The sequence below is a fragment of the Paenibacillus sp. JT22N15 genome (assembly GCF_059383755.1).
Map to the genome: position 1 here is coordinate 57,672 of NZ_JBXENV010000005.1, position 57,671 is coordinate 115,342.

General features: G+C 43.1%; 49 protein-coding genes and 2 pseudogenes (1 of these 51 only partly in view). 40 read left to right on the plus strand and 11 right to left on the minus strand.

Features of this window, described 5'->3' with window-relative positions; genetic code table 11:
• On the plus strand, positions 1 to 220 hold the end of the coding sequence (locus AC50X8_RS10950; RefSeq protein ID WP_494879748.1) for an ABC transporter substrate-binding protein. Its footprint begins 794 nt before the window's first position; the window shows 220 of its 1,014 coding nt (coding positions 795-1,014); the start codon falls outside the window, past its left edge; it ends in the stop codon at positions 218 to 220.
• Between the two features lie 409 nt (positions 221 to 629).
• Positions 630 to 818, plus strand: a pseudogene (locus AC50X8_RS10955) (IS66 family transposase); the annotation flags it as partial.
• Positions 819 to 1,124: 306 nt separating this feature from the next.
• On the opposite strand, the gene AC50X8_RS10960 reads toward AC50X8_RS10955, so the two are convergent.
• A complete protein-coding gene (locus AC50X8_RS10960; RefSeq protein ID WP_494879750.1) occupies positions 1,125 to 2,621 on the minus strand; it encodes an alpha/beta hydrolase family protein in 1,497 nt (498 codons plus the stop codon).
• 174 nt (positions 2,622 to 2,795) lie between these two features.
• Between AC50X8_RS10960 and AC50X8_RS10965 the strand changes: the two genes are divergently transcribed.
• Positions 2,796 to 2,963 carry a hypothetical protein gene (locus tag AC50X8_RS10965; protein WP_155973073.1) on the plus strand — a complete coding sequence of 56 codons (168 nt, stop codon included), beginning with the start codon at positions 2,796 to 2,798 and terminating at the stop codon, positions 2,961 to 2,963.
• Between the two features lie 121 nt (positions 2,964 to 3,084).
• Positions 3,085 to 3,771 carry an immunity 22 family protein gene (locus tag AC50X8_RS10970; protein ID WP_494879752.1) on the plus strand — a complete coding sequence of 229 codons (687 nt, stop codon included), beginning with the start codon at positions 3,085 to 3,087 and terminating at the stop codon, positions 3,769 to 3,771.
• Positions 3,772 to 3,886: 115 nt separating this feature from the next.
• Here the strand turns inward: AC50X8_RS10970 and AC50X8_RS10975 are convergent, their stop codons facing one another.
• Entirely contained in the window at positions 3,887 to 5,041 is a 1,155-nt protein-coding gene (locus AC50X8_RS10975; RefSeq protein WP_494879754.1) for a DUF6688 domain-containing protein, read from the minus strand.
• A gap of 271 nt (positions 5,042 to 5,312) precedes the next feature.
• Here AC50X8_RS10975 and AC50X8_RS10980 point away from each other — a divergent pair, with 271 nt between their 5' ends.
• The 7 genes from AC50X8_RS10980 to AC50X8_RS11010 all read left to right on the plus strand — a co-directional run bounded on the left by AC50X8_RS10980 (position 5,313) and on the right by AC50X8_RS11010 (position 12,956).
• A complete protein-coding gene (locus AC50X8_RS10980; protein WP_494879756.1) occupies positions 5,313 to 6,827 on the plus strand; it encodes a sugar ABC transporter ATP-binding protein in 1,515 nt (504 codons plus the stop codon).
• Between the two features lie 5 nt (positions 6,828 to 6,832).
• On the plus strand, positions 6,833 to 7,972 hold the full coding sequence (locus tag AC50X8_RS10985; RefSeq protein WP_494879758.1) for an ABC transporter permease: 1,140 nt from the start codon (positions 6,833 to 6,835) through the stop codon (positions 7,970 to 7,972).
• A gap of 2 nt (positions 7,973 to 7,974) precedes the next feature.
• Complete coding sequence (locus tag AC50X8_RS10990; protein WP_056034188.1) at positions 7,975 to 8,967, plus strand: ABC transporter permease; 993 nt, start codon at positions 7,975 to 7,977, stop codon at positions 8,965 to 8,967.
• 142 nt (positions 8,968 to 9,109) lie between these two features.
• On the plus strand, positions 9,110 to 10,162 hold the full coding sequence (gene rhaS, locus AC50X8_RS10995; RefSeq protein ID WP_494879761.1) for a rhamnose ABC transporter substrate-binding protein: 1,053 nt from the start codon (positions 9,110 to 9,112) through the stop codon (positions 10,160 to 10,162).
• Between the two features lie 31 nt (positions 10,163 to 10,193).
• Positions 10,194 to 10,520, plus strand: a complete 327-nt coding sequence (locus AC50X8_RS11000) for an L-rhamnose mutarotase (protein ID WP_494859479.1) — start codon at positions 10,194 to 10,196, stop codon at positions 10,518 to 10,520.
• Positions 10,521 to 10,692: 172 nt separating this feature from the next.
• Positions 10,693 to 11,592, plus strand: coding sequence for a cation diffusion facilitator family transporter (locus AC50X8_RS11005; RefSeq protein WP_056034179.1), 900 nt, complete (start codon positions 10,693 to 10,695; stop codon positions 11,590 to 11,592).
• A gap of 341 nt (positions 11,593 to 11,933) precedes the next feature.
• Positions 11,934 to 12,956, plus strand: coding sequence for a C40 family peptidase (locus AC50X8_RS11010; protein ID WP_494879763.1), 1,023 nt, complete (start codon positions 11,934 to 11,936; stop codon positions 12,954 to 12,956).
• Between the two features lie 115 nt (positions 12,957 to 13,071).
• Here AC50X8_RS11010 and AC50X8_RS11015 read toward each other — a convergent pair whose 3' ends face one another.
• Genes AC50X8_RS11015 through AC50X8_RS11025 form a run of 3 tightly spaced genes read right to left on the minus strand, consistent with a single transcriptional unit; the run spans position 13,072 to position 16,865 of the window.
• Positions 13,072 to 14,259: an acyltransferase gene (locus AC50X8_RS11015; protein WP_494879765.1), complete on the minus strand. Its 1,188-nt coding sequence runs from the start codon at positions 14,257 to 14,259 to the stop codon at positions 13,072 to 13,074.
• A 25-nt stretch (positions 14,260 to 14,284) separates the two neighbouring features.
• Positions 14,285 to 15,700 (minus strand): NAD-dependent malic enzyme, encoded by a 1,416-nt coding sequence (locus AC50X8_RS11020; protein ID WP_056034175.1) that lies wholly within the window; start codon positions 15,698 to 15,700, stop codon positions 14,285 to 14,287.
• Positions 15,701 to 15,749: 49 nt separating this feature from the next.
• On the minus strand, positions 15,750 to 16,865 hold the full coding sequence (locus AC50X8_RS11025) for an MGDG synthase family glycosyltransferase (protein ID WP_056034172.1): 1,116 nt from the start codon (positions 16,863 to 16,865) through the stop codon (positions 15,750 to 15,752).
• A gap of 299 nt (positions 16,866 to 17,164) precedes the next feature.
• On the opposite strand from AC50X8_RS11025, the gene kapB reads away from it, so the two are divergent.
• Complete coding sequence (gene kapB, locus AC50X8_RS11030; protein ID WP_494879767.1) at positions 17,165 to 17,551, plus strand: kinase-associated lipoprotein KapB; 387 nt, start codon at positions 17,165 to 17,167, stop codon at positions 17,549 to 17,551.
• A gap of 128 nt (positions 17,552 to 17,679) precedes the next feature.
• Here the strand turns inward: kapB and AC50X8_RS11035 are convergent, their stop codons facing one another.
• On the minus strand, positions 17,680 to 18,969 hold the full coding sequence (locus AC50X8_RS11035) for an SGNH/GDSL hydrolase family protein (RefSeq protein WP_494879771.1): 1,290 nt from the start codon (positions 18,967 to 18,969) through the stop codon (positions 17,680 to 17,682).
• 479 nt (positions 18,970 to 19,448) lie between these two features.
• On the opposite strand from AC50X8_RS11035, the gene gltB reads away from it, so the two are divergent.
• Positions 19,449 to 24,050 (plus strand): glutamate synthase large subunit, encoded by a 4,602-nt coding sequence (gltB, locus tag AC50X8_RS11040; RefSeq protein WP_494879775.1) that lies wholly within the window; start codon positions 19,449 to 19,451, stop codon positions 24,048 to 24,050.
• A gap of 183 nt (positions 24,051 to 24,233) precedes the next feature.
• A pseudogene (locus tag AC50X8_RS11045) lies at positions 24,234 to 24,377 on the plus strand (transposase); the annotation flags it as partial.
• Between the two features lie 220 nt (positions 24,378 to 24,597).
• On the opposite strand, the gene AC50X8_RS11050 reads toward AC50X8_RS11045, so the two are convergent.
• Together AC50X8_RS11050 and AC50X8_RS11055 are read right to left on the minus strand one after the other, a co-directional pair.
• Positions 24,598 to 25,353 carry a collagen-like protein gene (locus AC50X8_RS11050; protein ID WP_235533124.1) on the minus strand — a complete coding sequence of 252 codons (756 nt, stop codon included), beginning with the start codon at positions 25,351 to 25,353 and terminating at the stop codon, positions 24,598 to 24,600.
• 1,111 nt (positions 25,354 to 26,464) lie between these two features.
• On the minus strand, positions 26,465 to 26,833 hold the full coding sequence (locus tag AC50X8_RS11055) for a helix-turn-helix domain-containing protein (protein ID WP_046228883.1): 369 nt from the start codon (positions 26,831 to 26,833) through the stop codon (positions 26,465 to 26,467).
• 428 nt (positions 26,834 to 27,261) lie between these two features.
• Here AC50X8_RS11055 and AC50X8_RS11060 point away from each other — a divergent pair, with 428 nt between their 5' ends.
• The 4 genes from AC50X8_RS11060 to AC50X8_RS11075 all read left to right on the plus strand — a co-directional run bounded on the left by AC50X8_RS11060 (position 27,262) and on the right by AC50X8_RS11075 (position 31,017).
• The gene (locus tag AC50X8_RS11060) at positions 27,262 to 27,693 is read left to right on the plus strand and encodes a PilZ domain-containing protein (protein ID WP_056034155.1); all 432 of its coding nucleotides are present in this window, start codon (positions 27,262 to 27,264) and stop codon (positions 27,691 to 27,693) included.
• Positions 27,694 to 27,706: 13 nt separating this feature from the next.
• The gene (locus AC50X8_RS11065) at positions 27,707 to 28,657 is read left to right on the plus strand and encodes an LCP family glycopolymer transferase (protein WP_056034152.1); all 951 of its coding nucleotides are present in this window, start codon (positions 27,707 to 27,709) and stop codon (positions 28,655 to 28,657) included.
• A 661-nt stretch (positions 28,658 to 29,318) separates the two neighbouring features.
• Positions 29,319 to 30,221: an ABC transporter ATP-binding protein gene (locus AC50X8_RS11070; protein WP_056034307.1), complete on the plus strand. Its 903-nt coding sequence runs from the start codon at positions 29,319 to 29,321 to the stop codon at positions 30,219 to 30,221.
• Positions 30,214 to 31,017: an ABC transporter permease gene (locus AC50X8_RS11075; protein WP_056034144.1), complete on the plus strand. Its 804-nt coding sequence runs from the start codon at positions 30,214 to 30,216 to the stop codon at positions 31,015 to 31,017. The genes AC50X8_RS11070 and AC50X8_RS11075 overlap by 8 nt, the downstream gene beginning before the upstream one ends.
• Before the next feature lie 353 nt (positions 31,018 to 31,370).
• Here the strand turns inward: AC50X8_RS11075 and AC50X8_RS11080 are convergent, their stop codons facing one another.
• The 3 genes from AC50X8_RS11080 to AC50X8_RS11090 form a co-directional block, all read right to left on the minus strand.
• Positions 31,371 to 31,808 carry a bactofilin family protein gene (locus AC50X8_RS11080; protein ID WP_494879779.1) on the minus strand — a complete coding sequence of 146 codons (438 nt, stop codon included), beginning with the start codon at positions 31,806 to 31,808 and terminating at the stop codon, positions 31,371 to 31,373.
• A 24-nt stretch (positions 31,809 to 31,832) separates the two neighbouring features.
• Entirely contained in the window at positions 31,833 to 32,873 is a 1,041-nt protein-coding gene (locus tag AC50X8_RS11085; RefSeq protein WP_494859491.1) for a M23 family metallopeptidase, read from the minus strand.
• Between the two features lie 198 nt (positions 32,874 to 33,071).
• Positions 33,072 to 35,315: an O-antigen ligase family protein gene (locus AC50X8_RS11090; protein WP_494879781.1), complete on the minus strand. Its 2,244-nt coding sequence runs from the start codon at positions 35,313 to 35,315 to the stop codon at positions 33,072 to 33,074.
• 260 nt (positions 35,316 to 35,575) lie between these two features.
• On the opposite strand from AC50X8_RS11090, the gene AC50X8_RS11095 reads away from it, so the two are divergent.
• From AC50X8_RS11095 to rfbD, 22 genes are all read left to right on the plus strand, one after another.
• Positions 35,576 to 36,385, plus strand: coding sequence for an ABC transporter permease (locus tag AC50X8_RS11095; RefSeq protein ID WP_494879783.1), 810 nt, complete (start codon positions 35,576 to 35,578; stop codon positions 36,383 to 36,385).
• An 18-nt stretch (positions 36,386 to 36,403) separates the two neighbouring features.
• On the plus strand, positions 36,404 to 37,672 hold the full coding sequence (locus AC50X8_RS11100; RefSeq protein WP_494859500.1) for an ABC transporter ATP-binding protein: 1,269 nt from the start codon (positions 36,404 to 36,406) through the stop codon (positions 37,670 to 37,672).
• Positions 37,673 to 37,685: 13 nt separating this feature from the next.
• Positions 37,686 to 38,591, plus strand: coding sequence for a class I SAM-dependent methyltransferase (locus tag AC50X8_RS11105; protein ID WP_494859504.1), 906 nt, complete (start codon positions 37,686 to 37,688; stop codon positions 38,589 to 38,591).
• The gene (locus AC50X8_RS11110) at positions 38,591 to 41,875 is read left to right on the plus strand and encodes a glycosyltransferase (protein WP_494879785.1); all 3,285 of its coding nucleotides are present in this window, start codon (positions 38,591 to 38,593) and stop codon (positions 41,873 to 41,875) included. Before AC50X8_RS11105 ends, AC50X8_RS11110 begins: the two co-directional genes overlap by 1 nt.
• Before the next feature lie 24 nt (positions 41,876 to 41,899).
• Positions 41,900 to 42,925, plus strand: coding sequence for a GHMP family kinase ATP-binding protein (locus tag AC50X8_RS11115; RefSeq protein ID WP_494859508.1), 1,026 nt, complete (start codon positions 41,900 to 41,902; stop codon positions 42,923 to 42,925).
• 2 nt (positions 42,926 to 42,927) lie between these two features.
• The gene (locus AC50X8_RS11120; protein ID WP_494879787.1) at positions 42,928 to 43,515 is read left to right on the plus strand and encodes a D-sedoheptulose-7-phosphate isomerase; all 588 of its coding nucleotides are present in this window, start codon (positions 42,928 to 42,930) and stop codon (positions 43,513 to 43,515) included.
• Positions 43,496 to 44,212 (plus strand): nucleotidyltransferase family protein, encoded by a 717-nt coding sequence (locus AC50X8_RS11125; RefSeq protein ID WP_494859514.1) that lies wholly within the window; start codon positions 43,496 to 43,498, stop codon positions 44,210 to 44,212. The genes AC50X8_RS11120 and AC50X8_RS11125 overlap by 20 nt, the downstream gene beginning before the upstream one ends.
• Positions 44,205 to 44,750: a D-glycero-alpha-D-manno-heptose-1,7-bisphosphate 7-phosphatase gene (locus AC50X8_RS11130; protein WP_494859517.1), complete on the plus strand. Its 546-nt coding sequence runs from the start codon at positions 44,205 to 44,207 to the stop codon at positions 44,748 to 44,750. The genes AC50X8_RS11125 and AC50X8_RS11130 overlap by 8 nt, the downstream gene beginning before the upstream one ends.
• 44 nt (positions 44,751 to 44,794) lie before the next feature.
• Complete coding sequence (locus AC50X8_RS11135; RefSeq protein WP_494879789.1) at positions 44,795 to 46,432, plus strand: acyltransferase family protein; 1,638 nt, start codon at positions 44,795 to 44,797, stop codon at positions 46,430 to 46,432.
• Positions 46,433 to 46,474: 42 nt separating this feature from the next.
• Complete coding sequence (locus tag AC50X8_RS11140) at positions 46,475 to 48,688, plus strand: hypothetical protein (protein WP_494879791.1); 2,214 nt, start codon at positions 46,475 to 46,477, stop codon at positions 48,686 to 48,688.
• Between the two features lie 84 nt (positions 48,689 to 48,772).
• Entirely contained in the window at positions 48,773 to 49,699 is a 927-nt protein-coding gene (locus AC50X8_RS11145) for a glycosyltransferase family 2 protein (protein ID WP_494859526.1), read from the plus strand.
• Between the two features lie 9 nt (positions 49,700 to 49,708).
• Positions 49,709 to 50,374 (plus strand): LbetaH domain-containing protein, encoded by a 666-nt coding sequence (locus AC50X8_RS11150; protein ID WP_494859530.1) that lies wholly within the window; start codon positions 49,709 to 49,711, stop codon positions 50,372 to 50,374.
• Positions 50,358 to 51,299: a hypothetical protein gene (locus tag AC50X8_RS11155; RefSeq protein WP_494859532.1), complete on the plus strand. Its 942-nt coding sequence runs from the start codon at positions 50,358 to 50,360 to the stop codon at positions 51,297 to 51,299. Before AC50X8_RS11150 ends, AC50X8_RS11155 begins: the two co-directional genes overlap by 17 nt.
• A 32-nt stretch (positions 51,300 to 51,331) precedes the next feature.
• The gene (locus AC50X8_RS11160; protein WP_494859534.1) at positions 51,332 to 52,045 is read left to right on the plus strand and encodes a WbqC family protein; all 714 of its coding nucleotides are present in this window, start codon (positions 51,332 to 51,334) and stop codon (positions 52,043 to 52,045) included.
• Positions 52,029 to 52,388, plus strand: coding sequence for an EamA family transporter (locus tag AC50X8_RS11165; RefSeq protein ID WP_494859536.1), 360 nt, complete (start codon positions 52,029 to 52,031; stop codon positions 52,386 to 52,388). Before AC50X8_RS11160 ends, AC50X8_RS11165 begins: the two co-directional genes overlap by 17 nt.
• The gene (locus tag AC50X8_RS11170) at positions 52,385 to 52,714 is read left to right on the plus strand and encodes an EamA family transporter (RefSeq protein ID WP_494859538.1); all 330 of its coding nucleotides are present in this window, start codon (positions 52,385 to 52,387) and stop codon (positions 52,712 to 52,714) included. The genes AC50X8_RS11165 and AC50X8_RS11170 overlap by 4 nt, the downstream gene beginning before the upstream one ends.
• Positions 52,711 to 53,244, plus strand: a complete 534-nt coding sequence (locus AC50X8_RS11175; protein ID WP_494859540.1) for an acyltransferase — start codon at positions 52,711 to 52,713, stop codon at positions 53,242 to 53,244. The genes AC50X8_RS11170 and AC50X8_RS11175 overlap by 4 nt, the downstream gene beginning before the upstream one ends.
• Positions 53,231 to 54,358: a dTDP-4-amino-4,6-dideoxygalactose transaminase gene (rffA, locus tag AC50X8_RS11180; protein ID WP_494859541.1), complete on the plus strand. Its 1,128-nt coding sequence runs from the start codon at positions 53,231 to 53,233 to the stop codon at positions 54,356 to 54,358. The genes AC50X8_RS11175 and rffA overlap by 14 nt, the downstream gene beginning before the upstream one ends.
• A gap of 24 nt (positions 54,359 to 54,382) precedes the next feature.
• Positions 54,383 to 55,126, plus strand: a complete 744-nt coding sequence (locus tag AC50X8_RS11185; protein WP_494859543.1) for a sugar phosphate nucleotidyltransferase — start codon at positions 54,383 to 54,385, stop codon at positions 55,124 to 55,126.
• A gap of 14 nt (positions 55,127 to 55,140) precedes the next feature.
• On the plus strand, positions 55,141 to 55,698 hold the full coding sequence (rfbC, locus tag AC50X8_RS11190; protein WP_494859545.1) for a dTDP-4-dehydrorhamnose 3,5-epimerase: 558 nt from the start codon (positions 55,141 to 55,143) through the stop codon (positions 55,696 to 55,698).
• 9 nt (positions 55,699 to 55,707) lie between these two features.
• Entirely contained in the window at positions 55,708 to 56,730 is a 1,023-nt protein-coding gene (rfbB, locus tag AC50X8_RS11195; protein ID WP_494859547.1) for a dTDP-glucose 4,6-dehydratase, read from the plus strand.
• Positions 56,727 to 57,584, plus strand: coding sequence for a dTDP-4-dehydrorhamnose reductase (gene rfbD, locus AC50X8_RS11200; RefSeq protein WP_494859549.1), 858 nt, complete (start codon positions 56,727 to 56,729; stop codon positions 57,582 to 57,584). The genes rfbB and rfbD overlap by 4 nt, the downstream gene beginning before the upstream one ends.
• The last annotated feature ends 87 nt before the right edge of the window (positions 57,585 to 57,671 follow it).

Sequence of the window (57,671 nt, forward strand, 5' to 3'; positions counted from 1 at the left end):
AAGTATTGAAGGATTGTCCACTTTAAACCCGGATCACATTATTCTTATGTCAGAGAGTGAAGAAAATGTGCTTAAGGACAGCAAGATTTGGAGCGGATTAAAAGCTGTAAAGGAATCTCAAGTCTATCATCTTTCTACGAGACAGAATTATAATGAGGCTTTTACCGCACTAGGAAAACAAGCACTGCTTGAACAAATTGCAAACGATATACTAAAATAAAATGATATTACAATCTAGATAGCAAAAAGAGGGTGCCTGAAGCCGATATATGGCCGGGGCACCCTTTTTGCACGCTTCCTAATACGTAAGCGTCAAACTCTCCACCCCTTCAACTACTAACCTAGCTATGAGATCATGAGATTAACCTGAATACGGAGGGTAACTCATGAATGCCAAAGAACAACGCAGACAAGATTGGCACACACGTATCGCTGCCTATCGGGCAAGTGGCCTCACGATGAAAGCTTAGTGCTCCGCAAATCATTGTTCTGTCGAACAATTGAAATATTGGCTGTACAAAATAAAGCGTGTATCATCCTCAGCTATTCCAGATCCAAAGACTTCCCCCGTATAGTTTGTACCTCTTGCCACTGTAGATCCACCTGGCAGCGTTTCTCCTTCTCTAATATGGCTCAAGCAACAGCGCTCTCAAACACTGCTGAAGAGTCTGTTTGGAAAAGCGATTGCGTACAGCCTGAATCAGTGGGGGAAATTGACTTCCTTCCTGAAGGATGGTCCGCTCGAGATCGATAATAATCGCAGTAAGCGCTCGATCAAGCCATTCGTAATCGGGAGAAAGAACTGGTTATTTGCGAATGATACTGTTCCGCTGTCTTCCCGTAGTCATGATCGTGGGCATGACAGTAAAGAACAATGTCTATTCGTTCCTGATGATTGGTAGATCGCCCTTTGCTAAAGGTGGTAACGCTGATGTTATGTTTTTTTTGCTACTTCCACACGGCTGCTCTGCCCTGCTTTTAACTCCTGTATGATGGCTAGTTTCTCAATCGCATTGTATTCGTTCTTCTTAGACAAAGGAAAACTCCCCTTCAAGTAGCGGTTTATTTATTAAACCTGTTTACTTGAAGGAGAGCATATCAAAATCGGTAGCCTGTTCCGTAATTTATAGTGAGGTTAAGAACTTCACCTCCGGAAAGCGGCTATCCGGTCCTTTCATTAAGATTCCGCCTTGATTTTTCAGATGCATATCGAAGAAATCCAGCATATAGGCATTGATAACGGAGTTCGCTCTTTCGGGCGCAATCTTTCCTGTAATGCCCAGCATTTTGAAAATCGGAGAAATGAACTGTACGTCGGCAAAATTCAAATGCTCCGTATTTTCGATATAGAGGACTTGTCCCCCTTCGTCGACCGTTTCGCGCATCCGTTCAAGCTCCAACTTTTTATCTTCCGTTACTTGATCCTCCCACTCTCTTGTTGAGCCCATACGGTTAAGCTCTGCATCCGTGTAGACCCGGTTATCCATCACCATTTTTAATTTTTCAGAATAGCTTTCCGAGTTGATGAACAAAAACGGCTTTCGCAGACCCTCTCTGTCACGCAATCGATAAAGCCCTCCATCAAGGTCTATTCCAACCGCGATTCGCGGATCGTAAGAAGCGTCATAGGCCGTCGCTCCGCCGATGGAATGACCGAATACCCCGACATGACCGAGATCAATCCTCCCTTTTAGATGACTTGGAATCTGCCCCGATTGGATGAGCTCGAATTGGTCCAGCGCAAACGCCACATCGTCGGTTAGAACTTTTCCCAACTTGTCGCGATTTCCTCTACTCGTCCGGTAATCATGGTCGGGCGAGAATAAGTCGTTGGTTGTGCTGGTCGTGATTCGACCGTCCGGAAACTCGGTTGCAAATGTATTGTAGGTGTGGTCGATCACTGCCACGATATATCCGTGACTCGCGAGATTTTCGGCTTGCGACGTGTGGAGGAACCTGGAAGAGCCATTGCCGGGATTCGCAAGGATCAGCGGGTATGAAGTCTGTGCCGAAGAGACTTCGGCCCCCGAATAAGCATGACTGGATACGTACTTCAGGTGTTGAAAAGTAAACCCGGGAAGGCCATAGTTCGCGGCCATATAACGTAAAATCTGGGTATCGGGAATAAAGGGAGCGTACTTGCCGGTGCCAGCCGGATACCATACCTGAACCATCAATTCCCTCTTGCCTGTCGCGGTTTTGCCAAATGTCTCCTCCCGGCTTGGATCGATGAAATGAAAGACTTGCGTGCCTACCTTCAACTCGCCGGTTGGCGCCGGAAAGTCGAATACGGGAAACACATAGAGGAAGCACACCGTTGCGATTAGCCCAATCACGATAAAAAGGCGGCCCAGCACCCTACGGATTCGCGAGGCAGTCCGAACGACTTTCGGCGTTATGAAAACGTCTATAAGCGAAAGCATAAGCATCAGGATCGTAAATCCGTATAAAAATAAAAGCTGAACCCTGTATCCTTCGACAAGCAAATGTATCACTAAAAAAATGGAGCCTGCTCCGCTTGTCAGGAGCAAAGCTGATCTTCGGATACGTTGATTGAAAATGAACAGGAGTGCCAACAAACAAGCACTTGAAAAGAATAACAGCATTTCAAAAAACCTCACGCCAACTCCCCCTTAAAAATAGTCCTATCAATGGATTAGTATAGAGGAGCAGATAGGTTGATGCCATTGATCTAGATGACAATTGCCTTACACTCTTGTAAGGTTGCGCGACGATGGCGCAGAAAACGGCATGTAATGTGCGGATTCCTGTCTTTCGGCCGGGGTTGTTTCGCTGTGCGGTTTCGGAATGGTGAGGATGAACGGAAATCGCAGCATACAATCTCTGCGCGATTTGCTCCATGGCCGCTTGCGAAGGATGAACCAGATCAATCGATTGGTTTTCCGGCGACGATCCAGGAGCTTTGGACAAGCTGTTACCTCGGTCAGCATCACTTCCGCTAACTTGTTAAATCATAATTCAGCATAACTTAGCCCTCATCTATTTGAACAGGTGGGGGCTATTTGACGCTTACCCTATAAAAAATCATGAAATAATAACTGACAAGCTAAATGCTCATGGTTCGTGGGTGTACAACAACTATTTGTTAAAATGGAGTACGAGGTTGAACTCGATTATGAGGATGATTACATTGGGACCCTTGATATATTTTTCTATGTAATTGTTTTAGAAACAAAAGAGCCATTCAGAGTTAAAATTAGATATCATAATGTTTATGATCTCACATTACAAAAATCAACAACTTTATCTTTAACAAATGCTTTAATCATTCATGATTTGAAGGATGAGGAGGGAAGAAGTGCTTATGGATTTCAAAGAAGAAAATATTATCGAGAAGCTACAGGAGGGACTGTCACGGAAAAAGCAGGTTATGCTTCATTATGGCTGGGGAAGCTGGGCTCGGAGGAGCAGCTCGATGTTCTGCTTGAAATTAATTATACCGATGATGGAGATTCGGTTCCTTCTGTCTTCGCGGGGCATTTTGGCATCGAGTGGTATGACGATGATTTCAGGGAAGCTGAATTTTTCGCAGAGGAAGATCGAGGTGGCGATGCAGCGAATTTGCTAGCAGGCTTCTCCTATGAGGAGGAATTGATTCCGAAGTTTGCCGCTTTGCTAAAAGGTATGACTTTGGATGAATTTAATATCGTCATTATTCTGTACAATTTCGAGTATGGTGGCGAACGGGGGAGCTATCAAGATACATCCACACAGCTGGAGTTTATTGGAAGTGTGCCGTACCAGGCATAATGACAGCATATGTCCAATGAATCCAACCTATTCGTTTTAAAAAAAAGAGAGATCAGCCTGCTTTTTTAAGCAAAGCTAATCTCTCTTTTTCATTGCTCTTTTTATTGCCAAAAGGCTATTTCCTCAGCTCGCTGTATTGCCGATGAATACGATTTTCTGGGTTTCGATCGACCGTATACAATACGGCGAGAAAAATCCATTCCAGCGGCTTCATCAGCAAGTAAACGACATCGGCAGACCACGGCTGATTGATGTGCTTACTGAGCGGATAGCCGTATTTGTCATAGCAGCGGCGGATGATTTTGTGCGTTCGTGGCGCGTACTCTTCAATAATATTTTCAAAAGCATTCGCAACCAGCAGCTGGCGGTTGACGACGATTCTGTTGCCGTGCCGAAGCCCGGCACGCAGCGGCTTGACGATTTTACGATGCCCCCTCACCGAAACGGTGCATAAATAATGACCGTCTCCCGGCACGAGAATCGGCGGAGGGGCTGGCAATTGCGAATAATGAAAGCTGCTCGTTTCGAGAAATACACGGATGAAGCTATCTGGACGCTGTCCGAACAGGACAAGCGGCAGCTGGACGATTAGCATGACAGGGAAAAATGCAATCGACCAGAGCAGCGGCAGCCGGTAATATTTTTGGCGAAAATAGTCCATGAACCGCAGCCATTTGCTGCTGTACACAATCTCTTCTTGCTGGGCGCTGTGCATAAACGCATTGGCGGAATGCTTAAGCTCAGCTGCATACAAACCGATTAAGCAAGCGAAGCCTAAATGCAGCAAAATAATAGGAGTGGCTCCAGCGGAATCATCGCCGTAATGGCCGAAGCCAGTATGCGAAAAATAAACGATAGCAAATATAACATTGGCAATTAAGAGGACAGATGCTGCTGTGTATAGAAGCGGTGACAATGCTCCTCTGTTACTTTTCAACCCCCAGTAAGCGAAGGCGCTCAAAATCATGCTGCAAATAATGGTCACAACATAATCATTGGAAAGGGTAGCGTACGCATCCCGAAAGTGTAATGTCCGTTCCAATTGATGCAGCGGCAACCCACCTGCTACACCGTGGTCGTTTAGAAGAAAGCCTGCACATAGAAACACTACCATTGCGATGAAGGACAGCAGCTCCATTATTTTTACATGCACCTTTTTAACGGATGTACGCTCATCTATAATCCAGCTGCGAATCATGAGAGCAATGGAGCTGATTGGGAAAAGAAAGAAGGCAATAATTAAAAATAGATACAAAATCAAGCGGTTCACTCCTTAAATTATGCGGACAACGGTGATGTAACGCCGGGCAGTCTCGCAATCTCATCCTTATATCCTCTCATATTTACCCAATTTCGGTCTAGCGAACTCAAAAATTTTTTCCGAAAAAACCGATTTCAAAAAAAGGAATCGCGCACAACATGTCGAAATGATAAATCAACGAACATGAATAATCACAAAAGAAAGTAAATAAACATCTAAAGCGTCACAAAAAAGCTATTTCATGTTTGCTTTAAATAAGCTGATGAATAGGAGCAAGCCGATGGAGCCATATGTTTTGGAATTGAAAGCGATTACAAAAATCTTTCCCGGCGTTAAAGCGCTGAGCGATGTTTTGTTCCAGTTGAGACCCGGCGAAATTCATGCGCTAATGGGTGAAAATGGAGCAGGCAAATCGACCTTCATTAAAATCATTACCGGCGTGCACGCGCCCGATGAAGGTGAGATGTACGTGAATGGGCAGAAGGTGAAGTTTCAAAACCCGAATGACGCGAAGCGCCTCGGCATCGCTGCGATTTACCAGCATGTCACCTGTTATCCGGATCTTAGCGTGACGGAAAATATTTTTATGGGGCATGAAAAGGTGCAAAAAGGCACGCGCCGCATCCGCTGGAGCGAGATGCACAAGGAAGCGCAAAAGCTGTTGGATGACCTTGGCGCAAAATTCAGCCCGCGTACACTGATGGGCTCGCTCAGCGTAGCGGAGCAGCAAATCGTCGAAATTGCGAAAGCGCTATCCGCCGATGCGAAAATCATCATTATGGATGAGCCGACAGCGGCGCTCACGAAGCGGGAGAGCGAGGAGCTGTACCGAATTACGGAGCGGCTTCGCGATCGGGGAGCTTCGATTATTTTCATCTCCCATCGCTTCGAGGATATGTATCGACTGGCGAGCAAGGTGACGGTGTTCCGCGATGGCAAATATATCGGCAGCTGGCAGGTCGATGAAATTGACAATAAAGATTTAATCGTCGCCATGGTAGGCCGGGAAATTACCCAGCTGTTTCCGAAGACGGAGGCAAAGCTGGGGGAGGAAGTGCTCCGTGCAGAGGGGCTGGGCAGAACAGGCTATTTTGCGGATATTTCTTTTTCGCTGCGGCGCGGAGAAATATTAGGCTTTACCGGACTTGTAGGCGCAGGACGCACAGAGGTATTTCAAAGCCTGTTCGGCATTGAAGCGTATGACAAAGGGAATGTGTTCGTGAAGGGCGAGCCGGTGCGAGTAGATAATCCGCAGCAGGCGATGAAGCTTGGCATTGGCTACTTGCCGGAGGATCGGCAGAAGCAGGGGCTGGTGCTGGACTGGGAAATTTCACGCAATATCACGCTGCCCGCATTGGATCGCTTCGTCAGCAAAGGCTCGCTTGATACGGGGAAGGAAGAGGCGGAAGCAGTCAGGCTGGCGCAAAAAATGAACGTCAAGGCGCCAAGCATTTACAATCTGGTCAGCTCGCTATCTGGCGGCAACCAGCAGAAGGTTGTATTTGCCAAGCTGCTGACGGCTGATCTTGATATTCTCATACTCGACGAGCCGACGAAAGGTGTAGATGTTGGGGCGAAATCAGCCATTTATGAAATTATTAGCACCTTGGCGGGGCAAGGCTACGGCATCATTATGATTTCCTCGGAAATGCCGGAAATCATCGGGATGTGCGACCGGGTCGCCGTTATGCGCGAAGGCCGAATGACGGCGATGCTCGGCAAGGATGAGGTGACGCAGGAAAATATTTTGCAGGCGGCGATGGAAAGTCGCAGCCCGGGTGTTGTGCTAGCGTAGCGGTGGTGAGCTATAGCAAGAACAGTCTGCTGCTAAGACGGGACGATTCGCAAGCGTTATTTTTGAACGGGGAATATTCCATTATGAACGAAAAGGGTGGGACGGCAATGGCCGAGACAAAAATGGCTGCCAAGGGGCTAGTAAACAAGCCAGCAGAGAAGCAGTCGCTGAGCGCTGTGGTCGCGAAGTTTCGCGAGCTGGGATTGCTGGGGTTTATTATTGTGCTGTCACTTATCGTGCAGCTGCGCAATCCAAGCTTTCTAACGCTGGAAAATATGAACGACATGATTACGAATACGGCGATTTTGAGCATTTTGGCGGCAGGCATGATGCTCGTCATCATTACAAGAGGCATTGACCTGTCAATTGGAGCGACGCTTGCGCTGTCGGGTATGATTGCTGCACTGACGGTAAATGCGTTCCCGGAGGTCAATCCGCTTATTGCGATTATGCTTGGAACGGCTGTCGGACTAGTGTGCGGCGTCGTACTCGGGTTTCTCATTGCAAAAATGGGCATTCTCCCGATTATCGCCACACTCGGCATGATGAACGTGTTCCGCGGGCTGACCTTTATGGCCAGCGGCGGCAAATGGGTAAGCGCCCATCAAATGCCGGTCAGCTTCAAAGCGATTGCAACAGGCTCGATTTTCGGCATCAATACGCTGATCGTCATTGCGGTCGTCATTTACATCGTATTTTATTATTTCATCAATCACACCCGTACCGGCAGACAGATTTACGCGGTGGGCAGCAATCCGGAATCGGCGAAAATCAGCGGCATCCGCAATGATCGCATTTTATGGCTCGTTTATTCGATTATGGGCGGTTTATCTGGTCTAGCCGGTGTGCTATGGGTATCCAAGTTCGCTTCTGCGCAAGGCGACACAGCTATGGGATATGAGCTAAGCGTAATTGCGGCCTGTGTACTCGGCGGCGTGAGCATTGCGGGCGGCTCGGGCAAAGTTTCCGGTGTTATCCTTGGCTCGATCTTGCTCGGCATTCTTAATAATGCGCTGCCGCTTATTAATGTATCGCCTTTTTGGCAGACGGGCATTCAAGGCTCGATTATATTGATCGCCGTTATTACGAATGCGCTCGTTAAACGGGGCGTTGACCGCAATAACCTCATGAGGAGGAACATTTAACGATGGAAACACGAGTCATTTCGGGCAGCCGGGCCTTTTCATGGAAGCGCTTTTTTATGCAATGGGAATGGATGCTGGTGCTGATATTTATTGCCGTAAACATTATGAATATGAATTTGTCCGAGTATTATTGGAGCTTTGACAGCCTGCGGGATGCGACGATGACGTTTCTTGATAAAGCGTTTATCGTTCTGCCGATGGTGCTTATCATCATTCTTGGGGACATTGATATTTCTGTAGCATCGATTGTTGCGTTATCCTCCGTCATCATGGCGGACTTATATAACTCGGGCGTTCCCATGCCGCTGGCAATGCTGATTTGCCTTGGCGTCGGCGTCGTATGCGGCTTTATTAACGGCCTGTTAATCGTCAAGTTCAAGGAGCTTTCCTCGGTTATCGTGACGCTGGCAACGATGATTATTTATCGCGGCATCGCTTATATTTTGCTGGAGGATCAAGCGGCAGGCAAGTTTCCAGAGTGGTTCAGCTTTCTTGGCTGGGGCTACGTTGGCCCGGTTCCCTTTATTCTCATTGTATTCGCCGTATTCGCGGCGGCGTTCATCGTGCTGCTGCATCGCACGACCTTCGGGCGGCGCATCTATGCGATGGGCAACAATTTGACAGCGAGCCGCTTCTCGGGTATTCGCGTCGATCGGATGAAAATTATCGTCTTCACCTTGGCGGGCTTGATGGCGGCAGTTACGGCGCTGTTTCTCACCTCGCGCATGGGCAGCACGAGACCGAATGTAGCGACAGGCTATGAGCTGGATGTTATTGCGATGGTTGTTCTTGGCGGCATTAGCACAGCGGGCGGCAAAGGGCGAATGATTGGCGCGATTTTGGCCGTGTTCCTGATCGGCTTCCTGCGCTACGGCCTTGGGCTCGTCAATGTGCCTGCGCAAATGCTGCTTATTATTCTCGGTCTGCTGCTCATCGTAGCGGTTATGCTGCCGAAGCTTAAGCTGTCTTCTCCTGCAAAGAAGCCAAGCCGCTAAGCGCAATGCACGGTAAACGGCTGCATTTTTAACAGGAGCGGGCAGCAGAGAGAGAAAAGCGTTTCGTTTGCGGCAGCCTGCCCGGCTCATCCGGGAAAGATGCAGCTTTTTATATACAAATGATAAAAGGGAGGCAATACAGATGAGAAAGGTTTTAGCGACATTTTTGACAGTAATCATGATGTTAACGGTTTTAGCTGCATGCAGCACTTCGGGAAGCAAGCCAGCAGGGGAGTCCAGCGGCGATACCGGTGCGAGCGGCGGCAAGAAGAAATTTGCCATCATCTTTAAAAATACGGGCAACCCGTATGGCGAGAAAGAAATGGAAGGCTTTAAGCAGGCGATTGAGGAGCTGGGGCATGAGGCGATTTTGAAGGCGCCGGATCAGCCGACTGCTGAAGCGCAAATTCAAATGATCGAGGAGCTCATTTCGCAAAAGGTTGCGTCTATCGCCATCGTCGGCAATGATCCCGACGCCTTGCAGCCTGCACTGAAAAAAGCGATGGATCAAGGCATCAAGGTGCTGTCGCTTGATTCCGCAGTTAATGGGGAAAGCCGGATGGTGCACATTAACCAAGCAGACCCTGAGCGTATTGGGCGTGTGCAGATACAGGCCATTTCCGATATGATCGGCGGTAAAGGGCAAATTGCAGTTCTCAGTGCAACTTCGCAGGCGACGAACCAGAACACATGGATCGAATGGATGAAGAAAGAGCTGGAGGACCCGAAATATAAAGACATCGAGCTAGTGAAGGTCGCTTATGGCGACGATCTGCGGGACAAAAGCGTATCGGAAACAGAGGCGCTGCTCAAATCATATCCAGATCTGAAAGGAATCATTGCGCCAACGACAGTAGGGATTGCTGCTGCAGGCAAAGTGCTTACCGATAAAGGACTGACGGGCAAAGTTCATTTGACGGGCCTGGGCCTACCAAGCGAAATGGCGGAATATATTGAAAGCGGCGTGAGTGAATGGATGTACTTGTGGAATCCGCTTGATGTGGGCTACTTGTCCGGCTATGCGGCTGACGCACTAGTGAATGGCACCATTAAAGGCGAGGTAGGCGACAAGTTTACAGCAGGACGCCTCGGTGATAAAGAAGTGATCGTTGACGTCGGAGGCACGCAAATTATGCTCGGCGATCCATTCAAATTTGATGCTGCAAACATTGCAGAGTGGAAGGAAGTCTACTAAAACAGGGCCGGGTTAAAAAGGAGGAAGCATCATGGCACTCAGCAATAAATATGCCTGGAGCTGGCAGGTGAAGGAGGAATGCTTGGAGGAATATGTCCGGATGCATCTTGATCCGTGGCCGGAAATTATGGAAGAGCATCGCAGTGCCGGCATCTCCAACTATTCTATTTTTCAAAATGGCACGCAGTTTTTCTATTGCTTTGAGTGCGATGATGTGGCAGCGGCCTTCGCCTATATTGCAAAAAGCGATGCTTGCAACCGCTGGAATGCCCTTACGTCCAAAATGGTTCAAGGATCATTTCATTTGGAGCAAGCCGAGCCGATAAAACCGTTTCGCGAAATTTTTTTTCTGAAATAGCGTTTTAAAGCGATCCGCCTCAGCCCTTGCCGTTATGCGATTTTCAAGGTAAAGTGTTGCCCTGCTGCATAAAAGTACGCATAAGGTCAACACTGTTTCTCTAGACCCACTCTGGTTTAGTCGGGTATGATACCTTTACTTGGAGATCATTAGGAAATGAGGTAAGGACGCTTTGGATCAGTATGAAAAAATTAAGCAGGGCGAGAAGGGTGCTTGGCTTAGCATTGCCACCTATTTGACGCTTACCGCACTAAAGCTTGGAGGCGGCTATTATTTTGCTTCTGGAGCGCTCGTTGCGGATGGCTTTAACAATTTAACGGATATCGTGGCATCGCTTGCGGTACTTATCGGTTTGCGAATTTCACAGAAGCCGCCGGATAAAGATCATCCGTATGGACATTTTCGGGCAGAGACGATTGCCGCGCTGATTGCGTCCTTTATTATGGCAACGGTCGGCATTCAAGTACTGATTACAGCGGTCGGAGCACTTTGGTCAGATGCGGAGGCTGCTCCAGCGCTTAGCTCGGCGTGGATCGCTTTATTTTCTGCGGTCGTCATGCTGAGCGTCTATTATTACAATCGGCGGCTGGCCAAGCGGATCAACAATCAGGCGCTGATGGCGGCGTCAAAAGATAATTTATCCGATGCGCTCGTCAGTACGGGAGCAGCGATTGGCATTATCGGCGCGCAGTTCGGCCTGCCTTGGCTTGATCCAGTAGCGGCAATTGCGGTCGGTCTTATCATTTGCAAGACGGCTTGGGAAATTTTCTACAGCTCGACCCATGCGCTGACGGACGGCTTCGATGAGAAGGAGCTGACGACGCTTAGAGCGACGATTGAACGTACGAAAGGGGTGAAATCCATTAAGGATATTAAAGCCCGCGTTCATGGCAGCAACGTGCTGGTTGACGTCATTGTACAGGTGGATCCAGAGCTCACGCTAATCGAAAGCCATATCATTTGTGATAATATTGAGCATCGCATGGAGCGCAAGCATAATATTATGAGTGTGCATGTCCATGTGGAGCCTCATGAGCTGGAGCCTGCGCAACGCGAGCCAAATGTCGAGTGAGATGTCGAATAAAAGGGATGTAATTGTTCCCAAGGTAAAATAAACCAATTTAACTAGTCCTTTAGTCTCGGTTGATTATCGCGACTAAAGTCTTGTTTTCTGACTTGGGTTAAAAAAGCAATAAAGTGAGTAACAGCAGTAGCTGCAGCGCTTTATATGAAGGGGCCATTCGCAAATGCGAAGGCCTCTTCGTTTTTTAATGCGAATTTTTAATGCTTCCAATTTACCAATTTGGCAAATTGGCAAATAGGATAAAAGGTTGATGCTGGCGGCAAGATGGCGACCCTACAATGGTTGAAGCACCATTTATTTATTTTCAAACAACCAAGGAGGCGTACAGCTTGAAACACACCATGAAAAAAAGGATGATCACCGCCGCTTTCACTGCATCCCTATTGCTGGGTTCTGTCTCGGCTTCAATTCCCACAGTGATGGCTGCTCAGAGCGCAACCGTAGATGCAGGCGTGAACTTCCGCAGCGCACCAGCGGCATCGGCTCCCGTTATTCGCATGCTTAAAAAAGGAGAACAGGTAACGATTCTGGATGCTTCCAATGCGTATTGGTATAAGCTGCAGGATTCTTCTGGACGGACAGGCTATGCTTCGCCTTCCTATTTCTCCGTGTCCTCCGTATCGACTCCGAACACGACAACAGGTACGATTCAAAAGTCGGTAGCCTTTCGGACGGGCGCTTCTCTGTCGGCTAGCCGAATCCGGTTTTTGCAGGCTGGTGAGCAGGTAGCGATTGTATCCCAGCCAAACGGCAGTTGGTATAAAATTAAAGATTCTTCTGGACAAGCTGGCTATGTCAGCTCGCAATCCCAATATATTAGCGTCTCAGGAAACGTTTCATCAGGCGGCAACGGAAGCAGCGGCAGCGGTTCAGGCAGCTCAGGTGGATCGCCTGGCACTACAGCTCCTTCGACCGGTTCTGTGGAGAGCGTCATTGCGGCGGGGCTTAAATATTTAGGTACGCCTTATGAATACGGCTCAAGCCGCAGCACGACATCCACATTTGATTGCTCGGATTTTGTAAGGCAAGCTTTTCTGGATGGGGTAGGCATTAAGCTGCCGGCTGATTCGAGGGGGCAAGGGGAGTATGTGGCGCAGCGAGGGAAAGCGGTGTCGGACTGGCGTCAGCTGAAGCGTGGCGATCTTATGTTTTTCATGTCTTATAAAGGAAGTAAAGCTTCTGCCTATGCTGGCACGAACAAAGCATCAGCAACGATTACGCATGACGGCATTTATTTAGGAGACGGCAAAATTTTGCATACATATTCCAATGAGGCTGGCGGCGTAACGATAAGCAGCATAGCAGGCACCCATTGGGAATATCGATTCCTGTATGGAGGCAGCGCGCTGTAGGCCGGTCAAGGGACAACCACCAATTTTGAAACATCTGCTATAAAAAAAGACAGCCTCCAGCATTCATCGCAAAGCGACAATGATGCTGGAGGCTGCTCAATGAGCAAGCTTGAGGTTAAGCTGTAAAGTCTTTCTGCGGCGCGATTGGCGTTTGCCTCCGTTTCCCTGGTTTGGGCAAATTGCCGAACAGCACCCAGGAGAAAGGCAAAAACCGTGCGGCTAATGAAACGATAATCCAAGAGCCGACGAGCGCAGCTACATAGCCGCCCACATACCAGCTGTGCAGCAGCAAGGAATTGCCTGTCACAGGTGGATATTCGCGGTAGTAGAACAGGATGAACGGGTGAACCAAGTAAATGCCGAACGATAAAGCGCCAAGCTTAGAAAGCAGCGAAACTAGCCAAGGCGCTGCCTTGCGGTAAAGCAGAAAGCCAAGCTGCAGCAGCACGAGCGCCGAGAAGAAAGTATGCATATTCCATAAAAACTCATACAGCAGCGAGTGGTAGTTATCGATTTTAAGTCTCGTATCATACCAAATGCTTACATGCCATAGCCCAGCGGCAAGCCATAGGCACCATAATGCAAGCCATGCGGCAACTCGCGTTTTGCTCGCATTTTGTTTGTTTATAATGATCCAATGCTTGATTTTCGGAAAATAGATACCAATTGCTGCCCCCATCAAATAGTAGGAGAAGTAGGATAGCGAATAGCTGCCCTTATTCGGTATCGGCGTCGTCAGCGCGTATTTATTAATGAGAACGAATGCCCATTGAATGGCAAAGCCAGCTGGTATCGCCCATTTGACTAGAGCCGGGAACTTTTTCAGCAGCCATAGAAACAACGGAAGAAGCAAATAAAACTGGATGCTGATAAATACAAAATACAAATGCGTATAGGCGTTGCCCGTCAGCACCTTGTCCCAGAAGCTGCTTAGCGTTTGATCAAGCGGCCTGTTTGGATAGTAGTTGTAATGCAGCAGGGTGAAATAAATAATGGAAAAAACCAAATAAGGAATAATGATATAAAGCGCTCTGCGTTTATAAAAGGAGCCAATCAGCTTGGCGTCCAGCGGCCTCGTATAATAATTGTAAAATAGCACAAAGCTGCTTAGAAAAATAAAGGTCGGTGTGCCGAACTTCATAAATATATTAAAAAAGTTATATAAGAAATAGTAGCCGGAATTGACCATTTTCAGCGTAGCGTAGGAGGTCGAGTGGACCGACAATACGCCTAAAATGGCCATTGCACGAACAATTTGCAGCTCGGGAATCGCTTCCCGGCGCTGCAAGGATGCTGTAGACATGTAGCATTTCTTCCTTTCTGTGAGGCTATTCGCGCGGATGTCTGCGAGCTACACCGCTTTCGATAGCAGCATGGATGACGCGTTTTCGCACCTCTTCGACGACTTTTGCATTGAAAACGCTTGGGATAATATACATCGGGCTGAGCTCGTCATCGCTAATGACAGAAGCAATCGCTTCGGCGGCAGCCAGCTTCATTTCTTCATTGACGGTAGTTGCACGGCTATCGAGTGCCCCGCGGAAAATGCCCGGAAAGCACAGCACGTTGTTAATTTGATTCGGATAGTCGGATCGGCCTGTTGCAAACACAGCAACGATATCCTCGACCAGCTCTGGACGAATTTCAGGCTCGGGATTCGCCATAGCAAATACGATCGGCTCTGCATTCATCGATTCAATATGCGCTCTGGTCAAAATCCCGCCCGCTGATACGCCAATAAATACATCTGCGCCAGCAAGCGCTTCGGACAAATGGCCCGCCTTCTTCTCGGTATTTGTATGTTCGGCGTACCACTGCCACATGCCATTGTCATAATGGCGGTCAGCGGTTAAAATCCCTTCACGGTCGACTCCAATAATATGTTTTGCGCCGCCGGCAAGCAGCATCTTGGTGCAAGCCGTACCTGCTGCTCCAATACCACATATAACGAAGCGGGTATTAGAAATGTTTCGGCCCGTCAGCTTGAGCGCATTCAGCATAGCGGCGAACAGGACGACGGCTGTACCGTGCTGATCATCGTGAAACACAGGGATATCAAGCTCTTCACGCAATCGGCGTTCGATCTCAAAGCAGCGCGGAGCGGAAATATCTTCTAGATTAATGCCGCCGAAACCCGGCGCTAATTGTTTGACGGCTTGAATAATCTGTTCCGTATCTTGGGTATCGAGGCAAATGGGAAACGCATCAACGTCTGCGAATTGCTTGAACAGCATCGCCTTGCCCTCCATGACAGGCATTGCCGCATATGGCCCGATATTGCCAAGCCCGAGCACGGCACTGCCATCAGAGACGACAGCGACGGTATTGCGTTTAATCGTTAGTGTAAATGCTTTGGACGGATCTTGTTCAATCGCTTGGCATACTCTTGCGACGTCTGGCGTATAAACGCGCGAGAGATCGTCGCGGTTCTGTATCGGCGTTTTTGGCTGAACCGTAATTTTGCCACCAAGGTGGAGCAGAAAGGTGCGATCGGAAATGTGCTGAAGGCGGATGCCGGGCAGCGTGCCAAGAGCCGAGGAAATACGATCGGCTGTGCCTGCTTCGGTCATCTTTACGGTCAAGTCCCGTACGGTCGTTGTTTTATCGGTATGAATGACGTCAATCGCTATAATATCGCCGCCAGCAGTCTCAATAGCCGTCGCGGCCTTGCCGAACTGTGCTTGCTGAATATCGATTTCCACCCGTAAAATAATCGTTTTACCGTCCATGCTGCGTTCCTTCATTCGCTTTCCACTCCTTATCGATTGGCCGATGAGTCTGACAAAAACGCCGTCACTGCATTAAACGCAGGACGGCATTCGGGCAGCTCTTCGGGTCGTATTGTTGGTTGCGCTTCGTTAGCAAGCTTTCTCGGAATTGGCCTGAGGTATACGGTTCCTGAATCATGGCAAACCACTTATCTACCATTGCAGCAGAATCAAGCATTTCACCAAAGCCATTGCGGATAAAATATTCGCAGTTTTCTTCTTCCTGTCCCGGAATCGGTTCATAGAAGAGCATTGGCATTCCTTTGCTCATGCCTTCGGTACAGGTCATCCCGCCAGGCTTCGTCACGAGAAGATCGGCAATGTCCATCAGCTTGCTGATCTCGTTCGTAAACCCGAGCACTTGAATGTTCGGATGCTGAAACTTCGTGCTCGAAAGCATTTTTTCCCTTACCTTCTCATTGCTGCCTACGCAGAATATCAACTGTATGTTGTCGCGCCACTTGGTCATATATTCAAGGAGATTGTCTTCATACATCAATCCCCACCCGCCACCCATTATAAGCACGGTAGGCATCGGCTTTAAGTTGAACTTTTGCAGCAGCTCCTGCTTGTCGTAGGTTGTCCAGAAGTTCGGATGTACCGGAATGCCGGTCACTTCTATCTTCATGGGTATTACGCCGCGCTCCATCAGCTTGTTTCTCACAAGCGGGGTAGATACCAGGTATTTGCTGACTTCCGGATTGACCCATGCGCCATGAGCATCGTAATCGGTAATAAGCGTGTAAAGCGGAATATGTAGTCCAAGACGCTTTAGCCTGCCTACGACTGCATTGGGAACAGGATGCGTACATACGATAAGATCCGGCTTCAACTGGGAAATAACCTGCGACGTTTGTGTATAGAACATGCGATGAAGAGCAAGCTGCGTAAAGCGGTTAAGCGATTTCTTGTAATTGCTGCGATACATCAGGCCGACCATTTTTGGCTGTTTGCTTACGGTTTTGCGATAAGCAGACATAATCCATGGCCCGACAACCGGATTAAGAAATTTGCCCAGCTCGATAACGCGGGTTTGAATCTCGGGGTTAATTTGGCGCAGTCCCGCCGCTAAAGCATATGCGGCTTGCGTATGTCCCGAGCCAAAGCCCTCGGAGAGCAGCAGCACTCTTTTCTTACGCATAATGTCACCTACTTTTCTAATTCCATAATACGTCGCCAAGGTTGGGAACACAAGTCATTCCAGGTTATTAAAATGCAAGTGGCCGCACCTGTTGCGTTCTTTAGTAGCTTGCTCAATATGCTGATGCAGCTACCTGTCGCAAGCAGCGGGGTTCAGAGCTTGCCTGCCGGCGCTATTGTCCTTTATGATTAGAATGGCATTAACCGGAAGCAGATTATTCATTAGGATCGTTTCATTTAAAATATAAGCAGTTATAAGTATTACACTTATAATGGGCATTCAAGTAGGAGGCATGCTTAATGGAAGAAGTAAGGAGCGCGTTTGAAGTCGGAGCCATTGTAAAAGCGGAAGTAAGATCGGGACTATATGTAGGAGAAGTAATGGAATTGCATGGGCCCCGTGCCTTGTTCAAGGTGCTGGCTGTCCTTAAGCATCCACAGCAAGGGGACCTGCACCATCCGTATGAGCCGGATGTACCGCTATTTCATGAGCGGCCGGCGCTGGCCTATACAGAGAAGACGATGATTCCGCTGCGCCAGCTGCAGACCTTTAGCGGCCATGTGCCGGATTACCGCGAATCGCTGCATGCGGCTTTGGCAGCCGAAGTGGCTACGCTTGACCGGTTAAAGCGCTGGTCCGAGCAGGGGCTTGCTTTGCTTGAGCAGCTTGGAAAGCAATACAAGTAGCCGTTGATGGAGCCTCTGGATTGGGCTGCGCCAATCGGATAAAACAAATGGCAGTCGTTCACTTAGGACGGCTGCCATTTGTTTCATTTATGAGTAGTCTTGCGCCTTCTTGCTTTCCTAGCTTGAAGCTAGTTGATGAAGGCAGCTTGAAGTGTACTGCGGTAGGTAACCTGCAAGCCAAGTTCCTCGGAGAGGACCGCTAGCGGCAAATAGGTTTTTTGCTCTTTGCCGTTCTTTTGCAAATAAGCGGCAGGACTGTTCAGTTTTTTCTTCACGCCATCGACGAGTATAGTTGACGATCCAATCGTAAACGCTACCGTATGTTTATTGTAGGAAACGGTTGCCGTTTGGGTCGTTTTGTTCCAGTCAAGCTTCGCTCCAATGGCATTTGTAATGTCGCGCATCGGTACGAAGGTGCGATTGCTCTTCATCGTGGCAGGGGATGCAGCGGGCAGTTCCTTGCCGCGCACAACTACCGAAACGGGCACATTCGCTGGGCGAGTGCGAACATTCAAATATTTATTCCATATTGTGGTAGAATAAGTGTGACCCATAGCAGCGTACCCAAGGCGAGTCGGGTGGACATCGCTGTTGGAGATTGACGTATATTCCAGCTCCTTGCCGACAAAAGGCTTGCTGACCTCAGTGATGGAAATATCGATGCCTTCCGCTTTTATAGCGGCAACAATCGTTTTTAGCTTTTCGTTTAGCTGGCTCAGCGCCTGTAATTCAAATTCGCGCAGGCGTGCTGCATCTGGAGGCAGAGGAAAGCTTAGGCTGCCAACCGTAATCGTTGCCGGAATCGGCATATATTGATCGGCGATCACGAGTTTTGCTTTTGGCGCGAGTGACGTTACCGCCTGCAGTCCTGCAGTCAGTCCCGTTTCATATTGAGTCAATGAGGCTTGCAGCAGCTGTGCCTTCTCCTCATCTGTCGTTGTGGAAGTGATTTGTGCAGCTACACCAAGCAGATCATTGCCGCCAATCGTCATGACGATCAGATCGGCACCGCGGATGCTGCCTCCGATTTTTGCAGTATCGCCAATAATGCTAGTGGCACGCGGATCTTTCAGGCTAGGCTGCACATCGCTCACAGAGACGCTTTTGCCATCTTTAACCGCTCCAAGTAAGTGGCTAAAGCCTGTTGACGTCAGCCCAAGCAGGCCATAATTGACATATTCCGCGCGAAGCCCCTGGAACAAGGCCTGCTCATATACATGCTCCACATAGCCATAGGGCACAGATTTTGCATCAAAGCCATACTCATAGCCGGCCGTAAGTGAATCTCCAAGCGCAACAATTTGATAGGTTGCAGCCGCAGCTTCTTCTGCAGCGGCAGCTGTTTTCCAGCCAGGTGAAGCCACCAATAAACCGATAATTATAAATAGAAACGACACTTTCCTCCACTTTCCAGACAACATAGACACTTCCTTTTGATAAAATAGTAGCAGCGGGTTTTCATTCATTTGCATAATTGTGTATAAAGTTTGCAGTAAGAACACGAACATTGCCGTTCTGCTCCCAATTATGAAAATATTAAATTGATTCCGTTTTGGCCTGATGTTAAAATACTGTAATAATCGCAAGTGGCGGAATACAGCCCGGAATATGGTCAACCTCAAACGATCCCCGCAGCGCTGCTTAATTTTATTCAACATAACACGAACGTTTCCCTGCGAGTGCAGCTAAAAAGTTTGTGTACACCTATTCGGCGCGCTGCCGGATACAGTCGTTTGAGTAATTATGCAAAGTGATAAGCTGGCGGTTTGGCTCTGCTAACCGCTTTGCTATCAAGCAACAAGCCTGTTTGATGAAGCATTACTGCTTGTTCTCACAGCGATCGGCTTGGTTCCGTTATGCACGCCCCAAAAATCTTCTGATAGAAAGGTTGCACACAATGAAAGAGAAAATTTTTGGATTACCGCCGAAACAAGGTCTGTATGATCCTCAATTTGAGAAAGATGCATGCGGCATGGGATTCGTGGCGAACATCAAAGGAAGAAAGTCGCACAAGATTATTCGCCAGGCGCTGACGTTGCTGGAGAATATGGAGCATCGCGGCGGTCAAGGCAGCGAACCAAATACGGGAGATGGAGCAGGCATTATGCTTCAAATTCCACATACGTTTTTTGCAAATGAGCTGAAGCGTATGGAAGTGGAGCTGCCAAGCGAAGGCGAATATGCCGTAGGTATGGTGTTTCTGCCGCAGGATGAGAACGTTCGCCGTTCGCTGGAGAACGATCTTGAAACTATTATTCGTGAAGAAGGCCAGTCGCTCATCGCTTGGCGTACCGTGCCGACGAATGATGCAAAGCTCGGTCAATCTGCTAAGTCGGTTAAGCCTTTTGTCCGCCAAGTATTTATTGGCAAGAACGAAAGCTTGAAGGACGTCTTGGCATTCGAGCGCAAGCTGTATGTCATTCGCAAACGGGCGGAAATCGCCATTCGCTTCTCGGGCAAAGAAGGCGGAGAAATGTTCTATTTCCCGAGCTTGTCCACGAAGAAAATCGTATACAAAGGCATGCTTACGACTGAACAGGTTGGCTCCTTCTATGTGGAGCTTAACGATGAGTCCGTCGTTACAGCGATGGCGCTTGTCCACTCCCGTTTCAGTACGAACACTTTCCCAAGCTGGGAACGTGCCCATCCGTTCCATTATTTAATTCACAACGGTGAGATTAATACGCTCCGCGGCAATGTGAACTGGATGCATGCGCGCCAAACGCTGTTCGAGACGGAATTGTTCGGCAGCGATATGGACAAAATTAAACCGATTATTAATCCAGATGGCTCGGATACTGCGATGTTTGACAATACGCTGGAATTCCTATACTTGTCGGGGCGTTCATTGCCGCATGCGGCAATGATGATGGTTCCTGAACCATGGTCCAACCACGAAGGCATGGATGATGACAAGAAAGCTTTCTACGAATACCACAGCACCTTAATGGAGCCTTGGGATGGACCGGCTGCAATGGCCTTTACAGATGGCGTGCAGATCGGCGCTTTCCTGGACCGCAACGGTTTGCGTCCAGCTCGTTATTACGTGACGAAGGATGACCATATTATTTTAGGCTCCGAGGCGGGTACCGTTGTCATTCCGCCAGAGGACATTTTATACAAAGACCGTCTGCGTCCAGGCATGATGCTGCTGATCGATACGAAGGAAGGCAGAATCATTTCCGATGAGGAAGTGAAGAAGCAAATTGCGACAGAGCACCCGTATCGCGAGTGGCTGAACGAGCATTTGATTGATCTTGAAGATTTGCCGGATGCGCCTGAATTGCCTGAGCTTGATCATGCGACGGTACAGCAGCGCCAGCAATCTTTCGGTTATACGTTTGAAGATTTGCGCAAAGTGCTTGAGCCTATGGCAAGCAGCGGCATGGAGCCGATTGCTTCAATGGGCTATGACGCTCCGCTTGCTGTATTGTCGGATCGTCCTCAGCGTTTGTACAACTATTTCAAACAGCTGTTTGCGCAAGTAACGAACCCGCCAATCGATTCGATTCGTGAGGAGATCATTACTGCAGTAGGTACGACAATCGGACCTGAGCGCAATCTATTGAATCCGGAGCCGGAAAGTGCGCGCCACATTAAGCTGGAGACACCGCTCCTTTCCAATGAACAGTTTGCGAAGCTTCGCCATGTTCGCCGTCCGGGCTTCAAGTCGATTACGCTGCCGATCTTCTTCACGGCAAGTGAAGGGGAAGAGGGACTGCGCGCAGCACTGAAGCAAATGTGCGAAGCAGCAGACCGCGTTATCGACAAAGGGCATAACATTCTTATTTTATCCGACCGCGGTATCGATAAGGAAAATGCAGCGATTCCGGCATTGCTTGCCGTATCCGCATTGCATCACCATTTGATTCGTCAAGGTACGCGGACTAAAGTAGCAATTTTGCTTGAATCCGGCGATCCGCGCGAGGTTCATCACTTTGCGCTGCTGCTCGGCTACGGCGTGAGTGCGGTTAACCCGTATTTGGCATTTGAGACGCTTGATGATATGATTCGCCAAGGCTTGCTGAGAAATATTTCGCATGAGAAAGCGGTCAAAAACTTCATTAAAGCTGCTACTAAAGGCGTAACGAAAGTATTGTCCAAAATGGGTATTTCCACGATTCAGTCGTACCGTGGCGCTCAAATCTTCGAGGCGCTTGGCTTGAAAGAGGAACTCATAAATGAATATTTCACTTGGACACCTTCGCGTATCGGCGGTATTGGACTTGATGTAATTGCAGAAGAAACGCTTAAATATCACAACTTGGCTTACGCTGACCAAGAAGGCCGTGTAACGGAGCTTGAGTCTGGCGGCGAATACCAATGGCGTAAAGACGGCGAGGACCATCTGTTTAGTCCGCAGACGATCCACACTCTGCAAATGGCGGCTCGCTCCAACGATTATAAGCTTTACAAAAAATTCTCCAATCTTGTTCAAGGCGAGGACAAGAAGCATATGATGCTTCGTTCATTGCTAAGGTTCAAGGATGGCAGAACGGCGATTCCAATCGAAGAGGTTGAACCGCTGGAATCGATTATGAAACGCTTCAAGACCGGTGCTATGTCCTTCGGCTCGATCAGCAAGGAAGCGCACGAAAGCCTAGCGATTGCGATGAACCGCCTTGGCGGACGTTCGAATACGGGAGAAGGCGGCGAGGACCCAGCGCGTTTCATTCCGGATGAGAACGGCGATTCCCGCCGCAGTGCAATCAAGCAGGTGGCATCGGGACGCTTCGGCGTAACGAGCAACTATTTGGTCAATGCGGATGAAATTCAAATCAAGATGGCGCAAGGCGCGAAGCCAGGAGAAGGCGGACAGCTGCCAGGACGTAAAGTATACCCTTGGGTTGCTGAGGTTCGGGGCTCCACACCGGGCGTAGGCTTAATCTCGCCGCCACCGCATCATGATATATATTCCATCGAGGATTTGGCTGAGCTTGTTCATGACTTGAAAAATGCTAACCCGCGCGCGCGCATTAACGTAAAACTCGTATCCGAGGTTGGCGTTGGTACGATTGCAGCAGGTGTTGCCAAAGGCCGTGCCGACATTATTATGGTCAGCGGTTATGATGGAGGAACGGGCGCATCTCCGATGAACTCGATTCGTCATGCCGGACTGCCGTGGGAGCTTGGTTTGGCTGAGACGCACCAGACGCTGATGATCAACAATTTGCGTGATCGCGTTACGCTTGAAACAGATGGCAAAATGATGAACGGACGCGATGTTGCGATCGCTGTTTTGCTCGGCGCTGAAGAGTATGGCTTCTCGACAGCACCGCTTGTTGTACTTGGCTGCGTAATGATGCGTGTTTGCCAGCTGGATACGTGTCCGGTCGGCGTAGCCACGCAAAATCCAGAGCTGCGCGCGAAATTTATGGGCGATCCGAGCCATGTAGTCAACTACTTGCGTTTCGTTGGTGAAGAGCTGCGCGAAATTATGGCTGAGCTTGGTTTCCGTACGATTCAGGAAATGGTTGGCCGCGTAGATATTCTTGAAGCGAAGCATCTGGCTGAGCATTACAAAGCGAAAGGTCTTGACCTGACGCCGCTGTTGTATCAACCGGAAGTATCTCAGGATGCTATTCGTTACTGTGCACAAGAGCAAAACCACGGTTTGGATTTGTCGCTTGATGTTCAGGAGCTGGTACCGGCTGCGAAAGCCGCTTTGGAAAATGGGGAGCAAGTACGCGGTACATTCCCAATTTTGAATACGAATCGCGTTGTTGGAACAGTGCTTGGCAGTGAAGTAACTCGTCGTTATGGCGCGAAGGGCTTGCCAGAGGATACAATTTCCTTCCACTTCGTTGGTTCAGCAGGCCAAAGCTTTGGCGCTTTCGTTCCTCAAGGCATTACGCTATCGCTGGAAGGCGATTCGAATGACTATGTAGGTAAAGGACTTTCCGGGGGCAAGGTCATTGTTGCTCCTTCATCGAAAGCAACCTTTGCCGCTGAGGAAAATGTCATTATCGGCAACACGGCACTATACGGAGCAACTAGCGGCGAAGCTTATATTCGCGGTATTGCTGGGGAGCGTTTCGCGGTTCGCAACAGCGGAGTGAGCGTTGTAGTTGAAGGCGTAGGCGACCATGGCTGCGAATATATGACGGGCGGCAGAGTCGTCATTCTTGGTCAGACTGGCCGTAACTTTGCAGCTGGTATGTCCGGCGGCGTTGCTTACATCTACGATGAGCAAGGCGACTTCTACAAGCATTGCAATATCGAAATGGTATTGCTTGAGCGTCTTGAAGAGGAAGCGGATATGGCTGAATTGCGCGGCTTGATTGAACGCCATGTTGACTATACGGATAGCGCCATTGGCGGCCGTGTATTGAATGACTGGGATCTATCGCTTGAGAAATTCGTAAAAGTCATTCCGAAAGATTACAAGAAAATGCTGGAGTATATCCGCAAAGCTGAAGATTCCGGTTTGAAGGAAGATGCAGCGCTGCTGTCAGCATTTGAAGCCAGCATGAAAGAGCTTGCCCGTACAGGCGGCTGATCCATGTTGCCCAATAGATAAATGAAAAACGGCTCTCCGATATGTAAACTTAACTGTTGTGTATGTGGTTAATCCCTATCGCCACTAAAAGCTACAAATGAAGTATCACATTATATCTTTAACAAGCATTCTCATTTTCATTGAGGATGCTTTTTTTTGCCTCTTTTTAAGGGGAACAAATAGGTGACAGCACAGGATGCGCAAAATGCGCTTAAAGAGCTGTTTGCAGAGGCCATTCAAGAGATGCTAGAAGCGGAGATGGACACATATCTGGGCTACAAGAAGCATGAGGCGAAAAATAAAGCAACAACGAATACTCGGAATGGGTAAATATGGAACGCGGATATGAGCGAGTCTGGTCGAGGCTTCAAGAAGGCGTTAGAACACTGAAAAGACAATCACTAACCTCTGAATAAGGCAGTGTGATTGTCTTTACAGAATTCATTGCACTATGGTTCTCCATTAGCTTAATCATGTACACATTAAACAAGAGGGCGGCCTCTATTTGATATTTGGCATTTTATCGAAAAATATTATATTTTCCCCTCTATGCGATCTGCATAATAACAAGATGTGCGGAATCTGGCCTTGTTCCTCCAGCTAATGGAGTGATTGTGAGTGCTGTGGAATTGCCAGCAGGATTTCGAACTGTGAGTACTGAATTAATGACCGTTGTTTGCACAAGTGCCATTCCTACTATTTGAGTAGTTCCTGTTGCACGCCCGACCACCGTATAGGCCAGATCAGCGCCATTTAGTGTTAAAATCAGTTGACCCGCTTCGTTTACATTAACCTGAAACAAAACCTGATATGTGCCAATTGCAGACAAGTTAAATGAGCTCGCATTTATACGGGTAATTGCAGTCCCACTAATTGGACCATCTTGCGGAAAACTTACATCCGTGTTGGGAGCAACAGTTGCTGCATTATTAGGTGGCATCAAGGCGAAAAAATCTGCAAAGCCTAATACTCCACCTGCTGGCCCTCCAGGTCCCGCTGGGCCCACTGCTCCTGCTGGACCCGCTGGACCTACTGCTCCAGCAGGACCAGCAGGTCCTGCCAGTCCAGCTGCGCCAATTGCTCCTGCCAGTCCTGCCAGTCCTTGGGGTCCAAGTGCACCTGCGAGTCCTTGGGGTCCAAGTGCGCCAATCGCTCCTAAAATTCCTGCTGCTCCTTGGGATCCAAGTGCTCCTGCGAGTCCTTGAGGTCCAAGTGCGCCAATCGCTCCTACAATTCCTGCTGCTCCTTGGGGTCCAAGTGCTCCTGCAATTCCTTCGGGTCCAAGTGCGCCAATTGCTCCCACGAGCCCGGCTAATCCTTGGGGTCCAAGTGCTCCTGCAAGTCCTTGAGGTCCAGCTTCTGCAATCGCTCCCGCAAGTCCTTGAAGTAATTGCCGTCCTTCAGGCGGGGGACAATTTTTACAAACAAGCTTTTTAATTACGCGATGACGACGTTTCTTTTTTTTTCCTTTTGGATGGCACACCACTATGGTTTTATTTTTACACCGTTTTTTTATATCGGAACAACTCAATCACGACACCTCCCTGTAAAGATTGTTCAGTGTACGTGAGTCGGTTTTTTTAGGTATAGACTAATAACCTGCAATCGGCTAGACTAGAAACTATTTCCAAAAATTTGGGCTTATGCTAGGGTAGTGTTATAGCACAAAATCTAACACTCTTTCAGTTATGATTACATAAATTAATATTAAGATGAACGATGGGCTGAAGAAGGAGCGGAGAGCCTGATGGCAGCGGCTGAACGTAATCCGTCTAAGGAAGCAACGAGATGACCCACCACTTTGTCAGTTGGATGTGCTTGTCCAGTCGTTCTTTCAATTTTATGATTAAACTATGGTGCCCGTTAAATTAATGGTTAATCGGTATAGCTTTATAAAATAAGAACCCACCTGAACGGTATAGAAGTTCAGATGGGCTAATGGCGTCACAACATAACAGACATTATTACTTTTATATTTGTTCGAACGATTATTTGTCGAGAAATAAAACTTAACTGAGGGCCGTTTTTTATTATTTTTATGCTGCATCTTTATAAGCATTTGCTTATGCGGGCAGGTTTTAATATTTGCTTTTTCGTACAAGCACTGTTCACTAATTTAGGAAAAATGAAAAGTATTTCAAAAAACAAAAAATATTTACCTTAAATCTACGTAATTCGACAAAAAAACAACAAAAAAAGAACAATCGTGCTCCCACCTTACGACAAATTCCCAGTAAGGTATTGGGTATAATAACAGTATTGTTCAAACTATACATAAGGCAGGAGTCGGATACGAAGATGGCAGAGAAAAATTCAGGCCGTATTGAACTAGATGTAAAGGATATACTTAGGCAAATGGGAATTCCTCCAGAGAAATGGCCGCCGCTAGTGAATTCACCATCCAAATAAATAGTCTAATTCATCATTCTCTCCGCTCGTACAAAAGCAATAAACCGTTTCGTTTCTTCCACTGTCAACTTACGCCCATCAATACTCAAATTAAACTTCTCCAATATTTCATCATCGGATAATTCCAAATGCTCGGCAAAATTGCGGACATCGTCACTAAGTACCGTTTGCGGATGAAGGGTGCGTCCAACCAGAAAATCAACGGATACTTGGTATAGATCGGCAAATTTTTTCAATGTCTCGGAATCCGGTTCCCGGCGATTTTTCTCATAATGAGATAAAGCAGCGCGTGAAATGCCTAGCTTTGCTGCGGTTTGCTCTTGTGTCCAGTGTCTGTCATCTCTCAATTGAGCAATTCTGCTGCCTATGTTCATATGACCCCTCCTAAAAGTTTGCGAAGCAAACTATCTTCGTAAGCATTAACTTTAGTTTGCTCAGCAAACCATCTTCGTAAGCATTAACTTGAGTTTGCGAAGCAAACTAGCATCGTAAGCATAGTCTTAGGTTTGCTCAGCAAACCAACTTTGTAAGCATAAACTTGCTTACAACATATAAACGGCAGGTTTTGCTATGCAAAACCTAGTTTGTATACACACTTATTGGATTATAACTGCTACACCTATATTAATACGGAAACGTTAGATTTGCATTTGTTGCAACGAAATGTCGCAAAAAATATTGTTAGACGTTTTTTTTGCTTGACATGATACAATTTGTATCTTAAAGTGAAGGAAAAGCTTGATACATAACGTATCAAATTATTTCCAAGTCATTATCACTTTATACCTATAAGGAGAAATAAATGGACGGTAAAGAGGAAAACTCACGCAGCAAGGTGCGTTTAAAGCTGAGGCCAGGCATTAAAGCAGGATTGAGGCTGCTCAATCGGCATGGCCATTTAATGAGTCCATCTACTGGAACGGTATTAGTGCTGAATTTAAGCCAGGAGGGTTTATGCTTTTGGTCTTCCTTAAGGCTCCCCGTACATCGGATGTACATGGTAGAAGTCCGCATGAAGCTTTCAGGCAAAAACATCCGGCTTCAGGGAAATGTCGTTTGGCGTAAACGAACGGATAATGTTTTCGAGTACGGTATGCATTTCCAGCCCCCACTGCTTATCAAATCCATTATTACCCGCCTATTAAACGAAGAATTACTCGCCCAACAGCCGCAGCAGCGGAAAATCCATCAGCTATATCGCAGTTTGAACGCAGGAAGCACTTTTGTCAAATGAGGAGGCTCTTCGGGTGAAACGATGGGTGAAACGCTCACTTATTATCGTCAGCACCGTATGTCTGGTCGCTGGCTTGGGAACGGCCCTATACAGCTGGTATCTTTATGGAAAATTTAAAAAAACGGCTGCTGATATGTTCGAGCCCATCATATCTACACCATACGTCAGCTCAGATTCGGAGCTGCAAATATCCGGCATAGAAGAAGCAATAACTGCGGAGAAGCCGTTCACCGTATTAGTAATGGGTGTAGATGAAAGAACGAATGATCGGGGACGAACAGACACCATGATTGTCATGGCGGTGAATCCGCTCAAGCATTCGATCTTTATGTTCAACATTCCGCGTGATACGAGAACGGCTATTATTGGACATGGCACGACGGATAAAATAAACCATGCTTACGCTTTTGGCGGGGTAGAAATGTCAAAGCAGACGGTAGAGCATTTTCTTGATTATCCGATTGATTATTATATTCGGGTCAATATGGAAGGTTTCTCAAAAATCATAGACGAGCTTGGCGGAGTAACCGTCAACAATCCTTATGCTTTTGATTTCAGTGGTCATACGTTTGAGCAAGGGCCTATTCAATTGAATGGAGAGCAGGCGCTGCTTTATTCTCGCATGCGATATGAGGACCCGAAGGGGGACAGGGGCAGAAATGACCGCCAGCGCGCCGTCCTAAAGCAGCTCATTTCCAATGTATTTACCTTATATGGAGCTACGCAAATAAGCAATCTGCTTGCGGAGATGGGTGACAATGTAAGAACGAATATATCGTTTGACGAGATGAAAACCTTTTTTAAAGAATATGGGACCGGGATCGAAAAGGTGGATAGCATTGAAATAAGTGGCAGCGGAACGATGATTGATAAAGTATGGTATTACATCGTCGGCGATCAGGAGCGGAATCGAATTCACGAGCTTCTGAAAAAACAAATGAGCATAGAAACGGATGCGGTTTAAAGCTTTCGGCTTCTATAAAAAAGAGGATAAGGACCCTGACATATCGGTGTCAGGGTTCGATGTTTCTGTAAGGCGACAAAATTTGAGTTTTCTGTTGACATTATTCGCTAAATACCATAAAATATAAACAAACAGATACATTACGTAACATTTTACATAAATTATGATACATTAAGTATACAAGGAGTGATTAGGTGATTCAGCCTCAGGAGCAGTTCTATTGCGTCGGATGCCAAAACATGATACCTACTGGGCAAGCGAATGTGTTGTTCCGAACCGGATTTTTCCGTGTAGTAAATCGGCTAGGTTGTTGTAGAGCCTGTGCTCAGGCCCAAGCTGGCCATGCTAACAAGTTGGAGGCACAAATGCAAGGCGCAACAGGCGGAGTGATCCCGCTAACTGCTAAATCTGATTTTGATCCCTATCAAACGAGCTTTTATCCTGCATCCCAAAGCCTCCTGACTACAGAAGTTGTGTAGCAGGAGGCTTTTTCTATGATTCGTGTACATATTCCAATCGTTTCCTAATTCGATTATACTAGGTAAGGTTAGTTGTAGTTAGATTAATGTTAGATCATTATTAGATCGCTATTAGAAATGTGACAGGACATGCGATCCACTGGAGAAGGAGGAAATAAAAATTGGAGCAGCCAATCGTACAAATGCTAAATGTAACGAAGCGCATCGGCAAACGGACGATCATTGATCATCTCAGTCTTGACTTGCCGGCTGGTGAAGTATTCGGCTTCCTCGGTCCCAATGGCGCCGGCAAAACGACAATGATCCGAATGATGGTCGGCCTCATTTCAATAACAGAAGGCGAGATCAAAATTGATGGTCACAGCATCTCAAAGCAATTTGAGAAAGCGATTCGCCATGTCGGTGCCATTGTCGAAAATCCGGAGATGTACAAATATATGACTGGTTATCAAAATTTGGTTCATTTTGCCCGGATGGTTCCGGGTGTTGAGCATTCACGTATTCAGGAGGTGACGGAGCTCGTCGGCCTTGGCTCGCGCATTCATGATAAAGTGAATACCTATTCGCTTGGCATGAGGCAGCGGCTTGGTGTGGCGCAGGCGATTTTGCATCGGCCCAAGCTGCTCATTCTGGATGAGCCGACGAACGGACTGGATCCCATGGGCATTCGTGAGCTTCGCGATTATTTGCAAAGGCTGGCCAAGCAGGAGGGACTGGCGATATTCGTCTCCAGCCATTTGCTTGCCGAGATGGAGCTGATGTGCGACCGGGTAGCCATTATCCAGCAGGGCAAGCTAGTGGAGGTCGTCCAGGTCGAGAAGAACAGAGAGTCGGAACAGAATGCAACGCAGCGGGTCGTTTTTGAAGTGGACGATTTAGAGTCGGCGCTGGCTGTTGCGGCTAATGAGGGAATAGCGGGGGAACGGGCTGGCCACGCCATTGCCATTGGGGCGGATAAGGAAGCGGTCGCTAGCTTTAATGCAAAGCTCGTAGCGGCAGGCATTAAAGTATACGGCATTCAGGCACAGCATCAATCTTTAGAGGATCGGTTCCTCGAGAAGACGGGGGGCGGTCATATTGTATAACTTCAGCAAGCTGCTATTGAATGAAAATATGAAAATATACCTCCGCACAAGAACTTGGATTATGACGGGCCTGCTGCTGGCATTGGTTGTATTTATGACCGTACCCGTTTATTTTATGTCCAAAGACAGTGCGGTATCGATGTGGACACTTGTAAAATATGAATCAGCAGTAGGTTATATGCTTATTGCCATGTTCACATCCGTCGTTGCGGCGGGGAGCGTTGCTGAGGAGTTCACGAGCGGAACGATTAAGCTGCTGCTTATTCGCCCGTGGATGAGATGGAAAATTTTATTGTCCAAATATATTTCAGTCGTGCTGTTCGCGGTGTTACAGGTTGTGCTGCTATATGCATTTACTATTGCGTTCAATTTTTTGTTTTTTGACCATACGAATGTAACGGCTGCAGAAATTCACGGTTTTTTAGTTGCTGATGGCCAATTTGAAGGCTCAGCGGCAGTATATAATATGAAATATTATTTGATGCGCTTTATTGCCCTGCTTGTGACCTCGATGATAGCGTTTATGCTGTCAACGGTATTCCGGAGCGGCGGGCTTGCTATCGGGCTATCCATTTTCCTCGTATTTTCCTCCATTTCCATCGGTCCATTTATCGGCCTGATGAATTATAAATGGGTGGACTACTTGTTTTTCGTCCAATTGGATTTGGTGCCTTATTTGACCGGAAACGTTGGTGATCGGACGCTCGGCTTCGCGATAAGCGTGCTTGCTGTGTATTATGCAATATTCGCAGCACTCACCTGGTTTGTATTCGCTAAGCGTGACGTTGGCGCGTAGTGAAGCCGCATAAGCATGATGGGAGATGGGAGCTCGCCCCGGCTTAGTTCTAATTCGTAGAAAAAAAGGAACCTTGCCAGCCTGACTCCTGAATAAGGTGCACAGCTGGATTAGCAAGAAATAAGCAAAAGCAAAAGCAAGTAAAAAGTAAAGGGGCAGGCGATAATTCGCCTGCCCTGCTTTTGTATGTTCAAATATAAGTGAAGCTTTTTGCACAGTATGTTCCCGAATGCTGTTAGCAGGCTGCTTCCCCTAATCCAATCCGATTGCTTGTTCTATGTGGTTTCAGCTGAGTGCTTCAAGCTGCTGCTTATATGCTTATATGTGGTTCATTGGCACACACTGGACGCTTGCTAGACGGCCTGACGGGCCTTATCCCGATTGCTGCCGTTATCTTTCCCTGCGCTGTCTGTTTCCGAAAGCGGGCGTGTGAGCGGGGCCTGACCCCGTTCCATATGGCAGCTGCCATTAAAGCTTCCGCCATCTTGAATAATTAAGGAATGGGCATAAATGTTTCCTGTGATTTGCCCGGTTGCAGTAATCGTGAGCCGACCCTTTGTCGTAATATCCCCGAAAAGTTTGCCTGCTACAGTCAAATCCTTCGCCGTTATATTTGAACGAGCTACTCCAGATTCGCCAATGATGACATCTCCAACACATTCAATGTCTCCACGATATTCGCCTTCAATACGCAGGCCTGCTTCACATATGAGCTTGCCTTCCGCATGGGTCCCCTGTCCAATCAGTGTATCCGTAGGGGATATTCGTTTGTTTTCCTTAAAAATAGACATGGAAAAACCTCCTTGTTTCGCAGCTTAGGATGGTTGAAGCAAGTAGGGCAAAGGATTGACGGCCTCGTCGCCCTGCATAATTTGAAAATGAAGATGAGGCCCCGTGCTTCTGCCTGTAGAGCCCAGCAGGCCGATTTTCTCGCCCCGCACGACCTGTTCTCCTTCCTTGGCTTCTATGCTTTGCATATGCATATAAACGCTGTTCAGCCCGTTATGATGGTCGATAATGATATAGTTGCCCTCAGAGCCTCCAGTACCGACTTCCTTAATCGTTCCATCCGCCGCGCTGAAAACAGGATCGCCTGCTTTGCCGCCAATATCAATGCCGGCATGAAAGACGGCTTTCCTTGTAAAAGGATCTTTGCGGTAGCCGAAGCTGGACGTCAGCTTCTTCGAATAGGTAGGCCAGCCTGATGGATAGGAATCAACCTGCTGCCTTCTTATCTGTGCTTGCCGCAGCGTCTGCGCCATCGTTTCCTCCAAAGAGTCGATCATTGCGCTTAACGATTGAACGTCAAACGAGGTAGAGGAAGCCAAAGCTCGAAAGGACATCCCGCTCGTTTGCAAGGAACCGCTCGTATCATAACCGGCTTGCTGTGCCAAAGCCTGCTCGCGCTTGTACAACTGTTCAGATTGTTGCCCAAGCTTGTGGCTGCTCGTGTCTATCCCAGAGTCAGAGCTGCCATATTTGTCGATGAACTGTTTGAGCTTGTTTTCCAGTGCAAGCAGCTCATCTACACGCGTCTGCATGTCCTCGGTTTGCTGAGCAAGGCTTGCCAGCTGCTGCTGTAGGGCGAGGATCGTCTCATCCTTATTGGCGACGGTATGCTGATACTGCTGAGATTGTTCATCCTGCTGCGTCGCCTGCTCCTGAAGCTGCGCCTCAAGCTCATGCAGCTCGAAGACCGATTTGATCTGGAGGGCGGCAAAGCAGCCTGACACGGCCAGTGCAGCTGCGGCAGGGGCCGCAATGACGGATCGCTTTGAGACATGAAACTGCTTGACGGTTTTGTCAGCGCCGCGCATGACTACAAACGACCACTTTGAATTAGACGATCGATTCAATAGAGGTTTCTCCTTCCGGCCGGTATGAGAATTTAGAACGTTCTAATGCAATTTATTCTGCCGCGGCGGGAAACATGTCAGAAAAATAGGAAAAGCGCCTCCTAGGGAACGTCTCAAAACGGGTTTATGCGTAAGTAATGCATAGATTCAACCGTTTAAAGACGAGGCCGGAAAGGCGCTTATTCTTGTGGCAATTGCTTATTTGGTTTCAATAGAAGCTAGTGCTTGCTGCATCGCAGGTGTGAAGCTGAAGTCGCGTCCCTGCGATTGTTCTGGAGGCAGTGTCGCAAGCTGGGCGATACGCCGCTCCACTTCCGCTTTAAGCTCCAGCACACGCTTGTGGTAGCTTTCTGCATTTCCAGCATCACTGCTAATGGCCGCGACATATTCAACAATGGCATGATCATAAAACTCGATATCCCAACGGAATTTGCTAATGCCTTCTTCCAGCACTTGCAGCATCTCTGTTGTTTTGCCGTCCTTTTTGTCATTTTGATATTGGGCCATAATGAACGAACGGTTATAAGGATCATTGGCTTTGCCGCTTGCAAGCGTCTGCAGCGCTTCATTTTTCATGGAAGCATTTTGCGTCTGCTCATAGACCTGCATCAGCCATTCGTATTTGGTCAGGCTAAACACGGAATGATCAGGAGAAGTCTTAATGGCCTTATTGAGTGAAGGCAGCAGTTGGTTGAGCTGCGCCTTCCCAGCAGCAGCCGTATTATACGTATCCTGAAACGTGCTGTTTGCGCCGTTCGCGCGCGCGGAGCCGACGAGCAGGACAATTGCGAGCACGCCGATGGCAGATGGATAGATCCATTTTACTGCGCTGCCCTGTACGGGTTGTTCTGCCCCTTGTTTAAATGCAAGCGATTTGCCATATGGCGCAATCATAGCGCCCAAGCTAATGAACAGCAAAGCGCTCAAATAGACGTAGCTCATATCAAAATCGATAGCGCTATGCAGCAGAAGCGTCGTTGCCAAAATAAAAAAGATCAAGTGGCTGCCCCGACGTTCAGGGTAACGGATGTACGAGCGAATGTATAAGTAATAGACATAAACGAGCAGCCCGATAAGCGCAGCAAATCCAATCCAGCCCACCTCAACTAGCGTTTGAATGAAGAAGCTGTGCGCCTGTCTGCTCCAATATGGATTGTTTTGATATTGCTCATATAGAGCCTGCCAGCTGCCTCCGCCAGCTCCGAGCAGCGGATAGTCTTTGGCAACCTTAAGGCCATCCTCATAGAAGGTCCAGCGTTCGAGAACGCTGTGCTGCTGCAAGTTGATGTTTTCGAATCGGGAAGCCATTTTCTCAGGCAGCAGATCACGGATGCCGTCGCTTGTAATAAGCAATACGGCTGCCAATAGTCCGACAACGACAATAGCAGCGGGAAAAGCAGCAAACGCCCATTTGCGCTGCGCAAGGCGTGCACTTTTCTTTTCGATCCAAGGGAACAGCTTCTTGTGAATAAGCATGATCAGTCCAGCATTAACAAGGGCTGCGCCTGCAAGCAATGCCCAGCTTTGCAGCGGCAGCTTGTCGAACATCGAAATCGTCGTCGCCACTTTCGTTTCGGTCGGCTGGACAATTGCGGAAATAGCTTCTGTATTAGCCGTGATTTTGCCCAAAATAACGAGCGTCAGCAAAGCGGATAGACCAGCATAGACGACATAGGCAAATTGCCTAGCCAGCTTCAGGAAAGGCAGAAGTACAATAAGCATCACTGGAATAATAACGAGGGCGCCCCTCGAATAAGCGAGAAAAAAAGAAATTAAAATTGGTACGAGCATAATAGAATTAGCTAGGCGCATATACCAGCGCTCACAGGTTGCGGCATAATAAGCGGCGATCAGAAAGATGGCAATTAGGAAGCCGGCATATGTATTGGAATATTGAAAGACTGAGCTAAGCCGGTAGCCATCGTGGGCTAGCCACATCGCATCCTTGTAATATTGCTGGCCGAACAAGTTCAGCAGGCCGAAAAATACGATTAAATAGGCAGAGAGCACAACGCCATATTCCAGCCATTTTCGCATCTGTACTCTTCCAGCGGCATATAGACTGGTCAGAAACAGGGCAGCGAGCAGGAAAAAGACAAACGTCATAAATTTGGCATAATAGCTGGAGACGGCCTGCATCGATGAGAGCCAATAGATGGCCGGAAGCAGCAAAACTGCAATCGACAGCACGCTGCGATGGTTATTCAGTTTCCAGCCCGTAAGATAAGCGAACAAGGCGGTTGCGGCGAGTAGAACGTAGCCATAGATGGCCGCGTTGTAAATGGGAGACTCAAAGCCATACTCGTAGCCATTGAACAATCCGCGCTCGTATGGGAAAATAAGGACGAACAAAGCCAAGCCAAGCGTCAGTAACCCTTGCAACAGCGGCTGCTCTTTAGACAATTCCGCTGTATTTTGTGTTGCTTTTTTCCTTGCACTCATTAATATGTACTCCTTGTATGCGTAGTAGATTTCTTCATAGTACTATTTTAACAAATGAGGGAGTCGATTACTATAAGGGGGGCGTTAAGTAGTATCAACCAACAGTTTGAGCGGTAAGCTGGGAATAAGAAAAGGGTGTACGTTACTGTTCGTTATTGATAGAATACATGAGGGGAGCTTAATGCTATTAACTAAAAGTAGAAACAAATTGGTCGTAAAATTCGTCTAATATATAAGCAAGTTTGCAATCATATGGGGAAATGAGGAAAGACAGAATGCTTTTAAACGTATTTAAAGAAATGAAATCTATTCAAAAATTTATCTTTGAATTTTCATTAAGGGATTTTAAGACAAGATATTTAGGCTCTTTCCTAGGCGTGCTTTGGGCGTTCATTCAACCGACCATTCAAATTCTTATCTTTTGGTTCGTTTTTCAAGTCGGGTTTAAAAATGTTCCTGTCGATAATTTTCCATTTATTCTCTGGCTTATTTCTGCGATGATTCCATGGTTTTTTATTTCAGATAGCATTCAAAATGCTACGAATTCTATCGTTGATAATAGTTATTTAGTGAAAAAAGTAGTTTTTAGAGTCAGTATCTTGCCTGTTGTGAAAATTTATTCTGCTCTATATGTACATCTCTTTTTCCTTATCTTTATTTTAGTGATGTTTGCAATATATGGATATACGCCTTCTTTATATAACTTGCAGGTTTTTTATTATCTGGCGGGTGCTATGCTGCTTGTTTTGGGAATTTCATGGATTACTGCATCTCTTGTTATCTTCCTAAAAGATGTTGGCCAATTTGTGGCAATGGTATTGCAATTTGGCTTTTGGCTGACACCTATTTTTTACTCAATATCCATAATACCAGAAAAATATCATTTCTTATTTAAGTTGAACCCTTTTTATTATATTACGGATGGGTATCGGGATTCTTTTATTTATCATGAATGGTTTTGGCAGCATCCGTTATCAACTTTGTATTTTTGGTGTGTAACTATTGTGATACTCATTATTGGGGGCTTTATCTTTAAAAAACTCCGTCCTCATTTTGCAGATGTGTTGTAAATGAAAGGGGAAATAACTGTGAATGGGCAATATGCTATTGAAGTCCAGAATTTAAATAAAACGTATAAGTTGTACGATAAACCAGTAGATCGCTTGAAAGAAGCGGTTAACTTTGCAAATAGAAAATTTCATAAGGATTTCGGCGCCTTAGAAGATGTGAGCTTCTCATTAAAAAAAGGAGAAGTGCTTGGCATTATTGGGAAAAATGGTTCTGGGAAATCTACATTGTTAAAGATTATTACTGGTGTTCTTACACCAACATCGGGCAACGTATCTGTAAATGGCAAGATTGCGGCGCTGCTCGAGCTCGGTGCAGGCTTTAATCCGGAGTACAATGGAATTGAGAATATATTCCTTAACGGAACGATAATGGGTTTTAAAAAGGAAGAAGTTGAAGCTAAGCTAGATGATATATTGGCTTTTGCAGATATCGGGGATTTTATTTATCAACCAGTTAAGTCTTATTCGAGCGGGATGTTTGCAAGATTGGCGTTTGCTGTAGCTATTAATGTGGATCCCGACATTTTAATTGTCGATGAGGCTCTGGCAGTGGGGGATATTCATTTTCAAGCGAAGTGCTATCGTAAATTTGATGAGTTTAAAGAACAAGGGAAAACGATACTATTCGTTACCCATGCTTTAGATAGCATTATTAGATATTGTACTTCCGCTATTGTTCTGAATGAAGGCAAGCTGATCAATCAAGGGTCACCTAAAGAGATGGTGGATGTATTTAAAAAGATTATAACAAGCAGCACGGCAAAGCGTGAACAGAAAAATGCAGTAACATCAGCTGAGCTGGTAAGTGAATGGAAAGAAAAGATGGAGGTCCACCCTGATCTTGTGGAATATGGTGACCGTCAGGTGGAAATTATTGACTACGGTATTTTTAATGAAACGAATCATTTAAATTCTACACTTCAAAGCGACGAGATGACTACGTTTAAGATGAAGGTTTACTTTCATCAAGCTGTTTCTAATCCGATATTCGCTTATACCATTAAAGATGTGAAAGGACTGGAAATTGCGGGAAGCAATTCTTGGTATGATGGTATTTTGACTGGCGATTATAACCAAGGAGATGAAGTGGTCATTACTTTTACCCATCAATTAAACCTTCAACATGGAGATTACATGCTGTCCTTGGGCTGTACAGGATATAATGGCGATGATCTAGTAGTCTATCACCGCCTATACGACGTTCTCTTTTTCAAGGTTGTATTATTTAAATCAATTGTAGGTATTACTAATTTGAATACCAATACTTATATTGAACGGATAGGGTAGGAAAGAGGGAGCTATGGGAGAGAATAGTTTGGATTTAAACCTGAATTACTATAGTGGCCATGATCAATATAGCGACGGGGATATTGAAGACGAGCTATTGGAAATCGTTAAGAACAATACCTCGTTTACCGACATTTTGCATCATAATACTAGATGGCCGATTCTTTATCATTTATCTCCATTAAGATGGAATCTTCTGCAATGGTACCCTTTTAAAAAAGATGCATCTTTGCTGGAAATTGGTGCAGGCTGTGGCGCGTTAACAGGTCTTTTTTGTGAAAAAGTGAACGATGTCACAGTAGTCGAGTTATCGCAGAAGAGAGCTCAAATTATTTCGGAAAGATGCAAGCAGCATGACAACATAAACATATTTGTAGGCAATATGCAGGAAGTGCAGCTTGAGAAGAAGTTTGACTACATTACATTAATTGGCGTATTAGAATACGCTGGGAAATATATTGATGGAGTAAATCCGCACGTTGATTTTATAGAGAGGGTTAAAACCTTTCTTAAGCCTGATGGCGTATTAATTATAGCGATTGAAAATAAGTTTGGCCTAAAATACTGGGCAGGTGCGCGTGAGGACCATACAGGTGCTTTATTCGAGAGTATTGAAGGCTACACCAATAACAATGGAGTGGAGACCTTCAGCAGAATGGAGCTGGAGAAAATCCTTTCTGCAGCAGGAATGACAGCAGGGAAGTTCTATTATCCGATACCAGATTATAAATTGCCAAACCAAATTTTTTCAGATGAGTATTTGCCCAAAACAGGAGAACTACGCACATCACCAAATTATGATCGCGATCGGTACTTAATTTTTGACGAACAAGCTGCCATGAATAATTTAATTGATAATGACCATTTTCCTTTTTTCTCTAATTCATTTCTAATTTTCTCTAGGCAAGGTGATAAATAGTGGAAATTTTGTATGCTAAATATAATAGAGAACGCTTGCCTGATTTTCAGACAGAGACGATGATCTACAAAGATTCAGGCCAACTGTATGCGCGTAAAAAAGCGATGACGATTCAAGCCGTTGGGCACATTCAGTCAATGGTTAATAATTATACGATACTTCAGCAGTCTATGAGAGCAGTAGAAATTGTTAAGCCAACATTGGATAAAGATTCAATTGTTTTTAATTATTCTGAGTTTCCATCTCTGGATTCTTTATTGTTTCAGGCAATTAAGCAAAATAATAGAGATTTGTTTTTTGAGTATTTAGGAATATACCGAAATATGCTCCTTCAACAAGAGCTGTCTTCTTTTGAACTATTTACGTCGGATCCATCATTTGAAGTGGTTTTTAAGCAAAAAGTAAGCATACCGGAAGTTAACTGTATGAACCATGCCAATATAGATTTAACTTTTGATAACTTGACGATAAATGGGAGCGGCCAGCTAACCGTTATTGATTATGAATGGGTTTTTAATTTTCATATTCCAATAGAATTCGTAATGTTTCGTGCAGTAACGGAGTTTTCAGTTAAGTATTCCAAGCATTTTAAAGATTTTGTTGAATTGGCGAAAGTGTATACTTTCTTAGGTATAAGGCAGGCGAATGTTCACATTTTTAAAGCAATGGAAGATAGCTTTCAGAATTTTGTTTTCGGTGAAGCCAGGAAGTATGCCTCAACCTTGAACGTTCAAAATAATTCCTTGAGTTTTTCGGAAATGGAAGCCAGAAGTCAAGAGCTTGAGTCGAAAAAACAAGAAGTCGAGGCCAGAAATCAAGAAGTACTGACTAAAAACCGCGAAATTGAACGGCTATATATTGAAAAAGAGCAGCTAAATATAGATAAGAGACAGCAAGATGAAGAATTTCGCGATCTACAGCTGCATTTAGAAAAGCTTGATGCTAAAGTATTTGGACAGAATGAGCGTATTAAGCAGTTGGAGCAATTAGCGGAAGAAAGAAATCAGACGATTTATAATAAAGAGGGGCATATTCAACAGCTTCTCGTTCAAGAAAGAAAACTGGACAATATCTATAACTCTGGCGGCTGGCGTCTTTTGAAGAAATACTACGCTGTCAGGGATTTTGCTATGCCGTCTAATAGTAGACGCAGAGTTTTTCTAAAGCTGTTCAATAAGTTTGTGAAAAATCCAAAGTTTCTAATGAAAAGTTTAAATAAAAATAATCTCAAAAAATTGAAATATTATATGAACGCCGAGGAAGCAAAGCAACTGGAGCATCGTATTGATACTTATGTGGATCGTTATGTAGAAGATTCCCATTCAAGTACAGCGGTTCAACTGTTTGAACATAAAGAATACTCGAAGCTTGAATTTGAGCAGTTTACTAGCCCATTAGTATCTATTATTATTCCTGTTTATAATCAATTCAATTATACGTATTCTTGTTTAGCATCCATTTTGGAAAATACTAAAGGAATAGCTTATGAGATTATTATTGCTGATGATATGTCCTCAGATGAAACGATAAATATAAGCGATTATGTAACGAATATTCAGGTAGTGAGGGATGGAGTCAATCGCGGTTTTTTGCTGAATTGCAACAATGCGGCTAAGCATGCAAAAGGTAAATACCTCTTTTTCTTAAATAATGATACGAATGTTCAATCTGAATGGCTCGATTGTTTAGTACGATTAATTGAATCGGATGATTCCATTGGTATGGTAGGCTCCAAGCTCATATATCCAGATGGCAGGCAGCAGGAGGCTGGAGGGATCATATGGAACGACGCCAGCGGCTGGAATTATGGCCGGTTAAGTGATCCGGCAGCTGCTGAATTCAATTATGTAAAAGAAGTGGACTACATATCTGGGGCAGCTATATTAATTCGTCATGATCTCTGGGGAACTATCGGTGGTTTTGATGAAAGATATGTCCCTGCTTATTTCGAAGATTCAGATTTAGCATTTGAAGTTAGAAAACATGGATATAAGGTAGTATTGCAGCCTAAATCGGTAGTTGTGCATTTCGAGGGGATTTCCCATGGAACGGATACTGGGAGCGGTGTAAAGAGCTATCAAGTAAAAAATAAAGAGAAGTTTATCGCCAAGTGGGAAAAACAATTAAGCCAACAATTTATGAATGGCGAACATGTTTTTCATGCAAGAGACCGCAGTTCCAGAAAAAAGACATTGCTGATTATTGATCATTATGTCCCTCATTATGATAAAGATGCAGGGAGTAAAACGATCTTTCAATACATTGGATTTTTTGTGAATGCCGGCATGAATGTAAAGTTCATAGGTGATAATTATTTCAAACATGAGCCTTATACAACGCAATTGGAACAAATGGGAGTAGAAGTGCTTTACGGTAGCCACTATGAGAAAAATATAGAAAAATGGCTTTCTCAAAACGGTAGTTATATTGATTTTGTTTTTCTAAATCGTCCGCATATATCTATTAAATATATGGATATGGTTAGAAAACATACAAAGGCTAAAGTCATTTATTATGGTCATGATCTTCATTATTTGAGAGAGCTTCGTGAATATGAGCTTACCCAAAACGAGTTTCTTCTACAAGAATCGAATAGATGGAAGAAAATTGAGGTTGAGCTATTTCAAAAGGCGGATGTCGTATATTATCCTTCTCAAGTTGAAATTAACAAAATTCACGAAATGCTTCCGGATTTAAAGGCAAAAGCTATTCCAGCTTATATTTATGATATTTCAAAAGCAAAATTGAATAGAAATATTCGCAGCACTAAAGATTTGCTTTTTGTTGGTGGCTTTGGACATAAACCGAATGTAGATGGTGTAATGTGGTTCATTTCAGAGGTTTTCCCTACTATTCTAAAATCGTCGCCAGACATGAAAATTCATATTGTTGGCTCCAATCCGCCTGAGGTTGTCAAAGATTTGGCGAGTGCTTCAATCATTGTACACGGTTTTGTTACAGATGATAGACTCGAACAATTGTATGAATCCTCTCGAATTGCAGTCGTGCCTCTCCGATATGGTGCAGGGGTAAAAGGAAAAGTAGTTGAGGCTTTATATAATCAGATACCTATTGTAACGACTACTGTAGGCTCTGAAGGTTTGCAGGAGATTGACCGTTATTTGGTTGAGGCCGATGGCAGTGAGCAAATGGCAGCACAAATTATTGAGTTATATAGCGATGAAGAAAAGTTGCGCAGGTTGTCAGAAAGCTCAATTTCATATGTTCAAAAATATTTTTCGTCTGAAACGGTTGAATCCATCATCGCGGATGATTTTATTTAAAAGGTTACGGAAGGATGTTAAACAATGATTTTTAGATCTAAGGCACCCTTAAGATTAGGCTTGGCTGGAGGGGGCACAGATGTATCTCCTTATTGTGATGAATTCGGGGGCTACGTTCTTAATGCTACGGTAGATATGTATGCTTACTGCACAATTGAAGTTACAGAGGATAATAAAGTTTCGTTCAATGCATCAGACAGAGAAGAATATGTACAATACGATGCCGTACAAGTATTGGAATATGACGGACTATTGGATTTGCATAAAGGTGTCTATAATAGAATCGTTAAGGAATTCAATCATCTTGAACCGTTATCTTTTAAAATGACAACTTATTCTGATGCACCTGCAGGATCAGGATTAGGTTCTTCCTCTACATTGGTTGTAGCTATTCTTCAAGCTTATTCGGAATGGCTAAATCTTCCTTTGGGGGAATATGATATTGCGCAGCTAGCGTATCAAATTGAACGAAATGATGTGGGTTTAAGTGGCGGAAAGCAGGATCAATATGCAGCTGCATTTGGTGGGTTTAACTTTATTGAATTTTATAAAGATGATCGTGTCATCGTGAATCCTCTCCGTATTAAAAGTTGGATCGTTAATGAGTTGGAAAGTTCCATAGTGTTATATTATTTAGGGGCTTCGAGGGAGTCAGCAAAAATTATAGATGAACAAGTGAAAAATACGCAAAATAAAAATGAAAAATCAATTGGTGCTATGCATGAACTTAAGGCAGATGCCCTTACGATGAAAGAGAATATTTTAAAAGGTAATCTTAAAGATTTCTCGGTTAATCTCAACAAGTCTTGGAATGCAAAGAAGAGGATGGCTGCTTCTATTTCCAATGATTTGATTGACCAAATATATGATGTTGCGATGGAAGCAGGAGCATATGCCGGTAAGGTCTCTGGAGCCGGAGGTGGTGGGTTTATGATGTTTATGGTAGACCCGGCTAGAAGAAGGCAATTGATAGCTAAATTGCAGGAGCAACAAGGGAAAGTCATTAATTTTCATTTCACTGAAAAAGGTACAGAAAGCTGGAGGGCATAATGATGCAAAAATATATTAATGATCAAATTGAAAATTCTTATTTGGTTAAAAAGGCGATTTTAGAGAGTAAAGAACTTACTGAATTAATTAAACAGGTTGCTGAAGTAACTACACAAGTTTATCAAAAAGGAAATAAAACTTTATTGGCGGGAAATGGGGGAAGCGCTGCCGATGCTCAGCACATTGCAGGGGAATTTGTAAGCCGTTTTTATTTTGATCGTCCGGGCCTGCCTTCCATAGCTCTAACGACGGATACTTCCATTTTAACTGCAGTAGGCAACGATTACGGCTACGAGGAGTTATTTGCTCGACAAATTCAGGCAAACGGTGTGGAGGGGGATTTATTCATAGGTATTTCCACCTCAGGCAACTCTAAAAACATTATTAAGGCGCTCAAAGAATGCAAGAAAAAGGGTATTATTACGGTAGGCTTTACCGGCAATCATGGTGGGGAGATGGCCGAACTGTGCGATTATAGTATTCAGGTTCCTTCTGATGAGACCCCACGCATTCAGGAATCACATATTTTAATCGGTCATATTATTTGTGCCGTTGTAGAAGAAACTATATTTGGCAAAGGATTTAATTAATATGGAAGCCATTATTTTGGCTGGTGGTTTTGGCACAAGGTTGAAGCAAGTTGTCGCTGATGTGCCAAAACCAATGGCACTTATCAATGGAAAACCATTCTTAACTTATGTATTAAATACTCTTCAGCAGCAAGGGGTAAAGAGAGTAATTTTATCAACGGGATACAAACATCAGCTTATTGAAGAATATTACGGCAACAGCTTTGCAAATACACTGGAGCTCTTATATTCAGTGGAAGAAGCTCCTCTTGGAACAGGAGGGGCTATTCTGAAAGCTGTGGAGTTTATAAAAGGTGATGACTTTTTAGTACTAAATGGTGATACCTTATTCAATGTCGATGTGAATCAATTAATGTTTACTCATCAAAAACATAATGCGGATATTACAATTTCATTGAAAGAAATGCATCATTTTGACCGATATGGGACTGTAACGTTAGTAGAAAATGATGTGGTTGGATTTGAAGAAAAGCGAAAAACAGATCGGGGTTATATTAATGGAGGCGTTTATGCTCTTTCTCGCGATACCTTTAATAAATATGATCTTCCTGTAAGTTTTTCTTTTGAAACTGATTTTATTCAACGTTATTTTAATGAACTGACTATTAAAGCTGTCCCATTCGACAACTACTTTATAGATATTGGTATCCCAGAGGATTACTATCGGGCACAAAGCGAGTTGGGAAATCATGAATAAGGCCTTGTTTTTGGACCGTGATGGTGTCATTAATATTGAGAAAAACTACGTTCATAAAATTGAAGATTTTGAATTTGTAGAGGGCATATTTGAAGTAATGAGGTATGCGCAGCAAAAAAAATACTTCTTGATCATAATTACGAATCAAGCCGGAATTGGGAGAGGCTACTATACAGAAGATGATTTTGAGGTTCTTAATCGTTGGATGCTGGATCAATTCGAGAAACAAGGAATATCGGTAAACAAGGTGTATTATTGTCCCTTCCATCCCGAGCATGGAGTAGGATCGTATAAACAGGATTCCTTCAATAGAAAACCGAATCCAGGGATGATATTGGAGGCGGAGGAAGAGTTTGGTTTGGACTTATCTTCCTGCCTATTGCTGGGAGATAAAGAAAGCGATATTGAAGCCGGTATTCGTGCTGGAGTAAAGCTTAATATTTTATTGCATGATTCGGCCCCTGTCTATGAAACGAAGGCGAATCAAACGATTGAGAAAGTAATTGATATGATCACTTTATTAGATGATGAAAAGTAATTTGATGATGAGTAGGCCTTTAAATCAATAAGCAGGGAGTAGCTATGAATACAACTACTGAACTTGAACTGGAGAAAAAGCCTAGAACCTTGAATGATTTATTAAAGGGAAGGGAAAATTATTTTGATTTAATCCGACTAGTGGCGGCTATATTGGTTATTTTTTCTCATGCCTATCCGCTATCGGGGAGTGGAAATGAAGAACCTTTATATCGTATTTCTAATGGTCAAATTACCTTAGGCAATTTGGCTGTGTATGTTTTCTTTATTATTAGCGGTTTATTAATTACTCAAAGTTATTTGTATTCCAATAATCTTATTACCTTTTTAAAAGCAAGACTATTAAGGATTTTTCCAGGTTTAATAGGGGTGTTATTTTTCTCAGCCTTATTGTTAGGCCCTATCGTGACTTCGTTATCATTTCGTGAATATTTTATGGACCACGGAGTTATTCAATATTTAAAAGCTGTGTTTTTGTTCCCTATGCAGTGGAACTTGCCAGGAGTGTTTGAAATAAATGCATATAAAGGCTCCGTAAATGGATCGTTATGGACGATTCCCTTTGAGTTTTTATGTTATCTCGTTATAGGCGCTTTAGGATTCTTAGGGCTTTTAAAGCATCGTTATTTAATGCTGTTACTGACGAGTGCTTTATTTTATTATTATGTATTTAGTGATACGATTGCCCCAGCAGGCGGCGGGCATTTGTTTGGATTAGAAGTTAAAACGCTATCTGAACTTCTTCTTTTTTTTATGATAGGAAGTATTGCCTGTTTATTTAAAAACGTTATATACATAAAAAAAGAATTTGTGATGATAGGAGTAGCTTTATTATTCCTCTCACTCTACTATGGGGGCTTTAAGCCCATTTTTGTAATTGTGGGAGCCTATCTCATTCTTTATGCAGCCTTTCTACCTCAGACTAAACTTGGCGTCATTACTAAATATGGGGACTTCTCTTATGGCATCTATTTATATGCCTTTCCTATTCAACAAACTGTAACGCATTTTTTTGGAGGCAAGACAAGTGAGTGGGTAAATTTTTTAATCGCCTTCCCTTTAACGTATTTGTTGGCTATAGCCTCTTGGTTTATTATTGAGAAAAATTTTCTGAAACTTAAGAAGGTAAAGCTTATTGGTGAGAAAAATTTAGATCGACTGCTCCCTAATTTCATAATAAGAGTGTGGGAAATATTACAGACAGTAATTAACTACTTATTGAATATGAACTGGTTAAAGTATTCAGTTTATCTTATTATAATTGTTATATTGTTTTTGAACTTTAATGCAAAACCAAGTGTTATTGAATTTCCCTATTTAAAAAGCGAGAGTGTTTTTAAAGATGGATGGCTACCACAAAATAATAATGAAAATTACCGTTGGATTGCTCAAAAGGCAAATATCGAGTTGGATGTCCCTAGTAATGCCAAACTACTTATTAATGGTTTCGTGCCAGAGGAATTCAAGGAAATTAGTAAAGTAAGCATATACTTAAATAATGCTAAGATCAATGATACGGATATTAAACCTGGCGAAGGGTTCTTTTTAAATATCCCGGTGCAATCATCGAGTAATACAAATTTGGTTACTATAGAATTTAATGCTGTGCATATACCATCGGAGACAAATGAAGATCAGCGTCAAATGAGTGCTTTGATTAGTAAGATACAGGTTTTGAGCTGATAAGTATAAAGATCTTATTATTCAGAAAATTGGGGAGAAGTTATGAAAGAATTGGATACAAACAAAAAAAAGTATATTTTATTTTGTTTAGTAGGAGCCGCTATCTGTTCTGTATTATTTCAATACGCAGCTTTGAAAAATATATTGGTTAAAGTGTACACTTGGCAGCTTGAACAACCGGAAACAATGAATGGAATAGGAGAAATTATTTTAATTGCATTCTTATTCACTTTAGCGATTTTATTAACTAAAAGCAATAAGTCTGTATATATAATTACCATATTAAGCGGGATTTTTTTGTATCTTCATGGTGTTTTAATAGCAGCTTTATTGAGTGTTATTTACTTTGAAACAATTATATCTATTGGTAGAGCCACTCTAAAAATTGTTTTAAGAAATAAGAAAACTAATAATAAAAATGAATATCTTGCATTTTTTTTGATAGGATTGTTGATTTGGGGTACCGTGAGTATAATATGCTCTTTATTAGGATTTGGTAGTTTTAATGATTTAAGAATAGTTACAGTAATATTATTGTTGATGAGTTTCATTAACGGTTTTAACCTACCTTTTAGTGCTTATGCCTTTATAAAATTCAAAAGCTTAACAACATCTGAAAAAATTCCTGCTACATTTGTGCTTTTATTAATACTTATACAATTTGCAAAGTCAAATACATTATTAGTATATGAATTTGACTCCATATGGTATGGGTTGAGACCTGAAGCAGTATTGGTGGGAGAAAATTCCTTTTACGATAACTTGGGTTTAGTTAGTTATGTTCATTTATATCCCAAATTTTTGGAATTCTTTTTAATTCCGATTAGTAATTTGGGGAGCTACAGCTATATTATTTCAGGAAATGTAATGTTTCTTCTGCTTTTACTCTATACTGTTTTTTTATTTTTTAGAGAATTGTCTAATACTAAATTTATTTCATTTTTTTATGTTTGTCTAATAGGATGTATCCCTATGGTTTCCAATATGGCATCGACTTCAAAGACAGATATTTTTTCTACCTTCTTAATAGTGTTGGGTTTATATTATATGTGGAAATGGTTTTTCTATTTGAGAAATCCTTCTAATGAGTCAGAAAGCATTTATTTTTGGTACGCTATTATCGCTTTTGTTTTATCTTTAGGCGGTAAGCCAACCAGCATGCTGTATGTTCCATTTATTATTGTAGGAGCAGTTATATATGGGTTTATGAATAGGAAGGAATTTAAACAGAAAATTAATTTAAAGATTAGTTGGCTTCCTCTGCTGTTGTTTAGTTTTTCAGTCTTCATATTTCTAGGAATATGTTATAGAACATATATCATTACAGGAGTTCCCATTTACCCTACATTCGGAAATGTATGGAGTTTACTTGGTTTTGACGTTAAATATCCTTTTATAATGAAAAACGTTGGAGAGGTCGCCTCATCTGATGCTTTTGGAATGATAAATATCTTTTCACGCTGGTATCATTTGTTGTTTGATCCGCAGCCATTTGGACATGTTATTATGTTATGGATGGGGAATTTTGGCTTAATATTAGTTGGTTTGTTTATTTTATTGAACCTACTGAGAGTTAAAGTGATTCAAAAAAACAACATTTTAATTCTTGTTCTACCTGTTTGTTTGGTTGGTGTTTATTATGCCACAGTTCTTCCAAACGGTGGAGACAGCAATTTTTACTTGGTTCCTTTAATTTTAGTATTAGTAAGCCTACTCAGTTACATATCTTTTCTAATGTTTGAGTATAAAAATCTCCTCATAATTTCTTTAATATTAGTTATCCCTTTTCAATCACTTATAATGTTTACGTCGCATCCTTCTTGGAGTTATGGCATGTCTCCTATAAATGCTACTATTCAAAAAAGCAATAACACAGTAGAAATGAAAAATAAGCTATTTGAATATAATGATTTAACGAAAATTGAACAAAGATTGAAAGAAGATGATGGCTTTCAAAAGTGTATTGGTTTGGGAGATGATTATTTATTAAATCAACTATCATGCAGAATGGAAACAGTAAATGCTTCGGCATCGGATTATTTGGGTAACTCCCAATTGTTTTCTGACTTGGATAATTTAAAGAAATTTTTATTATGGAGCAAAACCAAATACATTATTATGCCTCATACAATGCCAGAAGACGTTCAATCTGTGTACAATCTTTTTGATGAGTTAAGAAAAGTAGGGATACAAGATGGAAATGTCATTGAGGGAACCAAGTATGACTTAGTTATTCTGAATTATGGTATTAATTAAGAATGGGCAGTTGCCTTCGGTAGAATTAATTTTTATAGATATATCGTAACTGTAGAGAATTGTAGTTTAAGAAAGGTGACCTTAATGAAACCATATTTTTCAATTGTAATACCTGTATATCGCTCTGAAAAAACCTTGGTGAAATTGTATGAGAGCCTTAAGTCGGCACTTGAAGAGCTCGGTAAAAGTTTCGAAATCATATTAGTCGAAGACTGCGGTGGAGACAATTCATGGGGTGTGATTCAGAAGCTAAGCGAGCAAGATAACCGCGTCATTGGAATCAAATTCACTAAAAATTATGGGCAGCATGCAGCGATAATTTGTGGAATTGCAAAGGCAGAGGGAGAATGGATTATTACACTAGATGATGATTTAGAGCAAAGGCCAGAAGATATTCCTTTGCTTTATGAAGAAACCAAGAAAGGATACGATCTAGTCTATGGCATTTATAAAGAAAGGTCACATGCTAAATGGAGGAACATGACCTCGCAATTGGCAAGAAACTTATTTAATAAAGCCATTCCAAATTTGAATTATGAATATACATCTTTTAGAATGATGCATGCAAGAATTGGAAAGGCATTAATCCAATTTGAATCGCCCTTCCCCTTTGTAGATGGTTATTTAGCATGGGTTACAAATAATTATTCAACAGTATTTGTAGAACATGGAGTGAGGCAGCACGGAGGCAGTAACTACAGTGTATCCAAGCTAGTTAAGCATACGGTGAATATTTTTGTATCTTTTTCTGATATACCTTTGAAGTTTGCTTCATGGATAGGATTACTAGCATTTGCTTCAGGGTTCACCTGGTTATTAGTTATCCTATCCAGGAAAATATTTATTGGAATTCCAATTGCGGGTTATGCATCAATCATAGCTGGAGTAGTATTATTTGGAGGAATTCAGTTATTAGTACTTGGAATTTTCGGAGAGTACTTAAGCAGAATTAATTTTAAAACGACTAAAAAACCACTATATATTATTTCAAAATCTACTGAAAATGAGTAGGAGCTGCTAATGAAGATCATAATTATCGGTGGTAAAGGTACGGCTGTTAATATTGCAGATCAAATAATGGATGCTCAAATTAAGCATGGAGAAAAGACGGAGTTTCTGGGCTTCTCTATAGATGATGTTTCGTTAGGAGCATCTATAAATGGATATCCTATTCTTTGTTCCACTGCTAATCTCCAAAATCAATTTGGAAAGTATTCTGATGTAAAGTATATATACTCTCTTTACAAACCTGAAAAAATGATGGAGAGGGCTAAACTTCTTGATAGCTACGAAATACCAATCAGCAAATTTTACACGTTTATACATCCAACATCATACGTCTCCAAAAATGTGGAGATTGGTGTTGGAAATGTAATTCTGTCTCATTGTTCAATTCAAACTAACGTGAGAATTGGTAATTATAATATTATTAACTCTAATGTGGTGGTTGAGCACGATACTCAAATGAAAAATAATAATTATATTGCTGCCTCTGTTTGTATCGGGTCAAATATTAAGATGGAGAATGGCATATTTGTTGGTTTAAACTCTTCCATTAGAGAGGATATTAAAATAAACGACTATGCATTTATTGGTATGGGCTCAAATGTACTAACGGATGTGCAGTTGAATAAAGTTGTATTTGGCAATCCAGCAAAGGAGTATAAGCATGATCCTAGAACCTAGAGCTTCTGCAATTATATATAATTTGTTGAGTGAAATTCCAGATCATAAAATTTTCTTACTACCTTCAAATGTGTGTCCAATCGTTCCGATCACTTTTTTTAAAGCAAATAAAAGAATTGAATTTATAGATATATGTAATGAAACATTATGCATGGATGAAGAAGTGGCTCTACAGAAGCTTAAATTAAACTCAGAGCAATACGCTGGTGTTTTTTTTGTTCGGACATTTGGAGTGAATAACTCATTTGAGGATTTTTTCAAAAGTATAAAGGAAATAAGCGAAGATTTTATGATTATTGATGATAAATGTCTTGCTGTGCCGAATCTACAGCATGTTAGGACTTATGCTGATGTAATTTTATACAGCACGGGATATTCTAAAATAGTCGATTTAGGTTTTGGAGGATTTGCACAAATCAATCGGGATGTTAAATACAAAAAACATACCCTTCAATATAATGAATTCATGCATGAAGAATTAGTCAAAGACTACAAGCAGAATCTAAAGGAACGTTCTTCTTATATATATAAAGATTCAGAATGGCTGGATAACTCTATTGTGAAAACATCATTTGAAGAATATTCTAGGCAAGTTGAGCGAGAATATAGGGATAGTATTAAGATGAAAAACAGAATAAATAAGATTTATGCTGATAATCTTCCAGATCGTATTAAGCTTGACCCTGAGTTCCAGCTTTGGAGATTTAACATTAAAGTTCCTAATAGGGATGAAATTATTAATATGCTTTTTGAAAATAATTTATTTGCCAGCACACATTACGCTTCTTTAAAGGGGATATTCACTGAAGGCTTTTCCCCTAAAGCAGAAAGTTTACATTCGAATATTATCAATTTGTTTAATGATAAAAATTTTAGTGAGGAAAAAGCATATCAAACAGTCACTATTATCAAAAATCTTATTTGATTGCAATGAAATTGACTATTGAGGAGAAGACTATGAATACGGTATCTGTAATACAGTCGAATTATATTCCGTGGAAGGGTTATTTTGATATAATCAACGATTCTGATATTTTTATCTTTCATGATGATTTACAATACACGAAAAATGATTGGAGAAATAGAAACAAAGTAAAGACGAATTCAGGTCTGAAATGGCTTACTGTACCCGTAGGTTCAAGAGAAGACAGGCTCATAAATGAGGTAGAGCTGCCACCATCAAACTGGGCAGCAAAGCATTGGAATGAAATTAAAATGACTTATTCTAAAGCTCCATATTTCCATCAATATAAAGATTTTTTTGAGCATATTTATCTTGAGCGTGAATGGAGCAGATTATCAGAATTTAATCAATATGTAATAGAACATATATCAAAAGAGTTTTTAGGAATTAAAGCAACCTTTGTTGATTCAAGTGAATTTAATATAAAGAGTAAAAAGCTAGACAAACTGATAAGCCTGCTCCAAGAAGTAAAAACAGAACAATATATCTCAGGACCCGCGGCTAAAGCCTATATTGAAGAGGAAAGATTCCGCGAGGCCGGTATAAATTTAATCTATAAAGACTATTCGAACTATCCGGAATATTCACAATTTCATCCTCCATTCGAGCATTTTGTTACTATTCTTGATGTTTTGTTTCATACGGGCCCTGATTCAGCATATTTTATCTGGGGATGGAGAAATAATAAAGATGCGATGGAGTATTAATTATATCTTTTTATTATTGAGTGTAATTTTTCAATCCGTTTCTTCTGTTTTATCTAAATTTGCAGCTACTGATTTACAAAAAGATAGTTTCTTTTTAGTGATGCTTAATGGTTATTACCTGGCTGCAATTGTATGCCTGTTTTTGCAGGCAATCTTTTGGCAAATAACGTTGAGAAAGATAGATCTTTCGGTAGCCTATCCTCTAACCTCGTTGAATAATGTCTTTATACTTATATTCAGTTATTTTATTTTTAATGAAGCAGTTACTCTTAATAATATTTTGGGAGTGTTAATAATAATGATAGGCATAGTAATTCAGAACATAAAGAGTGAGACTAAATGATAGTGTTCGTAATTGTTATACTTGTTTTAATTAATAGTTTTGCACAGATTTTTTTGAAACTCGGAGCATTGAATATAAATGAAAAGAAGTCCATTTTAAAGTTTAATATTCAAACGTTAATAGGCTACAGTTTGTTTTTCTTATCTACAATTGTGGTTGTTTATCTTTTGAAACATATAAGCTTTAAAAGTCTTACCATTATTATATCTTTGAATTATGTGAGTACTTTAATACTTTCTAATGTGATTTTGAAAGAAAGATACACAAAACAAACGGTATTGTCGACAGTATTTATTATCATAGGGGTGATTGTTTTTAACTTATGAAAATGAAACAGTTTTTATTTAGTTTGTATTCTTATGTTTTTAACTTGTTTTATATTTTTCTTGAAATATTCCCTCCATTTATGAGGCAAGTTATCTTTAAAGTAGCTTTTAAAAAGTACGGAAAAAATAATAATCTTGATTATAAAACCTATTATAGATATCCGTCAAAAATTACTATTGGAAATAACGTTTGGATTAATAGAGGTTGTCAACTTTACGGCTCCTATCAAATAAAGGAAGCAGAAATTATACTAGGTGACAATATCGCATTAGGGCCCAATGTAGTTGTGTTTTCAGCTTCTCATGACTACCGATATTTAAATCTTCCAGATACAGCAGGTTCAGTAATTATAGAGAACAATGTATGGGTTGGAGGAAATACAACGATATTGCCTGGAGTAGTTTTAGGAGAAGGGTGTGTTATTGGAGCAGGCTCTATTGTCACAAAAAGCATTCCTCCCTATTCCATTGCAATAGGTACCCCAGCGGTAGTGATTAAAAGGAGAGAAATCATCGATGATTCTATTTAATGTTCCTGCAGTGACAGGTACTGAGCAGGCCAATATTCAGAAAGCTATTGTAGGTGGAAAGCTTTCAGGAGATGGCGAGTTCACGAAGTTAAGCAACAGATGGATGGAGAAAACATTTGATACGCCTAAAGCTTTGTTAACAACTTCTTGCACACATGCTTTAGAAATGGCAGCCATATTGGCTGACATAAAGGAAGGCGATGAGGTCATCATGTCTTCCTATACATTTGTTTCTACGGCAAACGCTTTTGTATTGAGAGGGGCTAAAATTGTATTTGTAGATATTCGCCCCGATACAATGAATATAGATGAGACTTTGATTGAAGCTGCTATTACAGCCAGAACTAAAGCTATTGTTCCTGTGCATTATGCAGGTGTTGCTTGTGAAATGGATACAATTATGGGATTGGCCGAGAAGTACAATCTAGTGGTTATTGAAGATGCGGCTCAAGGTGTTATGAGTAAGTATAAGGGGCGGTATTTAGGTACTATTGGTCATATGGGCTGCTACAGTTTTCATGAAACCAAAAACTACAATTGTGGTGAGGGAGGAGCCCTATTAGTCAATAAAGAGCAATACATAGAAAGAGCGGAAATTATCCGTGAAAAAGGTACAGACCGTTCAAGATTTTTCCGAGGGCAAGTTGATAAATACACTTGGGTGGATATTGGCTCATCTTATTTGCCAAGTGAAATAAATGCCGCATTTTTGTATGCTCAACTTGAAAAAGCTGAAGAAATAAATGATAATCGTCTTGCAAGCTGGAACCACTATTACAATGGATTGTTGGAGCTTGAAACTAGAGGTGACATCCACTTACCCTACATTCCTGAGGAATGCGAACATAATGCTCATATGTTCTTTTTAAAGTGCAAATCGATTGAAGAAAGAACTAAATTGACTCAATATTTGAAAGAGTTGGAGATACAATCTGTATTTCATTATATTCCGTTGCATTCTTCGCAAGCAGGGGAGCAATATGCTACATTTTGGGGAGAAGATATTCATACAACTTTGGAAAGCGAGAAGTTGCTTAGGCTGCCAATGTATTATAAATTGTCATCAAGTGATATTGCTAGAGTAGTAGAAAGCATAAATAGATTTTACATGTAAATAAAAATAGGGGCGTGTATGCAGATGAAAGGTATTATTTTGGCAGGTGGAACTGGTTCCAGACTGTATCCTTTAACCAAAGTTACAAACAAACATTTACTTCCGGTAGGGAAATACCCAATGATCTTTCATTCCATTCATAAATTAAAAGAAGCAGGAATTAAAGACATCTTGATTGTAACCGGCAAAGACCATATGGGCGATGTTGTTAATTTGCTTGGAAGTGGCAGCGATATGGGGGCAAGTTTTACTTATAAAGTTCAGGATGAAGCGGGAGGTATTGCTCAGGCGCTCGGATTAGCTGAAAACTTTGTTAACGGTGATCAGATGGTCGTTATTCTTGGAGATAATGTATTTGAAGACAGCATTGCTGATTTTGTGAAAGATTTTAATCAGCAAGATAAGGGAGCTAAAATCCTCATTCAAGAGGTTCACGATCCTCAGCGTTATGGTGTTCCTGAACTTCAAGGAGATAAAATTGTTTCTATTGAGGAAAAACCGCAGGAACCTAAGAGTAAATACGCTGTTACGGGAATATATATGTATGACAGCAGAGTCTTTGAAATTATTAAAACGCTGAAGCCATCTGGTCGCGGCGAATTAGAAATTACGGATGTCAACAATGCGTATATTGAAGCAAATGAGTTGTCTTATGATGTTTTACATGGTTGGTGGACCGATGCAGGAACACATGCTTCGTTGACAAAAGCAAATGCAATGGCTAATGAACTAACATTTGGTGTGGAATTTGGGAAACTTAAACTTTAAAGAGCAGGTGACGTATGAAAGTAATGGATACGAAGCTGCAAGGTGTAAGGCTTCTTGAACCTGCAGTTTATGGAGATAATCGCGGTTTTTTTACTGAAAGCTATAACGAAAAAACGGCTCAGGAAAATGGCATTCACATTAAGTTTATTCAAGATAACCATTCTCTTTCTGTAGAAGCTGGTGTACTCCGTGGTCTCCATTATCAATTAAGTCCGAAAGCTCAGACCAAGCTGGTTCGGGTTACTGCTGGTGCGATTTATGATGTTGTCGTTGATATTCGCAAGAATTCTCCTACCTTTGGTAAGTGGCAGGGCTTTATTCTTTCCGCAGCTAATAAAAGACAACTGCTTGTACCTCAGGGATTCGCACATGGGTTTTGTACGATTGTTGCAAATAGTGAGGTACAATATAAAGTTGACGAACTTTATTCACCTGAGAATGACCGGGGAATTGCTTGGAATGACCCTGCACTTGCTATTGATTGGCCGACTTCTAAGCCAATACTTTCGGATAAAGATAGTAAGCACCCTGTGCTTACCGATGCAGATATTAATTTTGATTACGAAGGGTGAGTTACTAAAATGAAAATATTAGTAACCGGCGGCGCCGGTTTTATAGGTAGCAACTTTGTTTTATATATGATTAATCAATACCCTGAATATAAAATTATTAATGTTGATGCACTTACTTATGCGGGGAATTTAGAAAACTTGCGTTCAATTGAGGCACACTCAAATTATACCTTCCTTAAGATTGATATTACTGATCGGGAGGCACTTGAACCGTTATTTGCAGAAGGAATAGATGCAGTAATTAATTTTGCTGCTGAGTCGCATGTGGATCGCAGCATTTTGCATCCTGAAATTTTTGTGCAAACGAATATTATGGGGACTCAAACTCTTCTAGATCTTTCGAAAAAATACAGCATCAATAAATTTTTGCAGGTGTCTACAGATGAAGTATATGGAACGCTTGGCGATACTGGATTATTTACCGAAGAAACGCAGCTTGCTCCAAACAGCCCTTACTCCGCAAGTAAGGCTGGGGCGGATTTGCTTGTAAGAGCTTATCATGAAACCTTTGGCTTACCTGTTAATATCACTCGTTGTTCTAATAATTATGGCCCCTATCAATTTCCAGAAAAACTCATTCCGCTCATGATTCAAAATGCCCTTCAGGATAAGCCTCTTCCTGTATATGGCGATGGTTTGAATGTAAGGGACTGGTTATATGTAGAAGATCATTGCAGCGCAATTGATCTGGTTTTACACAAAGGGCGCAATGGTGAGGTATACAATGTTGGAGGAAGTAATGAGCGCGATAACCTTCATGTGGTTAAAACCATCCTAGCGGAGCTAGGGAAACCGGAATCACTTATTACGTATGTAAAAGATCGTTTAGGTCATGATCGCAGGTATGCCATTGATGCTGATAAAATACGTAACGAGCTCGGATGGAAGCCGAAATTTGCATATGAGAGCGGAATCAAAGAAACGATTCAATGGTACTTAAACAATAAAGAGTGGATGAATCAGGTTATATCCGGTTCCTACCAGCAATATTACGATACTCAGTATAAGGAGCGCTTGGAGGAGAACGCATGAAGCAGTCTAAGCTGAAAATTATCGTGACTGGTGCTAACGGTCAGTTGGGCCGTGAAATAACGGAATGGCAGACAGAGCAGGCGGAGATTATTGGCCTTGGGCGTGATACCCTTGATATTACAAATTTAATTCAATGTCGGGAAGTGCTCAAACAGCATTTGCCCGATGTTGTTATTCATTGTGCAGCCTATACAGCAGTAGACAAAGCCGAGTCCGAACCGGACGAGGCTTTTCGTGTGAATATGGTTGGGACGCGTAATATAGTTATCGCAGCAAGGGAAGTGGGTTCAAAGCTTTGTTACATCAGCACTGATTATGTTTTTGATGGAACCTCTTCAGTGCCTTATAACGAATATGATCAGACAAACTCTAAAACGATTTATGGCAAATCCAAATTAGGTGGGGAACAGGCTGTTCAATCCCTGCATAATCGTTTTTTTATTGTACGCACGTCTTGGGTATATGGCAGACATGGCAATAATTTTGTGAAGACCATGCTTAAGTTAGGTAAAGAGAAAGATAATTTGAAAGTAGTAGCTGACCAGATTGGTTCTCCAACATATACGTATGATTTAGCGGAGTTCTTATTGGAACTTGTTCAAAGCGATTTTTATGGCATTTATCATGCTTCAAATACAGGAATATGCTCGTGGTTTGAGTTTGCACAAGCTATTTTTGAAGAGAGTGGCTATAAATTGAATTTAGAACCATGTACGACGAATGAATTTCCAAGGCCTGCCCCTCGTCCAGCATATTCCGTAATGGATCACTGTGGGATAAGAAGTACGGGATTCAAACTGTTGCGTCCATGGAAAGAAGCACTTCAGCATTTTCTTGAAAATGTTGATGTTTAACTTTTATCGAAATGAAACTGCTGTATCACTATATATTATTTAATAAAACAAATTTCAATTAATTATTGGTTCATTCCCCGCTCACTG

What these genes read in the sequence shown, in the direction of transcription:
- rfbB (WP_494859547.1), top strand. Translation starts at nt 55,708, where the DNA reads ATGAAAATATTAGTAACCGGCGGCGCCGGTTTTATAGGTAGCAACTTT.
- AC50X8_RS11000 (WP_494859479.1), top strand. Translation starts at nt 10,194, where the DNA reads ATGGCACTCAGCAATAAATATGCCTGGAGCTGGCAGGTGAAGGAGGAA.
- AC50X8_RS11170 (WP_494859538.1), top strand. Translation starts at nt 52,385, where the DNA reads ATGATAGTGTTCGTAATTGTTATACTTGTTTTAATTAATAGTTTTGCA.
- AC50X8_RS11060 (WP_056034155.1), top strand. Translation starts at nt 27,262, where the DNA reads ATGGACGGTAAAGAGGAAAACTCACGCAGCAAGGTGCGTTTAAAGCTG.
- AC50X8_RS11155 (WP_494859532.1), top strand. Translation starts at nt 50,358, where the DNA reads ATGATCCTAGAACCTAGAGCTTCTGCAATTATATATAATTTGTTGAGT.
- rffA (WP_494859541.1), top strand. Translation starts at nt 53,231, where the DNA reads ATGATTCTATTTAATGTTCCTGCAGTGACAGGTACTGAGCAGGCCAAT.
- AC50X8_RS11185 (WP_494859543.1), top strand. Translation starts at nt 54,383, where the DNA reads ATGAAAGGTATTATTTTGGCAGGTGGAACTGGTTCCAGACTGTATCCT.
- AC50X8_RS11020 (WP_056034175.1), bottom strand. Translation starts at nt 15,700, where the DNA reads ATGAAGGAACGCAGCATGGACGGTAAAACGATTATTTTACGGGTGGAA.
- gltB (WP_494879775.1), top strand. Translation starts at nt 19,449, where the DNA reads ATGAAAGAGAAAATTTTTGGATTACCGCCGAAACAAGGTCTGTATGAT.
- AC50X8_RS11145 (WP_494859526.1), top strand. Translation starts at nt 48,773, where the DNA reads ATGAAACCATATTTTTCAATTGTAATACCTGTATATCGCTCTGAAAAA.
- AC50X8_RS11130 (WP_494859517.1), top strand. Translation starts at nt 44,205, where the DNA reads ATGAATAAGGCCTTGTTTTTGGACCGTGATGGTGTCATTAATATTGAG.
- AC50X8_RS11175 (WP_494859540.1), top strand. Translation starts at nt 52,711, where the DNA reads ATGAAAATGAAACAGTTTTTATTTAGTTTGTATTCTTATGTTTTTAAC.
- AC50X8_RS11090 (WP_494879781.1), bottom strand. Translation starts at nt 35,315, where the DNA reads ATGAGTGCAAGGAAAAAAGCAACACAAAATACAGCGGAATTGTCTAAA.
- AC50X8_RS11015 (WP_494879765.1), bottom strand. Translation starts at nt 14,259, where the DNA reads ATGTCTACAGCATCCTTGCAGCGCCGGGAAGCGATTCCCGAGCTGCAA.
- AC50X8_RS11080 (WP_494879779.1), bottom strand. Translation starts at nt 31,808, where the DNA reads ATGTCTATTTTTAAGGAAAACAAACGAATATCCCCTACGGATACACTG.
- AC50X8_RS11140 (WP_494879791.1), top strand. Translation starts at nt 46,475, where the DNA reads ATGAAAGAATTGGATACAAACAAAAAAAAGTATATTTTATTTTGTTTA.
- AC50X8_RS11150 (WP_494859530.1), top strand. Translation starts at nt 49,709, where the DNA reads ATGAAGATCATAATTATCGGTGGTAAAGGTACGGCTGTTAATATTGCA.
- rfbD (WP_494859549.1), top strand. Translation starts at nt 56,727, where the DNA reads ATGAAGCAGTCTAAGCTGAAAATTATCGTGACTGGTGCTAACGGTCAG.
- AC50X8_RS11070 (WP_056034307.1), top strand. Translation starts at nt 29,319, where the DNA reads ATGCTAAATGTAACGAAGCGCATCGGCAAACGGACGATCATTGATCAT.
- AC50X8_RS10980 (WP_494879756.1), top strand. Translation starts at nt 5,313, where the DNA reads ATGGAGCCATATGTTTTGGAATTGAAAGCGATTACAAAAATCTTTCCC.
- AC50X8_RS11105 (WP_494859504.1), top strand. Translation starts at nt 37,686, where the DNA reads ATGGGAGAGAATAGTTTGGATTTAAACCTGAATTACTATAGTGGCCAT.
- AC50X8_RS11095 (WP_494879783.1), top strand. Translation starts at nt 35,576, where the DNA reads ATGAGGAAAGACAGAATGCTTTTAAACGTATTTAAAGAAATGAAATCT.
- AC50X8_RS11055 (WP_046228883.1), bottom strand. Translation starts at nt 26,833, where the DNA reads ATGAACATAGGCAGCAGAATTGCTCAATTGAGAGATGACAGACACTGG.
- rhaS (WP_494879761.1), top strand. Translation starts at nt 9,110, where the DNA reads ATGAGAAAGGTTTTAGCGACATTTTTGACAGTAATCATGATGTTAACG.
- kapB (WP_494879767.1), top strand. Translation starts at nt 17,165, where the DNA reads ATGGAAGAAGTAAGGAGCGCGTTTGAAGTCGGAGCCATTGTAAAAGCG.
- AC50X8_RS11160 (WP_494859534.1), top strand. Translation starts at nt 51,332, where the DNA reads ATGAATACGGTATCTGTAATACAGTCGAATTATATTCCGTGGAAGGGT.
- AC50X8_RS11115 (WP_494859508.1), top strand. Translation starts at nt 41,900, where the DNA reads ATGATTTTTAGATCTAAGGCACCCTTAAGATTAGGCTTGGCTGGAGGG.
- rfbC (WP_494859545.1), top strand. Translation starts at nt 55,141, where the DNA reads ATGAAAGTAATGGATACGAAGCTGCAAGGTGTAAGGCTTCTTGAACCT.
- AC50X8_RS11025 (WP_056034172.1), bottom strand. Translation starts at nt 16,865, where the DNA reads ATGCGTAAGAAAAGAGTGCTGCTGCTCTCCGAGGGCTTTGGCTCGGGA.
- AC50X8_RS11165 (WP_494859536.1), top strand. Translation starts at nt 52,029, where the DNA reads ATGCGATGGAGTATTAATTATATCTTTTTATTATTGAGTGTAATTTTT.
- AC50X8_RS11120 (WP_494879787.1), top strand. Translation starts at nt 42,928, where the DNA reads ATGCAAAAATATATTAATGATCAAATTGAAAATTCTTATTTGGTTAAA.
- AC50X8_RS10990 (WP_056034188.1), top strand. Translation starts at nt 7,975, where the DNA reads ATGGAAACACGAGTCATTTCGGGCAGCCGGGCCTTTTCATGGAAGCGC.
- AC50X8_RS11135 (WP_494879789.1), top strand. Translation starts at nt 44,795, where the DNA reads ATGAATACAACTACTGAACTTGAACTGGAGAAAAAGCCTAGAACCTTG.